59 protein-coding genes and 2 pseudogenes (2 of these 61 cut by a window edge) are annotated in these 55,894 nt (G+C 66.0%); 30 read left to right on the top strand and 31 right to left on the bottom strand.

Features of this window, described 5'->3' with window-relative positions; all coding sequences use genetic code 11:
- Nucleotides 1-1,097: the 5' portion of a winged helix-turn-helix domain-containing protein gene (locus QX070_RS18375; RefSeq protein WP_315738408.1), read on the bottom strand. Its footprint begins 76 nt before the window's first position; only the first 1,097 of its 1,173 coding nucleotides appear in the window; the start codon lies at nt 1,095-1,097; its stop codon lies beyond the left edge, outside the window.
- 74 nt (nt 1,098-1,171) lie between these two features.
- Nucleotides 1,172-1,402, bottom strand: a complete 231-nt coding sequence (locus QX070_RS18380; RefSeq protein WP_315738409.1) for a hypothetical protein — start codon at nt 1,400-1,402, stop codon at nt 1,172-1,174.
- A gap of 385 nt (nt 1,403-1,787) precedes the next feature.
- Between QX070_RS18380 and QX070_RS18385 the strand changes: the two genes are divergently transcribed.
- On the top strand, nt 1,788-2,438 hold the full coding sequence (locus QX070_RS18385) for an OmpA family protein (RefSeq protein ID WP_315738410.1): 651 nt from the start codon (nt 1,788-1,790) through the stop codon (nt 2,436-2,438).
- Between the two features lie 66 nt (nt 2,439-2,504).
- On the opposite strand, the gene QX070_RS18390 is transcribed toward QX070_RS18385, so the two are convergent.
- On the bottom strand, nt 2,505-3,833 hold the full coding sequence (locus tag QX070_RS18390) for a phospholipid carrier-dependent glycosyltransferase (protein ID WP_315738411.1): 1,329 nt from the start codon (nt 3,831-3,833) through the stop codon (nt 2,505-2,507).
- 139 nt (nt 3,834-3,972) lie between these two features.
- On the opposite strand from QX070_RS18390, the gene QX070_RS18395 reads away from it, so the two are divergent.
- From QX070_RS18395 to QX070_RS18415, 5 genes and pseudogenes are all read left to right on the top strand, one after another.
- Nucleotides 3,973-4,674 carry a FecR domain-containing protein gene (locus QX070_RS18395; protein ID WP_315738412.1) on the top strand — a complete coding sequence of 234 codons (702 nt, stop codon included), beginning with the start codon at nt 3,973-3,975 and terminating at the stop codon, nt 4,672-4,674.
- A 2-nt stretch (nt 4,675-4,676) separates the two neighbouring features.
- Nucleotides 4,677-5,831 (top strand): hypothetical protein, encoded by a 1,155-nt coding sequence (locus QX070_RS18400; protein ID WP_315738413.1) that lies wholly within the window; start codon nt 4,677-4,679, stop codon nt 5,829-5,831.
- Between the two features lie 152 nt (nt 5,832-5,983).
- Entirely contained in the window at nt 5,984-7,417 is a 1,434-nt protein-coding gene (locus QX070_RS18405; protein WP_315738414.1) for an MATE family efflux transporter, read from the top strand.
- Between the two features lie 283 nt (nt 7,418-7,700).
- Nucleotides 7,701-8,930: a Tad domain-containing protein gene (locus QX070_RS18410; RefSeq protein ID WP_315738415.1), complete on the top strand. Its 1,230-nt coding sequence runs from the start codon at nt 7,701-7,703 to the stop codon at nt 8,928-8,930.
- A 427-nt stretch (nt 8,931-9,357) separates the two neighbouring features.
- Nucleotides 9,358-9,459, top strand: a pseudogene (locus tag QX070_RS18415) (GTP-binding protein); the annotation flags it as partial.
- Between the two features lie 176 nt (nt 9,460-9,635).
- Here QX070_RS18415 and QX070_RS18420 read toward each other — a convergent pair.
- Nucleotides 9,636-10,154, bottom strand: coding sequence for a cupin domain-containing protein (locus QX070_RS18420; protein ID WP_315717363.1), 519 nt, complete (start codon nt 10,152-10,154; stop codon nt 9,636-9,638).
- A gap of 149 nt (nt 10,155-10,303) precedes the next feature.
- Here QX070_RS18420 and QX070_RS18425 point away from each other — a divergent pair, with 149 nt between their 5' ends.
- Complete coding sequence (locus QX070_RS18425) at nt 10,304-10,519, top strand: CsbD family protein (protein ID WP_315738416.1); 216 nt, start codon at nt 10,304-10,306, stop codon at nt 10,517-10,519.
- A gap of 360 nt (nt 10,520-10,879) precedes the next feature.
- On the opposite strand, the gene QX070_RS18430 is transcribed toward QX070_RS18425, so the two are convergent.
- Complete coding sequence (locus tag QX070_RS18430; RefSeq protein WP_409998083.1) at nt 10,880-11,338, bottom strand: FKBP-type peptidyl-prolyl cis-trans isomerase; 459 nt, start codon at nt 11,336-11,338, stop codon at nt 10,880-10,882.
- Nucleotides 11,339-12,232: 894 nt separating this feature from the next.
- A complete protein-coding gene (gene ggt / locus QX070_RS18435; RefSeq protein ID WP_315738417.1) occupies nt 12,233-13,819 on the bottom strand; it encodes a gamma-glutamyltransferase in 1,587 nt (528 codons plus the stop codon).
- Between the two features lie 132 nt (nt 13,820-13,951).
- Between ggt and QX070_RS18440 the strand changes: the two genes are divergently transcribed.
- Nucleotides 13,952-14,731 (top strand): rhodanese-related sulfurtransferase, encoded by a 780-nt coding sequence (locus QX070_RS18440; RefSeq protein WP_315738418.1) that lies wholly within the window; start codon nt 13,952-13,954, stop codon nt 14,729-14,731.
- Nucleotides 14,718-14,945 (top strand): SlyX family protein, encoded by a 228-nt coding sequence (locus QX070_RS18445; protein WP_315738419.1) that lies wholly within the window; start codon nt 14,718-14,720, stop codon nt 14,943-14,945. Before QX070_RS18440 ends, QX070_RS18445 begins: the two co-directional genes overlap by 14 nt.
- 13 nt (nt 14,946-14,958) lie before the next feature.
- On the opposite strand, the pseudogene QX070_RS18450 reads toward QX070_RS18445, so the two are convergent.
- Together QX070_RS18450 and QX070_RS18455 are read right to left on the bottom strand one after the other, a co-directional pair.
- Nucleotides 14,959-16,868: pseudogene (locus QX070_RS18450) on the bottom strand (diguanylate cyclase).
- 170 nt (nt 16,869-17,038) lie between these two features.
- The gene (locus QX070_RS18455) at nt 17,039-17,278 is read right to left on the bottom strand and encodes a hypothetical protein (protein ID WP_315738420.1); all 240 of its coding nucleotides are present in this window, start codon (nt 17,276-17,278) and stop codon (nt 17,039-17,041) included.
- A 182-nt stretch (nt 17,279-17,460) separates the two neighbouring features.
- On the opposite strand from QX070_RS18455, the gene hemE reads away from it, so the two are divergent.
- Nucleotides 17,461-18,507, top strand: a complete 1,047-nt coding sequence (gene hemE, locus QX070_RS18460) for a uroporphyrinogen decarboxylase (RefSeq protein WP_409998924.1) — start codon at nt 17,461-17,463, stop codon at nt 18,505-18,507.
- Between the two features lie 4 nt (nt 18,508-18,511).
- Here the strand turns inward: hemE and hemC are convergent, their stop codons facing one another.
- From hemC to QX070_RS18475, 3 genes are all read right to left on the bottom strand, one after another.
- On the bottom strand, nt 18,512-19,489 hold the full coding sequence (gene hemC, locus QX070_RS18465) for a hydroxymethylbilane synthase (RefSeq protein ID WP_315738421.1): 978 nt from the start codon (nt 19,487-19,489) through the stop codon (nt 18,512-18,514).
- A gap of 15 nt (nt 19,490-19,504) precedes the next feature.
- Nucleotides 19,505-21,130 carry a choline dehydrogenase gene (locus QX070_RS18470; protein WP_315738422.1) on the bottom strand — a complete coding sequence of 542 codons (1,626 nt, stop codon included), beginning with the start codon at nt 21,128-21,130 and terminating at the stop codon, nt 19,505-19,507.
- A 97-nt stretch (nt 21,131-21,227) separates the two neighbouring features.
- Entirely contained in the window at nt 21,228-22,406 is a 1,179-nt protein-coding gene (locus QX070_RS18475) for an acetate/propionate family kinase (protein WP_315738423.1), read from the bottom strand.
- A 170-nt stretch (nt 22,407-22,576) separates the two neighbouring features.
- Here QX070_RS18475 and QX070_RS18480 point away from each other — a divergent pair, with 170 nt between their 5' ends.
- Both QX070_RS18480 and QX070_RS18485 read left to right on the top strand, forming a co-directional pair.
- Nucleotides 22,577-23,611, top strand: a complete 1,035-nt coding sequence (locus QX070_RS18480; RefSeq protein WP_315738724.1) for a uroporphyrinogen decarboxylase family protein — start codon at nt 22,577-22,579, stop codon at nt 23,609-23,611.
- 138 nt (nt 23,612-23,749) lie between these two features.
- Nucleotides 23,750-24,397 (top strand): hypothetical protein, encoded by a 648-nt coding sequence (locus QX070_RS18485; protein ID WP_315738424.1) that lies wholly within the window; start codon nt 23,750-23,752, stop codon nt 24,395-24,397.
- 12 nt (nt 24,398-24,409) lie between these two features.
- Here the strand turns inward: QX070_RS18485 and QX070_RS18490 are convergent, their stop codons facing one another.
- The 14 genes from QX070_RS18490 to QX070_RS18555 form a co-directional block, all read right to left on the bottom strand.
- Complete coding sequence (locus QX070_RS18490; RefSeq protein WP_315738425.1) at nt 24,410-25,390, bottom strand: PDR/VanB family oxidoreductase; 981 nt, start codon at nt 25,388-25,390, stop codon at nt 24,410-24,412.
- Between the two features lie 10 nt (nt 25,391-25,400).
- Complete coding sequence (locus QX070_RS18495) at nt 25,401-26,156, bottom strand: GntR family transcriptional regulator (protein ID WP_315738426.1); 756 nt, start codon at nt 26,154-26,156, stop codon at nt 25,401-25,403.
- 5 nt (nt 26,157-26,161) lie between these two features.
- A complete protein-coding gene (locus tag QX070_RS18500; protein ID WP_315738427.1) occupies nt 26,162-27,205 on the bottom strand; it encodes an aromatic ring-hydroxylating dioxygenase subunit alpha in 1,044 nt (347 codons plus the stop codon).
- Between the two features lie 372 nt (nt 27,206-27,577).
- Nucleotides 27,578-28,186: a nuclear transport factor 2 family protein gene (locus QX070_RS18505; protein ID WP_315738428.1), complete on the bottom strand. Its 609-nt coding sequence runs from the start codon at nt 28,184-28,186 to the stop codon at nt 27,578-27,580.
- 1,085 nt (nt 28,187-29,271) lie between these two features.
- Nucleotides 29,272-29,940 (bottom strand): hypothetical protein, encoded by a 669-nt coding sequence (locus QX070_RS18510; RefSeq protein WP_315738429.1) that lies wholly within the window; start codon nt 29,938-29,940, stop codon nt 29,272-29,274.
- Between the two features lie 153 nt (nt 29,941-30,093).
- Nucleotides 30,094-30,762, bottom strand: a complete 669-nt coding sequence (locus QX070_RS18515; RefSeq protein WP_315738430.1) for a DUF1109 domain-containing protein — start codon at nt 30,760-30,762, stop codon at nt 30,094-30,096.
- Entirely contained in the window at nt 30,759-31,391 is a 633-nt protein-coding gene (locus tag QX070_RS18520; RefSeq protein WP_315738431.1) for a sigma-70 family RNA polymerase sigma factor, read from the bottom strand. Before QX070_RS18520 ends, QX070_RS18515 begins: the two co-directional genes overlap by 4 nt.
- The gene (locus QX070_RS18525; RefSeq protein ID WP_315738432.1) at nt 31,381-31,887 is read right to left on the bottom strand and encodes a DoxX family protein; all 507 of its coding nucleotides are present in this window, start codon (nt 31,885-31,887) and stop codon (nt 31,381-31,383) included. The genes QX070_RS18520 and QX070_RS18525 overlap by 11 nt, the downstream gene beginning before the upstream one ends.
- On the bottom strand, nt 31,884-32,669 hold the full coding sequence (locus QX070_RS18530) for a DNA-binding domain-containing protein (protein ID WP_315738433.1): 786 nt from the start codon (nt 32,667-32,669) through the stop codon (nt 31,884-31,886). The genes QX070_RS18525 and QX070_RS18530 overlap by 4 nt, the downstream gene beginning before the upstream one ends.
- Nucleotides 32,669-33,538 (bottom strand): DUF692 domain-containing protein, encoded by an 870-nt coding sequence (locus QX070_RS18535; protein WP_315738434.1) that lies wholly within the window; start codon nt 33,536-33,538, stop codon nt 32,669-32,671. The genes QX070_RS18530 and QX070_RS18535 overlap by 1 nt, the downstream gene beginning before the upstream one ends.
- Nucleotides 33,539-33,591: 53 nt before the next feature.
- The gene (locus QX070_RS18540) at nt 33,592-33,939 is read right to left on the bottom strand and encodes a DUF2282 domain-containing protein (protein ID WP_315738435.1); all 348 of its coding nucleotides are present in this window, start codon (nt 33,937-33,939) and stop codon (nt 33,592-33,594) included.
- 128 nt (nt 33,940-34,067) lie between these two features.
- Nucleotides 34,068-34,640 (bottom strand): TlpA disulfide reductase family protein, encoded by a 573-nt coding sequence (locus QX070_RS18545; RefSeq protein ID WP_315738436.1) that lies wholly within the window; start codon nt 34,638-34,640, stop codon nt 34,068-34,070.
- A 20-nt stretch (nt 34,641-34,660) separates the two neighbouring features.
- Entirely contained in the window at nt 34,661-35,005 is a 345-nt protein-coding gene (locus QX070_RS18550; protein ID WP_315738437.1) for a hypothetical protein, read from the bottom strand.
- A gap of 169 nt (nt 35,006-35,174) precedes the next feature.
- Nucleotides 35,175-35,390 (bottom strand): hypothetical protein, encoded by a 216-nt coding sequence (locus QX070_RS18555; protein WP_315738438.1) that lies wholly within the window; start codon nt 35,388-35,390, stop codon nt 35,175-35,177.
- 272 nt (nt 35,391-35,662) lie between these two features.
- Between QX070_RS18555 and QX070_RS18560 the strand changes: the two genes are divergently transcribed.
- The 5 genes from QX070_RS18560 (at nt 35,663) to QX070_RS18580 (ending at nt 38,554) form a co-directional block, all read left to right on the top strand.
- A complete protein-coding gene (locus QX070_RS18560; protein ID WP_315738439.1) occupies nt 35,663-36,142 on the top strand; it encodes a VOC family protein in 480 nt (159 codons plus the stop codon).
- A 191-nt stretch (nt 36,143-36,333) separates the two neighbouring features.
- Entirely contained in the window at nt 36,334-36,642 is a 309-nt protein-coding gene (locus QX070_RS18565; protein WP_315738440.1) for a hypothetical protein, read from the top strand.
- Nucleotides 36,643-36,946: 304 nt separating this feature from the next.
- The gene (locus tag QX070_RS18570) at nt 36,947-37,312 is read left to right on the top strand and encodes a hypothetical protein (RefSeq protein ID WP_315738441.1); all 366 of its coding nucleotides are present in this window, start codon (nt 36,947-36,949) and stop codon (nt 37,310-37,312) included.
- Between the two features lie 73 nt (nt 37,313-37,385).
- Entirely contained in the window at nt 37,386-38,192 is an 807-nt protein-coding gene (locus QX070_RS18575) for a sensor histidine kinase (RefSeq protein ID WP_315738442.1), read from the top strand.
- Nucleotides 38,183-38,554, top strand: coding sequence for a signal transduction histidine kinase (locus tag QX070_RS18580; protein ID WP_315738443.1), 372 nt, complete (start codon nt 38,183-38,185; stop codon nt 38,552-38,554). The genes QX070_RS18575 and QX070_RS18580 overlap by 10 nt, the downstream gene beginning before the upstream one ends.
- A 19-nt stretch (nt 38,555-38,573) precedes the next feature.
- On the opposite strand, the gene QX070_RS18585 is transcribed toward QX070_RS18580, so the two are convergent.
- Nucleotides 38,574-39,494: a LysR family transcriptional regulator gene (locus QX070_RS18585; protein ID WP_315738444.1), complete on the bottom strand. Its 921-nt coding sequence runs from the start codon at nt 39,492-39,494 to the stop codon at nt 38,574-38,576.
- A 135-nt stretch (nt 39,495-39,629) separates the two neighbouring features.
- Between QX070_RS18585 and QX070_RS18590 the strand changes: the two genes are divergently transcribed.
- The 7 genes from QX070_RS18590 to QX070_RS18620 all read left to right on the top strand — a co-directional run bounded on the left by QX070_RS18590 (nt 39,630) and on the right by QX070_RS18620 (nt 45,583).
- A complete protein-coding gene (locus QX070_RS18590) occupies nt 39,630-40,910 on the top strand; it encodes a gallate dioxygenase (RefSeq protein WP_315738445.1) in 1,281 nt (426 codons plus the stop codon).
- A 213-nt stretch (nt 40,911-41,123) separates the two neighbouring features.
- The gene (locus QX070_RS18595; RefSeq protein WP_315738446.1) at nt 41,124-42,086 is read left to right on the top strand and encodes a PDR/VanB family oxidoreductase; all 963 of its coding nucleotides are present in this window, start codon (nt 41,124-41,126) and stop codon (nt 42,084-42,086) included.
- A 4-nt stretch (nt 42,087-42,090) separates the two neighbouring features.
- Nucleotides 42,091-42,294 (top strand): hypothetical protein, encoded by a 204-nt coding sequence (locus QX070_RS18600; RefSeq protein ID WP_315738447.1) that lies wholly within the window; start codon nt 42,091-42,093, stop codon nt 42,292-42,294.
- A 263-nt stretch (nt 42,295-42,557) separates the two neighbouring features.
- On the top strand, nt 42,558-44,201 hold the full coding sequence (locus QX070_RS18605; protein WP_315738448.1) for a nitroreductase family protein: 1,644 nt from the start codon (nt 42,558-42,560) through the stop codon (nt 44,199-44,201).
- Between the two features lie 65 nt (nt 44,202-44,266).
- Entirely contained in the window at nt 44,267-45,010 is a 744-nt protein-coding gene (locus tag QX070_RS18610) for an ankyrin repeat domain-containing protein (RefSeq protein WP_315738725.1), read from the top strand.
- A complete protein-coding gene (locus QX070_RS18615) occupies nt 45,007-45,321 on the top strand; it encodes a hypothetical protein (protein WP_315738449.1) in 315 nt (104 codons plus the stop codon). Before QX070_RS18610 ends, QX070_RS18615 begins: the two co-directional genes overlap by 4 nt.
- A 22-nt stretch (nt 45,322-45,343) precedes the next feature.
- The gene (locus QX070_RS18620; protein WP_315738450.1) at nt 45,344-45,583 is read left to right on the top strand and encodes a hypothetical protein; all 240 of its coding nucleotides are present in this window, start codon (nt 45,344-45,346) and stop codon (nt 45,581-45,583) included.
- A 126-nt stretch (nt 45,584-45,709) separates the two neighbouring features.
- Here QX070_RS18620 and QX070_RS18625 read toward each other — a convergent pair whose 3' ends face one another.
- A complete protein-coding gene (locus tag QX070_RS18625; protein WP_315738451.1) occupies nt 45,710-46,153 on the bottom strand; it encodes a Rieske (2Fe-2S) protein in 444 nt (147 codons plus the stop codon).
- A gap of 191 nt (nt 46,154-46,344) precedes the next feature.
- Between QX070_RS18625 and QX070_RS18630 the strand changes: the two genes are divergently transcribed.
- The gene (locus QX070_RS18630; protein ID WP_315738726.1) at nt 46,345-46,989 is read left to right on the top strand and encodes a glutathione S-transferase family protein; all 645 of its coding nucleotides are present in this window, start codon (nt 46,345-46,347) and stop codon (nt 46,987-46,989) included.
- Nucleotides 46,990-46,994: 5 nt separating this feature from the next.
- On the opposite strand, the gene QX070_RS18635 is transcribed toward QX070_RS18630, so the two are convergent.
- Nucleotides 46,995-48,713: an ATP-binding protein gene (locus tag QX070_RS18635; RefSeq protein ID WP_315738452.1), complete on the bottom strand. Its 1,719-nt coding sequence runs from the start codon at nt 48,711-48,713 to the stop codon at nt 46,995-46,997.
- A gap of 25 nt (nt 48,714-48,738) precedes the next feature.
- A complete protein-coding gene (locus QX070_RS18640) occupies nt 48,739-50,355 on the bottom strand; it encodes a flavin monoamine oxidase family protein (protein ID WP_315738453.1) in 1,617 nt (538 codons plus the stop codon).
- Between the two features lie 136 nt (nt 50,356-50,491).
- Between QX070_RS18640 and QX070_RS18645 the strand changes: the two genes are divergently transcribed.
- The 5 genes from QX070_RS18645 (at nt 50,492) to QX070_RS18665 (ending at nt 54,183) form a co-directional block, all read left to right on the top strand.
- Nucleotides 50,492-50,896 (top strand): nuclear transport factor 2 family protein, encoded by a 405-nt coding sequence (locus tag QX070_RS18645; protein ID WP_315738454.1) that lies wholly within the window; start codon nt 50,492-50,494, stop codon nt 50,894-50,896.
- Nucleotides 50,897-51,172: 276 nt separating this feature from the next.
- On the top strand, nt 51,173-51,691 hold the full coding sequence (locus tag QX070_RS18650; protein WP_315738727.1) for a hypothetical protein: 519 nt from the start codon (nt 51,173-51,175) through the stop codon (nt 51,689-51,691).
- A 92-nt stretch (nt 51,692-51,783) separates the two neighbouring features.
- Nucleotides 51,784-51,945 (top strand): hypothetical protein, encoded by a 162-nt coding sequence (locus QX070_RS18655; protein WP_315738455.1) that lies wholly within the window; start codon nt 51,784-51,786, stop codon nt 51,943-51,945.
- Between the two features lie 71 nt (nt 51,946-52,016).
- A complete protein-coding gene (locus tag QX070_RS18660; protein WP_315738456.1) occupies nt 52,017-52,607 on the top strand; it encodes a cysteine dioxygenase in 591 nt (196 codons plus the stop codon).
- Nucleotides 52,564-54,183 (top strand): rhodanese-like domain-containing protein, encoded by a 1,620-nt coding sequence (locus QX070_RS18665; protein WP_315738457.1) that lies wholly within the window; start codon nt 52,564-52,566, stop codon nt 54,181-54,183. Before QX070_RS18660 ends, QX070_RS18665 begins: the two co-directional genes overlap by 44 nt.
- Before the next feature lie 160 nt (nt 54,184-54,343).
- Here the strand turns inward: QX070_RS18665 and mmsB are convergent, their stop codons facing one another.
- Nucleotides 54,344-55,534, bottom strand: a complete 1,191-nt coding sequence (gene mmsB, locus QX070_RS18670; protein ID WP_315738458.1) for a multiple monosaccharide ABC transporter permease — start codon at nt 55,532-55,534, stop codon at nt 54,344-54,346.
- 21 nt (nt 55,535-55,555) lie between these two features.
- Nucleotides 55,556-55,894: the end of a multiple monosaccharide ABC transporter ATP-binding protein gene (gene mmsA, locus QX070_RS18675; protein WP_315738459.1), read on the bottom strand. The gene runs 1,212 nt beyond the window's last position; only the last 339 of its 1,551 coding nucleotides appear in the window; its start codon lies off the right edge, out of view — the gene reads right to left on this strand; the stop codon is at nt 55,556-55,558.

Genomic DNA, 55,894 nt, shown 5'->3' on the forward strand with positions numbered 1-55,894 from the left:
CCACGCGCGGCCTTGCCCTGGCCGACCCAGCTCCATTTCTGCATCAGGAGCTTGCCGTTCTGGCGGTCGGTCTTGAGGTCGAGCGCGGCGACGATCTCGTCGCCGACCAGGACGGGCAGCGCGAAATAGCCGAACAGGCGCTTGTCCTTCGGGACATAGGCCTCGAAGCGATGATCATAGTCGAAGATCGCCTGCGTCCGCTTGCGCTGGATGATGAGCGGATCGAACGGCGACAGGATGTGCACGCGCTCAGTGCTGACTTCGATCGGCTCCTCCAGCACGGCCGGCGTCGCCCAGTGCTCCTGCCTGCCGGCGCCCTCCAGCGTCACCGGCACAAGCTCGCCGCGCCGAACCCTGGCATCGATGATCCGGCGCACCGCGGCCTTGCTCGGCGCATTGAGATGACAGAGCGAATCGAGGCTCACGACGCCTTGGGCGCGCAAGCCGCGGTCGAGCAGATAGACTGCGATCTCGCGATCGTTGGCGCCCTTCGGCAGCCGTTGCCAGCCGAAATGCCGGGTGGTGAGGTCGTAGGTCTTGAGCATGCCGTCGCGGCCCGACACCGTCAGCACGCCCTCGTAGAAGCCGAGCTGCAGCGCGCGCTTCGACGGCTTGCGGCTGGCCCAGGCGTGGTCCTTCTCGCGCAGCACATCGTCGTCGATGTCGCGAATCGTCAGCGCGCCGCCTTGGCGGATCAGCCGCATGACCTTGCGCGTATCCTCGGGCTTCACGGTCTGCAGCCAGCGATGGCCCTCGCGGCGGTAGCGGCGCATCGCCGGAACGAAGTAGCGGAAGTCGTGCAGCGGGATGTAGGACAGCGCGTGGGTCCAATATTCGAAGACGGTCTTGTCGGTGCTCTGCGCCTGCCTGAGATCGGCGCGGCGATAGGCGGGAATGCGGCTGAACAGGATGTGGTGATGGCAGCGCTCGATCACGTTGATGGTGTCGATCTGCACATAGCCGAGATGAGCAATGGCGGCGGCGACCGCCTCGGGGCCCGCGCCGAACGGCGCCTCGGCATCGAGCCGCTGCGCGCGCAGCCAGATGCGGCGCGCCTGCGGCTTGGAGAGCGGGATGGGCGTGGGGACAGCGGGCATGCCGCGCAATGGTGCGAGATTCGCCCCCGCTCCCGCAACGGCAAATCAGGCCGGCGAGATCCCCTTGCGGAACCTCACGGCTTGGCCTTGTCCGGAATGCTGCCGGTGGCGATCTCGGCCTTGCAGCTGGCGCGGCCGGGATCGGGCGCACGGCACTTGTAGATGCGGCCGGTCAGGCGGTCGACCAGCCAGGCCGTATCCTCGGCCGGACTTTCCAGGCCGACATAGCGGTTGCCGACCGCGGTGATCAGCGTCGACAGCAGGATCGATGCCGCAATGATGCCAGCCCCGATCAGCGTCGACATGGAACCGGCTGATCCCGTCTGATCCTGACTGCTCGCCCGATGGGACTGATAGTCGCGCCTGTGCGATGGGTTGAACACGGCTCTGCTTTTCTGTTTGCGTTTCTTAGACTACGAATCCAGTCGCCGTTCGCGTCCTTCACGTTTGCGATTTTTTCCCGGCGAACGCTATCCGGTAGAGGCGCATCTGGCCGATTTGTTGTTCGCGGACCGGCCACCTGCCGATCGCTTTGCGGCAGCGCGCGGCGCGTCCCGCGGACCACTCGCTTCGCCCCGCAAGGGCCGCCCAGTCCGGCAACGTGACGTCGATCACATTTGATGCTTTGAACCCGTTCTATCGTTCACGCATCCAATGACCATAGGGCATGACGACCCGAGGATAACGACAATGACCCCATATTTTGGACGCTTTGCAGTTCAGGCGGCGGCGTTCTCCGCCATGCTGGCGATCGGCGCAGGCACCGCCCTCGCCGGCGAGGCCGTGTCGGCCGACAAGATCCTCAACGCGCTGAAGCCGAAGGCCGTGACGCGCGGCATTTCGGTCGGACCGCAGGCAACCCCGCAGGCCGACGCGGCAGCGCAGGCGAAGCAGGCGGCCTTCATCGACAGCATGCGCAACCGCAAGACCCGCTCGCTGTCGCTCGGCGAGCGCGAGCAGATCGCCGAGATCGCGGCGACCAAGCCCAAGATCGATCTCGAGATCCAGTTCGACTACAACTCGGCCGAAATCAGCAAGGCCTCGATGCCGGCCGTGCAGGAGCTCGGCAAGGCGCTGTCCGATCCGAACCTGAAGGGCTCGACCTTCGTGGTTGCCGGCCACACCGATGGCATCGGCAGCGACGGCTTCAACCAGGATCTCTCCGAGCGCCGTGCCGACACCATCAAGCGCTATCTGGTCGAGAAGTTCGCCCTCGCCGGCCAGGACCTCGTCACGGTCGGCTATGGCAAGACCAAGCTCAAGGACGCGGCCAACCCGGCCGATCCGCTCAACCGGCGGGTCCAGGTCGTCAACATGGACACCAAGACCGCGGCGAAGTGAGCGCTCCGCCGCGCATCGCCCCGCCTGCCCACGGTCCCTGGCAGGCGGGGCGCTTTTTGTCCGGATTCAGATCCAGCTCTGGAACAGCATCAGCCGGGTGAAGGTCTGCATCGTCGTGCCGATGAAGGCGGCGCTGACCGGCAGCATCGCGACGAAGCCCAGGATCGCGACGGCGACATAACTCAACAGCACCCAGCGCGGCCAGCGGGTCAGCGCATGGACGAGCGCGAGGCTCGCCAGCGTCGCCGACGGCAGGTAGTAGTAGATGAAGCTCAGCGCGCGCGGCAGCAGCGCCCAGGGCAGATAGCAGCCGAGATAGAACGCCAGGATCAGGAACGCCGCCGCGCTGCGCGTCGCGATGAAATCCCGGATGCAGATCGCGAGCGCCGCAAGCGCCGGCCACAGCACCAGCGGATTGCCGAGCAGCACCACCGCGGCGATGTCGGTGTCGCCCGTCTTGTCGAACAGGAACCAGACCGGACGGACCAGCAACGGCCAGGTCGGCCACGCGCTCATGTAGGTATGGCCGGCGATCGCTGTGGTGACGCTGTCGGCGAAGATGCGCCGCTGCGCCTCGAGGATACCGATGACGGACAGGCCATGCAGCGGGACGAAGGTCGCGAGATAGCAAACAGCCGGCATTGCGACGAGGCACAGCACGATCTGCAGCCAGCTCAGTTGCGGCCATTGCTCGGGCTGATACCAGTCGGTCGGCTCGCCATCGCCGAACGAGGTCTGCCAGTGCTGCAACAGCTTGATGAGACCGATGATGAGAAGCGCCGTCAGCAGCGGAAACAGCCCGCTCCATTTGCAGGCGATCGCAAGGCCGAACAACGCGCCCGCCAGCGCGAACACGACCTGCGGCCGGCGCTGCCTGAACGAAAACAGAAAGGCCGCGATCCCGAGCAGGCTGAAGGCGAGCGCGCCGATGTCGAGCATCGCGATGCGCGCCTGCACGAACAGCATCTGGTTGAAGGCCGCGAGCAGCGCCGCCGCGATGGCGGGCCATTGCGCCGCGAACAGCGCCAGGCCGCACAGATAGATCGCGGCCACGGCGAGCCCGCCGAGCACGGTACCGGGATAGCGCCATGCGAAGGCGTTGTCGCCGAACGTCCTGATCGACAGTGCAATCAGCTCCTTGGCGAGCGGCGGATGCATCGGATTGAGCTGCGGCGTCGCCGGCGCCAGTCCCAGCATCTGCCGCGCCGCCGGGACGTAATGCACCTCGTCGAAGACGAATTTCGGCGGCGAGGCGAGCCCGATCATCAGCACGACGTGCGCGATCGCGAAGATCAGCAATGCCGTCATCACACAGCGGCGGACCGACAGAGCGCCATCCTGCGCAACCTCGCCGTCCTCGTCGTCGTCATCCCGGCGAGCAGCAGATACCTTCATGGGCCTCCGCGTTGAACTGATCTCACGGTGGCGGCAACTAACCACCGAACGGTCATCGAGGCAAACTTGTGCCCATTTTACAACAACCCCGCGCGCCGTCTTCGGCTAGATTGAGCAGGAAACAATCTTCGGTGTGGATATGAGTCTGCGTCGCCGAATCTCTGTCGCTGCGATCTCGGCGGCCGCCCTGCTGGGCGTCGCGGGCGGCGCAAGCGCCGACGGCCGCATCGGCGAAGCCGTGCTGGTGCAGAAGGACGTGCTGCGCGTGGCAGGCGCCTCGAGCAGCCCGATCAGCGTCGGCGACGGCGTCGCGCGCAACGAAACGGTGCGCACCGGCAATGACAGTGCCGCGCGGCTCGTCATGATCGACAGCACCAATCTCTCGCTCGGCGCCAACGCCACCCTGACGCTCGACCGCACCGTCTTCAACGACGAGACCAGCTATCGCGACATCGCGATCCGGCTCGGCACCGGCGCGTTCCGCTTCGTCACCGGCCATTCCGAGAAAACCGCCTACAAGATCAACACGCCGCTCGCGACCATCGGCGTGCGCGGCACCATCCTCGACATCCGCTCGCAGCGCGGCCAGACCATGGTCGTGCTGCAGGAAGGCGCCTCGCGGGTCTGCACCCTCACCTTCCAATGCCTCGAGCTGACGCAGCCGGGCGACACCGCGATCATCACCGCGACCGGCAACGGCAGAAGCGCGATCAAAAAGACCGGCAATCCGTCCTGGAGCTTTGCCGCAATCTGCGCGTCGACATCGGGCCTCTGCACGGTCACCGATCTCGCCAGTAATGCGCCGCCGCAGGACTTCACCGGCATCCTGTGCGGGCGGTGACGATGAGAACGCGCCGCGGTCAGCTTGCTCTCCTGATGACCGCCATCGCCGGCGGGCTGCTCGCGCTCGCCCTGCAGGCCGCGCCGGCCGCCGCGCAGAGCAGTTGCGGGGCCGACAATTTCGCGGCGGCGCTGTGCCCGACCCCGTCGCCGTCGCCGACCTCCTCGCCCACCGCAACGCCCACGCCGTCGGCCACGCCGACATCGACCTCCAGCCCGACGCCCTCGCCCTCGATCTCGCCGCCCCCGTCGCCGACGCCCACCGGCGCGGGAAACAGCGCGAACGCGATCAACGGCCTCGCCGACCAGCGCTTCAACCAGATGATCACCAACCGCGTGCTCGGGCTGGTGCTGCTCGGCGTCAACGAGCAGGTCAACTGCAGCGACTGCGTCAGCGCGTTCGGCTCGGCCGGCTCGTTCTCGGCCGGCATCCATGGCCGCAAGCAGCTCACCAACAATCTGGCGCTGCTTGCCGGCCTCGCCTACACGCACTACGACGAGGACGGCTACCACGTGACCTCGGCGCCGATCGGCGCCTTCGCGCTGCGCTACGACTTCACCGATTGGGGCTCGTCGCGGCCGTTCTTCGACATCGGCACGATCCTGACGCCGTATGAGCGCGTGCGCTACGGCCGGAGCTATGCGACGAGCCTCGGCAACGTCACGGCGGACGGCACCACCACGGCGTCGAACTACGCGGTCTATGGCCGCGCCGGCTGGATCAGCCGGTTGTCGCCGCGCGACGAGCTCGCGGCGTCGGTCGAGCTGTGGCAATTGTGGCAGCACGTCGCCGGCTATCGCGATCCCGCGCTCGCCTTCAACCCGTTCGATGCGACGATCGCCGGCGGCACCGACCGCACCAGCCTGGTCAAGGTCGGCGGCCAATGGACCCACCTGTTCGGCTCCAGCATCGAAGCCAACATCAATGGCGGCTACGTCCAGTCGTTCGCGACCAGCTCCGGCATCGTCGCCACCGTCACCGGCAACGGCACGGTGACGCCGATCATGGGCAACCAGGGCTGGTTCGAATATGGCGGCCGGCTCGGCTTCCGCCTGCCGCAAGGCTGGATCGCCGATCTGTTCGTCAACGGCACGCTCGGCCCGCAGCCGGTCGGCAACACCATCCACGGCGGCGTCGGCCTGCGCGTCCATTATTAGCGGCTGGCCCGGCGCCGAGCGGATCACCCTCGCTCCGTCAAAATTTCATGATCGGCCTGCGCTCGGGTCGCCTTGACCCGCGCCCGCCGGCGGACCTATTGAATGATAATCATCATTTAAATGCGATGGTTCGCCAGGCGCGCGGAGATCCGATGGACGTTTCCACCCAGGCGACCGCCGAAGCCCTGCCCGGTGTTGCGGCGGCGCCGTTCGAGCCGGCCCCGGAGCCGCCGCGCGCCAAGGCCGCGTCGGTCCGCACGGCATTGCTCTCCGGCCCGGTGCTGCCGGCGCTGTTCCGGTTGGCGCTGCCGACCATGACCGTGCTGGTGGCGCAAACCGCGGTCAACGTCGCCGAAGCGTATTACGTCGGCTTCCTCGGCACCGATGCGCTAGCCGGCGTCGCACTGGTGTTCCCGATCTTCATGCTGATGACGATGATGTCCAATGGCGGCATCGGCAGCGGCGTCTCCTCGGCGGTGGCGCGCGCGGTCGGCGCCGGGCACAACGCCGATGCCGATGCCATCGCCTTCCATGCCATCGTGCTGGCGGTGATCGCCGGCGGCCTGTTCACGCTTGCGACCGCCCTGTTCGGCCCGGCGCTGTACCATGCGCTCGGCGGGCGAGCCGGCGCTCTGGAGGCGGCGCTGCGCTACTCCAACTATCTGTTCGCCTGCGCCGTCCCGGTGTGGATCGTCAATCTGCAGGCGGCGGCGCTGCGCGGCGCCGGCAATGTGCGGGTGCCGGCGCTGGTCACCCTGGTCGGCGCGCTGGTGATGATTCCCGCCTCGCCGCTGCTGATCTTCGGCATCGGCCCGCTGCCGGGGCTCGGGATCGCCGGCGCGGGCATCGCCTTCGGCCTGTATTACTGCGGCGCCATGCTGGTGCTGGTGCGCTACATGACCTCTGGCCGCTCCAGCCTGCATGTGCGCGTTGCGCGGCTACAGGGCCGGCTGTTCGCCGACATCCTGAAAGTCGGGCTGCCGACCGCGCTCAACGCGGTCATGGTCAATCTCACCGTCATCCTGGTGACCGCGCTCGCCGGGCGCTTCGGGACCTCCGAGCTCGCCGCCTACGGCATCGCCTCGCGGCTCGACTACATCATGATCCCGATCCTGTTCGGGCTGTGCACGGCCACCCTGACGATGGTCGGCATCAATGTCGGCGCCGGCCAGCGCGGCCGTGCGCGCCGCATCGCCTGGATCAGTGCCCTGGCGGGCGCAGCCCTGGTCGGGACCATCGGCCTGATCGTGGCGCTGCATCCGCCGCTCTGGCTCGGCCTGTTCAGCCGCGACGCCGAGGTTCTGCGCGAGGGCGCGACCTATCTGCGCACCGTGGCGCCGGCCTACGCCGCGCTCGGCTTCGGGTTCGTGCTGGCTTTTGCCGGCCAAGGCGCGGGGCACGTGCTGTGGCCGTTCGTCGGCTCCGCCCTGCGCGTGCTGATCGCGGCGGGCGGCGGCTACATCGCAATCATCATGCTCGGCGGCGGCATGGCCTCGCTCGCCGCGATGGTCACGCTGTCGCTCGTCGCCTACGCATTGGTGTGCAGCCTCGTTCTCTCGCCCCGGATCTGGCGCTCACCTCGTTAGCGCGACGTCCACCGACGGGCGCAATCCAACCGCCTGCAACTCACGACAGTCACCGCCAAATACAAGCAATTCACGCGGCTACTACCAGTGAGTGGTGCGAACGGGCACCTCTCGCTGATCCGGCAAACAGACTGATAACCTTCGGTTCCCACGACCCCGTCCACGGGTTCCTTTATGGAACCGGATTCAGCATGCGGTAATCTCTGACCGCCACTTCCTTGCAGCAGGGGCTCGCATCCGCCGGCGTCGAGCCTCGGACAGCCATCAGCAGGAAGCGTTGCACATGACCGCATCGATTTCGTCGAAGACTCTTCGCGATCTGGCATGGAGATTTGGCCGCGCGAAGGATGGCCAGATCAGCATGATCTTCGCCATCACCATCATCCCCATCCTGGTGTCGGTCGGCGCCGCCGTCGATTTCGCCAAGTCCAGCGACACCAGGGCGCAGTTGCAGAAGTCGGTCGACGCCGCGGTCCTCGCCGGCGTGACCCAGGCCAGCGCGCAGCAGGTCTCGACCGCGAGCGCGGTGTTCTCGGGCAGCTTCAAAGGCCGGTTCGGCACCGGCACAACGGCGACCTTCACGCCCAACAGCGACGGCTCGCTGTCGGGCACCGCGACGACCTCGGTGAAGACCTCGTTCCTCAACGTGATGGGCACGACATCGCTCGGCGTGACGGCGTCCGCAACGGCCAAGGCCGGCGCGCAGACTACGTCGCCCGTGTGCATCCTGCTGGTCAGCACCATCAACGCGCAATCATTGCTGGTGAATTCCGGGGCCCAGCTCAATGCGCCGAGCTGCGAGATCCACGTGCTGTCGACGCAGAGCCCGGCCGCGATGTTCAACGCCACGCTCAACGTCAAGCGCATCTGCATCAAGGGCACCAATATCACCAAGAACGGCGGCGCCACTCCGCCGGCCGAGACCGGCTGCGCGGCGATCTCCGACCCATTTGCCGGCAAGCTGCCCGCCGTCACGGTGGGCGCGTGCACCACCAACAACAAAGTCTATGATCCCGGCTCGGTCACGCTCAGCCCCGGCGTCTATTGCGGCGCGACCAACTTCAACGGCTCCGGCACGCTGACGCTCAATCCGGGCCTCTACATCATCAAGGGCGGCGCGATGACCTTCAACTCGGGATGGACGGTGACCGGCAGCGGCGTCACCTTCTACCTCGTCGACCAGAACGCGACGCTCACCTTCAACGGCAACGTCAATGCGACGCTGTCGGCGCCGACCAGCGGCACCTACGCCAATATCCTGATGTACGAGCCGAGCGGCCTGTCGACGACGAACCTTCCGATCAACGGCACCAGCAGCTCGTCCTACACCGGCCTGATGTATCTGCCGAGCCGCAACGTCACCATCAACTCGGTCTCGACCATGAGCAGCAACAGCGTCACGATGGTGTTCAACACGCTGATCCTGAACCAGACCAACTGGGCGATCGCGCCCGGCGCGCTGTCGATGTCGGCGGCCAGTGGTCCGGCCGGCACGGCGTTCCTGTCGAGGTAGTTGCCATAGCTGAGCCAATTCTCGTGAGTGCTGTTTCAGCGGCTGGTCGCCGGGACTGACGACCCGGCCAAAAGATATCAGCTCCTCTCTTCCGAGATGAAACGGAGCTGCATCCCGCCACCGATACTGCTTCCCTCTCCCCGTTCTTCACGGCAGAGGGAACGCGGTGTCGCTGGCGGCTGCAGCGTCGTTTCAGCAGTGCAAGGACTTCACCAGCTCACCAGAGCCGCTCGCGCCCTGCGTCTCGGCCGCCGCCTCTGCCGACTCCCCAAGCCGCCGCCGGCCCGCCCACTCACCTTCGTCGCCACTCCCTCCCCTTGACACCCTCCCCCGTTTCAGATGATGTTACGTTATAACATTGCATAAAGAGACTACATGCCCGCTCGCCGGCACCGACCCCTCCCCCTGAAGAGGCTGTTCGACCTCGATGCGCAAACTCCCCGTCACGGTCTTGTCCGGCTTCCTCGGGGCTGGGAAGACCACTTTGCTCAACCAAATCCTGAACAACCGCCAGCGACTGAAGGTCGCGCCGCGCCAACGAGGCGGCCCGACCAGCCCGCATCCGAACCGAAAGTCCCCGGGTGCAACGAACCGCGAGACACACGCGCGACAGTCGCCCCTGCTTCGCGTGTGAGAGGGAAGGCGGTATAGCCGCTCCCTGCCCGGCGGAGCCGTCGCGAGACGGCTCCGCCATTTCCTTGATGGCTACGACTTCGACTCGGCGGGATCGCGGTGCACCGGGTCGATCCACAGCACCGTCTCGGGCTTCTCGACCGGCTCGATATCGATGTTGATCGCGACCGCCTCGCCGTCGCTGCGCACCAGCACGCATTCGAGCACTTCGTCCGGGCTCGCATTGATCTCCTGGTGCGGCACGTAGGGCGGCACGAAGATGAAATCGCCGGGACCGGCCTCCGCGGTGAACTGCAGCCGATCGCCCCAGCGCATACGCGCCTTGCCCTTCACGACGTAGATCACGCTCTCGAGATGACCGTGATGATGCGCCCCGGTCTTGGCGTCAGGCCTGATCGTGACCGTGCCCGCCCACAATTTCTGCGCTCCGACGCGCGCGAAGTTGATCGCCGCCTTGCGGTCCATGCCCGGCGTCGACGGCACGTTGGAATCGAGCTGATTGCCCGGAATGACGCGGACGCCGTCGTGCTTCCAGCGCTCGTCGCCGTGATCGTGGGAATGGCCGTGCGCGTGATCGTGAGAGCCTGACATGATTTCTTCTCGGGATTTCATCTGTTCGAGGGAACCAAGCCATTGTTAGCCGAAATGCCGCAGCGAAGCTATTCGCAGTTCCCCACGAACCTTTCTGCATCGCGTGCGTTGGATCGGTGGAGTTCACACAAACAGCGGAGGACGAAGTCATGGGTGCCACCACCGACAAGATCAAGGGCGTCGCCAACGAGACCATCGGCAAGGCCAAGCAGGGCATCGGCGAAGCCACCGGCTCCGAGCGCCTGCAGGGCGAGGGTGCCGTGCAGGAAATCAAGGGCAAGGGCCAGCAGGCGCTGGGCGATGCCAAGAAGGCGACCAAGGACGCGGTGAACACCGCCGCCGGCGCCGCCAACAAGAATCTCTGAGCAGGATCGGCGCGGTCGCGGAGATCGCGCGAAGACGCTATCAACTACAAGACCGGCCCCTCACGGGGCCGGTCTTTGCATCGTCGTTAGTTGACGATAGATGGCAACTATCAGCCAGATCATTACAGCGCTCCAGCCGGCGCCCATGAATGCGCCCTCTCCCCTTGTGGGAGAGGGCATGTAGGACAGCGCCACGAGCTCGGTCGGGTGAGGGGTCTCTCTCCATGAGCGTCGCTCGCCGAGAGAAACTCCTCACCCCATTGTGTTCGCGGTTGGGCCCGTGATGCCCTCTCCCACAAGGGGAGAGGGCGCTGTATCGCGCAGCACGCTTGGTTGCCCTCCCGGCATCATTCGCGCGCCTTACTTCACGCCGAGCAGTTCGACGTCGAACATCAGCGTCGCGTTCGGCGGAATCACGCCGCCGGCGCCGCGGGCGCCGTAGCCCAGCTCGGGCGGAATGATCAGGGTACGCTTGCCGCCGACCTTCATGGTGGCAACGCCCTCGTCCCAGCCGGCGATCACGCGCTTCATGCCGATCGGGAATTCGAACGGCTCGTTGCGATCCACCGACGAGTCGAATTTCTTGCCCTTCTGGCCGTTCTCATAGAGCCAGCCCGTATAATGCATCACGCAGGTCTGACCGCGCGTCGGCGTGGCGCCGGTGCCTTCCTTGGTGTCGATGATCTGCAGTCCGGAGGGAGTGGTCATGGTCTTTCCTGTGGGTTTGGCGGAACTGGTCTGTGCCGAGACCGCGCGGGAGCCCAGCAAGACACCGGCCGCGGCCGATGCCGCCGCCATCAGCGCAACTCTTCTGTTCATCGGACGCCGCATGCTCCAGACCGCCTCTGCTCGTTCACGGGAGCCGCGGTTTAGCTCATGCGGGAGCGGCTGACCAGCCCGGCATCGACTTCCGAAAAAAATAATCTACTTGCGTATAATCGGAAATCATGATTTTCTCCGCGCATCCCGCCTCACCGCAGAGGGGCGTAGCGCGCGATCGTCACGACACGCGAGGTGGGGAGCGATGGCCGCGATGTTGCCGCAGCATGCTTATCGAGCGTGCGGACGAACGGCAATGCGCGGACGTGAAGTCGCAGCGTCCTGATACCCCGATGCTGGTATCACGCGCAGTGCGCGCAAGCGCATTGTCGCAATGGTGGCCAACAAGCCCGGCGCACCAGGGAGACTGCGTATAAGCGTGAAGACCGTCGCGCAGGGAATGCCGGTTGAATCGGCTTTGCCTGTGGTACCTGCCGCCTGCATTTTTTTCGCAGGCGGGCCATGGGTGAGGCCTTCACCCGGCATTCCCTGCGCCCTCTGCATTTCAAGAGGGATGAACTGATTGGACAACTCGGGCGTCATCAGCCGCGAGAACGCTCTTTCATGCTCATCGCCGTTAGAGCCGTGAATTCGCCAACTCCACCGCCGTCGTTCCGGACAAGCCGGGACGCGCGACAGCGCGTCGCGGCGCCGATCCGGGACCCATACGCCGCGGCCGTCGTAATGGGCAAACGGCCAATGACCAGCCTGCCTCAAACCGCTCCCTGGAGGTATGGGTCCCGGCTCAAGGCCGGGACGACAGTGGAGTGTGCAACTGCCGTAGGGTGGGCACGGCGCGCGAGAAAACGAAGCGGGGTCGATACAGCGCGGCACGCCTTTGCCCACCCTACGAGTTGGCGCGCAAGCACAACAGACGCACGAACGCCTACGGCCTCAATAGCCCAGCGCACAGCCGTCCTTGCGCGGATCGGAGCCGCCGGTGAGCGTGCCCTTGTCCCAGTCGATCCAGATCGCCTGACCGCCGCCGAGCGGCGACACCACCTTGGCGGTCTTGTGGCCGATCTTCTGCAGGCCCTCGACCACCTCGGCCGGCACGCCGTCCTCGAGCTGATAGACGCCCTCGTAGTGCAGACCGCGCGCCATATCGATCGCTTCCTGCACGTCGCAGCCATAGTCGAGGATGTTGGTCAGCACGTGGGTCTGGCCGACCGGCTGATACTGGCCGCCCATGACGCCGTACGACATCTGGGCGCGGCCGGCCTTGGTGGCGAGCGCCGGGATGATCGTGTGCAGCGGACGCTTGCCCGGGCCGATGCAGTTCGGATGGCCCGGCTGGATGCGGAAGCCGCCGGCGCGGTTCTGCAGCAGCACGCCGGTCTCGTTGGAGACGATGGCCGAGCCGAACGAATGCGCGATCGAATTGATGAAGGAGCAGACGTTGCGGTCGCGGTCGACGACCGTGATGTAGACCGTCTCCGGATTCATCGGCGGCGCGACGTTCGGCAGGTCGAGCAGCTTGTCGAGGCTGATCTGCGAGATGTACTCGTCGGCGAACTCCTTGGCGAGGATGCTGGCGACCTCCGTCGTCATGTGCGCGGGATCGCCGATGTGCTGCTCGCGCATCATGTAGGCGATACGGGCGGCCTCGGCCTCGAGGTGGAAGCGCTCGACGCTGAGCGGATCGATGCGCGTGAGGTCGAAGCGCGAGAGGATGTTGAGCATCACCAGCATGGTGATGCCCGGACCGTTGGGCGGGCACTGCCAGACGTCGTAGTCCTTGTAGGTGGTGCCGATCGGCGAGGTCACCTCGGTCTGGTGGTTGGCGAAATCCTCCAAGGTGTGCAGGCCGCCGATGCCACGCAGCGTCTGCACCATGTCCTCGGCGACCGCGCCGGTGTAGAAGCCCTTCGGCCCGTCCTTGGCGATGACGCGCAGGGTCTGCGCCAGCTCCGGCTGGCGGATCACGTCACCCACGGCAGCCGCCTTGCCATGCGGCAGAAAGTAGCGCGCGGTGTTGGTGCCGTTCTTGAGCTTCTCGAACTGGTTGTTCCAGTCGAACGCGACACGCGGCGCCACCACATAGCCGTCCTCCGCGGCGCGGATCGCGGGCTGCAGCAGCCGGTCGAGCCCGAGCCGGCCATGGTCGCGCAGGATGCGGTCCCAGGCATCGATCGCGCCGGGCACGGAGACGGCATGAGCCGAGGTCAGAGGGACCGAATGGATCTTGCGCTCGAGAAACCAGTCCACGGTCGCGGCGGCGGGCGCCCGGCCCGAGCCGTTATAGGCCATGATCCGGCCTTCGCCCCTGGGCTGGACCAAGGCGAAGCAGTCGCCGCCGATGCCGGTCGATTGCGGCTCGATCACCCCGAGCAGAGCGCAGGCCGCCACCGCCGCGTCGGCTGCGGTGCCGCCGGCCCGCAGCACCTCGATCCCGGCCAGCGCCGCCTGCGGGTGCGAGGTGGCGATCATTCCGTTCTGGGCGTGGACCGTCGACCTGCCGGGGAAATGGAAGCTTCTCATCGTTGCTCGCTGCGTGATCGTGTGGTGGCTGGAATACCAGCGCTGACCGGCTACATCGCACATTCCTTCCAGGCTCGGCAATGCCCGGGGATACCAGCTTTTCTATGGTCAGCTCTGCTGGTAAACGGCCGCATGCCCCTCGCCGTCGCCGCCTTCTATCAGTTCGTCGCCCTGCCGGATTTTCGCGACCTGCGCGCGCCGCTCCACGCCTTTTGCGCCGAGCGCGGCATCAAGGGCAGCGTCCTGCTGGCCGAGGAGGGCATCAACGGCACCGTGGCCGGGACCGAGCCGGCAATTGCCGCCCTGGTAGGCGAGTTTCGCGACGGAACGCTGTTCGCCGGCCGGCTGGACAATCTGGAGCTGAAATACTCGCGCGCCACGGCCATGCCGTTCCGGCGCCTCAAGGTGCGGCTGAAGCGGGAGATCGTGACGCTCGGCGATCCCGCCGCCGATCCGACCCGGCAGGTCGGGACCTATGTCAGTCCCGCCGATTGGAACGCGCTGATCGCCGCGCCGGATACCGTCGTGCTCGACACAAGGAATGCGTTCGAGGTGGCGATGGGGACGTTCGAAGGCGCGGTCGATCCAGGCCTGCAGAGCTTCGGGCAGTTCAAGGATTTTGCGGAACGCGCACTCGATCCTGCGAGGCACAAGCGGATCGCGATGTTCTGCACCGGCGGCATCCGCTGCGAGAAGGCGAGCGCGCTGCTGCTGGCGCGCGGCTTTTCCGAGGTCTACCACCTCAAGGGCGGCATCCTGAAGTATCTCGAGGAGATCCCGGAAGCCGAGAGCCGCTGGCGCGGCGGCTGCTTCGTGTTCGACGAACGGGTGGCGCTCGGTCACGGGCTGCGGGAGCACAGCGCGGCCACGATCAAGGCAGTTCCGGAGGGCGCACGCGATGAGCAGCTCTGATCCATCCAACGCGGAGCTCGGCGAGCGGATCGACACGCTGGAGATGCGCCTCACCTTTCAGGACGACACGATCGAGACGCTGAACCAGACCATCACCGCGCAGTGGCGCGAGATCGATGCGCTGAAGCGCAAGATCGCCCTGCTGGTCGAGCGGCTCGAGGACGCGCAAAGCAATGCCGAGGGGCCGCGCAATGAGCAGCCGCCGCACTACTGATCGTGCGGCGATCTCAGGCCGGGACGGTCGCCGGCGCCTTGCCGGCGGGCCGATCGATCACCTCTCCGGCCACGATCAGGCGGTCGCGGCCGGCGTCCTTCGCGGCATAGAGCGCGCGGTCGGCCGCCTCGATCAGCGAGGCCGGTCCGGCCGATCGCTCGAAGCCCGGCCGGCACACCGCGCCGCCGATGCTCGCGGTGACGATGCCCGCCGGGTTGTGATCGTGGACGATGCGGGCCTCGTGCAGTGCCCGCCTGATCCGCTCGCCGAGCCTGGCGCAGCCCTCGGCATCGGTGTTCGGCAGCAGGATGGCGAACTCCTCGCCGCCGTAGCGGGCCGCCAGATCCGAGCTGCGCTGCGCCTCGTCGGCGAGAATGCCGGCCACGGTGTGCAGGCATTCGTCGCCGGCCGGGTGGCCATAGGCGTCGTTGAAGGCCTTGAAGTGGTCGATGTCGATCATCAGCAGCGCCAGCGAAGTCTTGTCGCGGTAGGCCCTGCCCCACTCCTCCAGCAGCCGCTCGTCGAACCGGCGGCGGTTGGCGAGCCCGGTGAGTCCGTCCTCGATCGCAAGCGTCTCGAGCCGTCCTTGCAGCGTCTTCTGCTGCGTCACGTCGCGGGTGACGGCGACGAAGCCGTCGAGCGCGCCGTCCGGCTGACGGGTGGCGCGGATCGTGGCCTCGACCCAGATCTCCGACTTGTCGCGGCGGCGCATGCGATAGGTTGCGCGTGCTTCGTCGACGGCCCCCCTCCTGAGCTGATCGAGGATCTCCTGCAACTGCGGGCGATCCAGCGGATGCACGCCGGAGAGCGCGCGCTTGCCAGGAGCTGCGACGGGTGCCAGCCCAGCACGCGCATGGTCGAGGGCGAGACGTAGCCGATGCATTCGTCCAGCTCGATCCGCGTCACGATGTCGCTGGAGCCTTCGGCGAGCAGCCGGAAGTTCTCCTCCTTTGCCGCCAGCGCCGCGGCAAGCTGCTGCCGCTGCAGCAACTGCTTCGCGAGGAAGATGCCGATCGCAATGACGAGCGCGACCAGACAGACCAGCACCGTGAGCCGAATCAGCGCATCACGCTTCCATTCGGCCAGGACCTCCGCCTCCGTGCGCGTCACCAGAATGAGGAACGGATAGCGCTGCGCGTGCTGATAGAACCCGATGCGTTCGGATGTTTCGCCGAGCCTTCGGAACTGCAACGGCCCCGACGCCGGATGATAGGGGATCGCTTCAAGTACGGGGCGCCCGACCGTCTGCGGGTCCGGTTCCGCATTGTCGGCGAGGACGGCTCCGTCACGGCTCATCAGGCTGATCGTCCCCTCACGACCGACGGCAAACTGACGGTAGGACTGAGCGAAATAGGCAACGTCGACGGTTGCCAGCACGACGCCGCCGAACCGGCCATCCGCGTGATTCCAGCGCCTCGACAGGGTGATGACCCATTGACCGCCGGCCCTGCTCTGCACCGGACGACCGATCAGCAGCGAGCGATCGGCCGAAATCCTGTGGTGTGCGAAGTAGTCACGATCGGCATTGTTGTAGTTGGTGAGCGTGACGTCCTCGGTGGTGGCAAGCCAGTCGCCGTTTTCGCCATAGGCGAAGATGCCCCGGATGCGGCCGAGATTGGCCTTCCTCGTCTTCAGGATCGTCTGCAGTCGGGCGATCGCACCGGGCTTGCCGTCATCGGTCTCGAGCGCGGCGACGACGCCGCGCAACAGCGAATCCGCAAGCTCGAAGGTATCCTCGACGTGCTGGGTGAGCGAGTGAGCGAGGTTGCCGAGATCGGTTTCGGCATTGCGTACCTCCGCCTGTCGGGACGTCCATTCGCCCCAGACGCTGTAAGCGAGAATCGCGACCGACACGAGCGCAAGCACGCCAGCCGCCCACATCGGCAGGCGGCTTCGATCAACTCTGGTCGCACCAACGTCCATTCCGCGGGACTCTCCGGACGCCGGGAGAGTCCCATGGACATCTTATCTAACCCTGAAATGCGGCGGGTCCGAAGGCGTCCGCAGCGCCCCGTAAGATTACGGCATCTCCCGTACGACTACGGACAAACAGCGGCGGCGCCGCGGTCAAGGCGGGCGTTCGGCCTGTTAGTTCAGCGAACGAACACCGATCGCACCTTGTCCCAAAGCGATGGCGAATGGTCTCGGTCAACGTCGGCGTCGTCCTTCACACGGGTCGTCGAGGGCTGCTGCAGGCTCACCGGATCCGATGCCGGAAACGTGTCCATCAGTCCCTTGTCGAGCTGCGTTGCAGTCTTGCGGTCGAGACGCGCGGCTTCGCGGGGATCGACGGCGTGCTTGTCGTGCGGCGCAGGATTGAATTTCTCAGCCATGACCAATCTCCCTGTGGGACGACAACGCAGGGGCGAAGGACGTGTTCCCCTCGATGTGACGCCCTGCGACTGCGGGGACGCTCGCATCTCCCGCGACGCCCGAGCGGATATGACCTTGGCCGGAACCGCTTGGGCATGTATCACGGACGGTAAACTGTTCCCGAAGGTTGCGGAGCCCGAGCGTGAGTAAGACTGCCGTGAACAAGCCTTTCATCGACGTGCTGTCCGGTCAGCGCCAGAGCGGACCGCCGATCTGGATGATGCGGCAGGCCGGCCGCTATTTGCCGGAGTATCGCGAGGTCCGCGCCAAGGCCGGGGGCTTTCTCGATCTCTGCTTCAATCCTGAGCTCGCGGCCGAAGTCACGCTGCAGCCGATCCGGCGCTTCGGCTTCGATGCGGCGATCATCTTTTCGGACATTCTGGTGATCCCGCATGCGCTCGGCCGCAGCGTCCGCTTCGAGGTCGGCGAAGGCCCGCGGCTCGATCCGCTCGATACGCCGGAGAAGATCGCGACGCTGTCGGCGAAGGCAGACCTGTCGACGCTGGAAGCGGTGTTCGAGGCGCTGCGCCGTGTGCGGGCCGAACTGGCACCGAGCACCGCCCTGATCGGCTTTTGCGGCGCCCCGTGGACGGTTGCGACCTACATGGTCGCGGGCCAAGGCACACCTGATCAGGCGCCGGCGCGGCTGCTCGCCTATCGGCATCCCGATGCGTTCGGCAGAATCATCGATGCGCTGGTCGACAGCTCGATCGCCTATCTCTTGAAGCAGCTGGAGGCCGGTGCCGACGCGCTGCAGATCTTCGACACCTGGGCCGGGGTGCTGTCACCGCGCGAGTTCGCGCGCTGGTCGGTCGCGCCGACGCGACGCATCGTCGACGGCGTCCGCAAGGCGCGGCCCGACGCCAGGATCATCGGCTTTCCGCGTGGCGCCGGCGCGCTGTTGCCGGGCTACGTCACCGAAACCGGAATCGATGCGGTCAGCATCGACTGGACGGCGGAGCCCGCCTTTATCCGCGAACGGGTGCAGAGCAAGGTGGCCGTTCAGGGCAATCTCGATCCGCTGGCGCTGATCACCGGTGGCGCGGCGCTCGACCAGGCGGTCGACGACGTGCTGGCGAGCTATGCCGGGGGACGTCACATCTTCAACCTCGGCCACGGCATCCTGCCGGAGACGCCGATCGCCCATGTCGAACAGATGCTCGCGCGCGTCCGCGCCTACAGGGGATGACCGATCAACGCGGCCGGCTGCGCTCGATCAGCTCGGCCGCGCCGTTGGCAAGCAGCTCGAGCCCGACCGCACGGCCGAGCTCGCGCGGACGATCCGCCGGCGCGGAGCGTTGCGCCTCGATGAAGCGGCCGCCGTCCTCGTCGAGCACCGAGGCGGTCAGCGTCAACTGTCCACCGTCGATGGTCGAAAAGCCTGCGATCGGCGAGTTGCAATGGCCGTTGAGCACCCAAAGCACCTCGCGCTCGGCGTCGGCGCAGGTCCGCGCCGCCGCATCGTCGATGGTCGCTAGGATGCGCCGGGTTTCCCAATCCGACGCGGGGCACTCGACGGCGACGATGCCCTGCCCGACCGCCGGCAGCATGTCGGCGACCGGAAACTCGTAGGAGGCGCGGTCGGACAAGCCGACCCGCTCCAGCCCGGAGCGGGCCATGATCAGGGCGTCGGCCGGCCCCACGGCGCCGCCGTCCGGCAGCCGCTGCAGCTCGCCATTGTCGAGCTTGCGGATGCGGGTGTCGGCCGCGCCGCGGAAATGGATCAGCTCGGCCTGCGGAAACAGCCGCCGCGCATAGGCGGCCCGGCGCACGGCATTGGTGCCGATCTTGAAGCCCCGGCCGCCATCCTTGCGAAATTCGTCAAGCGACAGCCCGCGCCGCAGCACCAGCACGTCGCCCGGCGGATCGCGCGACAGCAGCGCTGCAACCACCAGACCGGGCGTCTCCTCGTTGCCCGGCATGTCCTTCAGCGAGTGCATCGCTGCATGCAGCCGGCCGTCCAGCATGGCACGGCGGATTTCGGCCACGAACGCCCCACCCTTGCCGCCATGCGAGAGCAGCTTGCTGGTCTGGTCGGAATCGCCCGTTGTCTCGAACTTGACGATCTCGATGTCGAGCGACGGAATCGCAGCCTGCAGCCGGCGGGCGATCTCCTCCGTCTGCGCCAAGGCCATCGTGCTCTTGCGGGTGCCGATCCGGAAACGTGTCACGAACTCATTCCTGCGTCAGCGCGCGTCCTGCAAGATCATGTCGGAGGCCTTCTCCGCGATCATGATGACCGGCGCGTTGGTGTTGCCCGAAACCAGATCCGGCATGATCGAGGCATCGACCACGCGCAGGCCGTCGACGCCGCGCACGCGCAGGCGTTGATCGACCACGGCGGCAGCATCGGTCCCCATCCGGCAGGTCGAGGTCGGATGGTAGATCGTGCTGCCGGTCTGCCGGCAATAGGCCAGGATGTCGTCATCGCTCACGATCTTGGACCCGGGATAGGCTTCATCCGAGACATACGGCTTCAGCGCCGGTGCCGCCAGGATTTTCCGCAGGATCCGGAGACCCTCGATGTTGGCCCGCCGGTCGGTTTCACTGGCGAGATAATTGATGCGGATTTCCGGCGGCACCGTCGGATCCGCGCTCCTGATCCGCAGCGAACCTCGGCTTTCGGGCCTGAGCTGGCAGACCGAGGCGGTGAAGCCGGAGAAGGTGTGCAGCTTCTCGCCCATCTTGTCGGTCGAGAACGGGATGAAGTGGATCTGGATGTCCGGGCTCGCAAGCCGCGGATCGGTCTTGAAGAACGCGCCGGCCGTACCCGCCGCGATCGTCAGCGGACCGTTGCGGAAGGCCGCATAGCGTGCGCCGGCCAGCACCTTGCGCACGGGGTTGTTGACGATGTCGTTGAGCGTGATGCGCTGGCTGCAGCGCATCACGATGCGGACCTGCAGATGGTCCTGCAGATCACTCCCGACACCGGGCGCATCAAGGACCACGTCGAGGCCGTGCTGCTTCAGCAGCTCGCCCGGACCGACACCGGACAACTGCAGCAGTTGCGGCGAGTTATAGGCACCGCTCGACACTAGGATCTCTTTGCGAGCGCGGGCCGTCCGCATCCGGCCGCGCTGGCTGAACGTCACGCCGCACGCCCGGCGTCCCTCGAACAGGATGCGCTGGGCCAGCGCGTCGGTCTCGACGTGGAGGTTGCTGCGGCCGAGCGCCGGCCGCAGGTAGGAGACTGCGCTGCTGGCGCGCCGGCCATGGCGTGTGGTGGTCTGGAAGAAGCCCGCGCCCTCCTGGCTCTGGCCGTTGAAGTCGCCATTGAAGGGCAAACCGGCTTCGACCGCCGCCTTCACGAACGCTTCGGACAACGGGTCCTCGTGTCGCCAGTCGGACACCGGCAGCGGGCCGTCGACGCCATGATAGTCGTCGCCGCCGCGGGACTGATTTTCCGCCCGCTTGAAATAGGGCAGCACGTCGTCATAGCCCCAGCCGACATTGCCGCGCTGGCGCCAGCGGTCGTAATCTTCGTGCTGGCCGCGCACATAGAGCAGGCCGTTGATCGAGCTGGAGCCACCGAGCACCTTGCCGCGCGGCTGGAACACAGAGCGGCCGTCGAGCCCGGGCTCCGGCTCGGTCTGGTACATCCAGTTGACGGATTTTTCCTTGAATAGCTTGCCGTAGCCGAGCGGAACGTGGATCCAGATGTTGCTGTCCTTCGGACCGGCCTCGAGCAGCAGCACCGTGTGCTTGCCGTCGCTGCTGAGCCTGTTGGCGAGAACGCAGCCGGCCGAGCCGGCACCGACCACGACGTAGTCGAACTCCATGTCCGCCTCACGCAACGCCGCGCTGCCTTCCATCGCTTCCCCACCGGCCTTGTTGTTCTTTCATCCTCGATGATACCAAAACGCAAGGACATGCAAGCGGCAAATCAGCAGGTCTGGTCGGCCATCTCAGTCATTGCTGCCTAAGCAGGCGCGCGGCGTGCCGCGCGATCATCATTTCCTCATTGGTATTGACCACGCGCACGCGCACCCGCGACCGGTCCGAAGAGATCAAGGAATGGCTCGCACGATTGCGGCCGTCGTCCAACGCGATCCCGAGCCATTCGAAGCCTTCGCAGACGCGCTGGCGAATGCGCCATGCGTGCTCGCCGATGCCGCCGCAGAACACCACCGCGTCGATGCCCGAGAGGATCGCGGCCATGGCGCCGAGCTCGCGCCTGATGCGGTCGACAAAGTAGTCGATCGCCTGCCGGGCTTCCGGCGTGCCGGCTGCCTCCAATTCGCGCATGTCCTGCGACAGTCCCGACAATCCCTTGAGGCCCGAATGATTGTAGAGGAGATCGGTGACCGCCTCGGCCGTCATCCGCTTCTCCTGAAGCAGATAGAGAACGACGCCCGGGTCCAGCTGACCGCAGCGCGTGCCCATCGGCAGACCGTCGAGCGCCGTGAATCCCATCGACGAACCGATGCTCTGCCCATCCCGGATCGCACACATCGAGGCGCCGTTGCCGAGATGCATCACGACCACCCGGCCCTTCTCGTCGAGCGGAGCGATCTCCTTCAGCCGCGAAACGACGTATTCGTAGGACAGGCCGTGAAAGCCGTAGCGGCGGACACCTTGATCATAGAGCTCGCGCGGCAAGGCATAGGTATCATTGACCCAGGGGTGCGAGCGATGGAACGCGGTGTCGAAACATGCGACCTGCACGGCATCGGGAAAGGCGCGATGCGCGGCGCGGACGCCGGAGAGATTGTGAGGCTGGTGCAATGGTGCCAGCGGAATGAGCTTTTGCAGATCATTCAGAACATCGTCATTGACGACGATCGGCTGCGTGAAAGCGAGCCCGCCATGGACGACGCGATGACCGACGGCGTCGACTTCGGTGCGGCCGATGGCGCGTTGCAGTACCTCGAGCACGACACCGAGAGCCGCCTCGTGATCGGTGGCGCTCGCTGCATCGAGCCGTTCGTCAGCCAGCGCACCGTCCCTCAGCTTTGCTTCGAGATGCGGCGCCGCACTGCCAAGCCCTTCGATCTGGCCATGCACGGCCTCGACAAGCGCGGCATCTTCCTCGAACAAGGCGAACTTGATCGAGGATGAGCCGGAGTTGAGGGTCAGGATGTGTTGCATCGATGATGCCGCCTCGTGGAGAATGATGAACTGATAAACCGCAGAAAATACGAACTATTTCCGTGACGATCCGAAGACGAATAAAACGCTAGGTTGCATTCTGCCCTGAGCTTACTGCCTGCTATCATATCAAAGGTTGAGTCGGACCCGCGGGAGAGCATTGCGTGAATATGCCTCGACATCTCCTGCCGACCACCGTGGTCGGAAGCTACCCGCAGCCGGATTGGCTGGTCGATCGCGCAATGCTGTCGAAGTCCGTTCCCCGCATTCGCATGCAGGGCATGTGGCGCATCCCCCGGCCGCTGCTCGACGACGCCCAGGACGATGCGACCATTGTCGCGATCCACGACATGGAACAGGCCGGGATCGACATCGTGTCGGATGGCGAGATCCGGCGCGAAAGCTACTCCAACCGGTTCGCGACTGCGCTCGACGGCGTCGATGCCGACAATCCCGCCATCATCATCTCGCCGTCCGGGATCAAGACGCCGGTGCCGCGCGTCGTCGGCCCGATCCGGCGGACACAGCCGGTCGAGCTGCGTGACATGGAGTTCCTCCGCCGTAACACCAAGCATGCCGCCAAGATCACCCTGCCCGGGCCGTTCACATTGAGCCAGCAAGCCCAGGACGACTTCTACGGTGACGACGAGGCGCTCGCGATGGCCTTCGCCGACGTCGTCAATGCCGAGGCCCGCGACCTGCAACGCGCCGGCGCCGACGTCATCCAGCTCGACGAGCCCTGGGTCCGCAACAATCCGCAGGCGGCGCGGCGCTATGCCGTCAAGGCGATCAACCGGGCGCTCGATCATATTACGGTGCCCACCATCGTTCACGTTTGCTTCGGTTATGCCGCCATCGTGCCGGGCTCCAGCAAGCCGAGCGGATATGCGTTCCTGGCCGAGCTTGCCGATTGCCACGCCGCGCAGATCGCGATCGAGGCGGCGCAGCCGCGTCTCGACCTCGGCGTTCTCAAAGATCTCTCGACCAAGACCATCGTGCTCGGCGTCATCGATCTCGGCGATGCCGAGGTCGAGCCGGTCGCGGTCGTCGCCGAGCGCATCCGCAACGGCCTCAAAGTGGTGGCGCCGGAGCGGCTGGTCGTGGCGCCGGACTGTGGCATGAAATATCTGCCGCGTGCGACCGCCTTCGGGAAATTGAAGGCGATGTGTGGGGCGGCGGCGCGGGTGCGCGAAGAGCTCGCCTGAAAGCCCAATGTGGCAGATGCGGCGCATGTCGGGCGCGACGCTCCACGATGGCGCCACCCTGCAAACCCATTTCCGGAATAAGGCAGCCCGCGAGCGCGAGGGGTCGGCTGGCCCGATCTCGTCGCAAGGGAGGCTCCGATGGCCGTCTGCATCACGTCGAGACATGTCGCCGGTGCGATCGGCATGCTTGCCGGCGCAGCGTTGAGCGGGACCGCGATGGCCGATCCGCTCGACGACATCATGGGCGGCCTGATGCGCGACGCGCGCAGCTCGTTTGCGCGGATGGTGCCGATCGGGCTCGTACCGACCATGCCATCGCTCCAGCCCCCTCCCATCCAGCAGCCAACGGCACTCCCACCATCCTCTCCGCCCGCGCTCCCGCCACAGGCTCAGACCGTCAAGCCGCAGGCCACGGCGAAACCACTGCGCCCCCGGCCGCCGCTCAGTCCCGCTGCGGCGACGCTGGCGGCTGCCCATGCTGCCGAGACGGTCGCCGACGCCAATCTCGATGCGGCGCTGGCGGCCAACGAGAAGGCCATTTCCGACCGCGACGCGGCGGAGACGCTGGCGAAGGCCAATCCCACCGCTACCAACATCGCGGCGGCCAAGGCCGCGGCCGAGGCCGCCTACATCGCGGAGGCCAACCTCACCGACGCGCTGCTCGCCGACAAGGACGCCGACGCGCGCCTCAAGGCGGCACGGGCCGCTCTTGCCGCGGAGCAGAGCGGCCGGAGACCGGCCGCCAAGCCGCAGGAAGCGATGCCGGTCAGCCTCGCCGACAAGTAGCCGGCATCGCGCTCACAGCGCGTCGGCTCGTTCCATCGTATCGATCGTGACCACGCCATGGGCGCGCGACACGCAGGCGCAGAGCTTGCGGTTGTCGTGCTTCTGCTCGGCGCTGAAGAACACGTCGCGATGATCGATCTCGCCCTCGACCTCGACCACGTCGACCGCGCAGACGCCGCACTCGCCGCGCCGGCAATCCGCCATGACCTCATGGCCGGCGACATTCAGCACGTCGAGCATCGAGCGATCGCGCGGCACCACGATTTCCTCGCCGCTGCCACGCAGCCGGACCTTGAACGGCTCGGTCGACAGCCGGCCGCTCGATCCGAACGTCTCATAGCTGAGATCGGCCGGCGCGCGGCCGCACGCCGCCCACGCGCTGCGCGCGGCATCCAGCATCCGCATCGGTCCGCAGAACAGCACGGCTGCTCCGGACGGCAGACTCGAAAACAGACCGGGCAAGTCCAGCCGCTGCGACTGGTCTGCGGCATACACCGCGAGCCGGTCGCCGAGCAGCGCCGAGAGCTCATCGACATAGGCCGCCTCGCCCTGCGATCGCACCGCGTAATGCAACGAGACGTTCGGCGTCTTGCGGAGCAGCGCGTGCGCGGCCCCAACCAGCGGCGTGATGCCGATGCCGCCGGCGACCAGACAATAATGCGGCCGCTGCCAGTCGATCTGCAGCAGCGAGGTCGGGCTCGCCACATCCAGCCGCGCACCGGGCTGCAGCGACCACAGATAGCGCGACCCGCCGCGGGAATCCTCGGCGAAGCGCACGGCGATCCGGTAGCCACGCGGATCCGCCTCGCCGACCAGCGAATAGGAGCGGACATCGGGCTGGCCGGCGGCGAGAACGCCGACCTTGATGTGGCTGCCAACCGCATAGGGCGCGCAGACATAGCCGTCGGGCCGCAGAATGAATTCGCGGATGCCCGGCGCGACGTCGCGTGTCGAGACCAGGGTCGCAGGCGACCAATTGTCCTGGAATCGCATGATCGCCTCCTCAGCCGTTGGTCTGCGTCTTGATCAGCACCGCCGCCGGCACGAGGTCCATCGGACCACGCGCCTTCACGGCCAGCCGCAGGTTGCGGGCGGCAAGCCGGGCATGCTCGCGCATGATCCCCTCGGCGCGCGCGCCCTCGCGGTTCTCGATCGCGTCGATGACGATGCGGTGATGCTCCTGTGCGACCACCAGGATGTGACGCGCCTCGGGGAGCGCCGATTGCGCCATCACGAAGCCGCTTGGCGAGGCGAACGGCAGCGCGCTGGCGCGGTCGACCTGGCGGATCACGGGCGGACTGCGCGACAATTCGGCCAGCAAGGCATGAAAGCGCGCATTCAGCGCCACATAGGCCGAGAACCCATCGAACGAGAGCTCGGCGGGCGCGATGAGCTCGTCGATCTGGGCGAGGCATTCGCGCATCGGCTCGGTGTCGCGCACGGACACGCCGCGCTCGGCGGCGAGCCGCGCCGCCAGTCCTTCCATCGTGCCGCGCACCTCGATGGAGTCGAGCACGTCACGCTCGGAGAACGACTTCACCATGAAGCCGCCGGACGGAATGGCCTCGAGCAGCCCCTCCTCCTCCAGCCGCACCAGCGCCATCCGCACCGGCGTGCGCGAGACGCCGGCGGCCTCGACCGCCTGCAGCTCGGAGATGCGCTCGCCAGGGCGCAAGCCGCCGGTGAGAATCAGGTCGCGCAAAGTGAGCTGCGCACGGACGGTCTGCGAGATCGAGCGCTCGCTGTCACGCTCAGCCATTCCATTTACTCCGCGGCTTCGCGCAGCGGCGTTTCGCGCGCGATCATCCGATCGATGATCCGTCGTGCCCACATTGCGCCTGCATCGATGTTGAGGTTGTAGAAAACGCGTCCTGGATTCTCGTCCATCGCACGCTGCTGCGCTTCCAGGATCAGCTCGTCCTCGCGGAAGATGCCTGACACGCCCTCGCGAATCTCCGTCGTCAGCCGCTGCTCGGAAAGCTGGTAGTTGCGGGCGAACGCCCAGAAATAATGGCAGGTCTTGTCGGTCTCCGGCGTGATGGTGTTGAGCACCATGCCGTTGACGCCCTGCGAGCGGTCGCCCTCCGGCGCGCCCGTCCCGGTCGGGGCGACGCCGACGTCGATCGTCACCGTGCATGGCGCCTCGAAACGGATGATCTGCCAGCGGTCGACGAGACCGGGCTTGCCGAGCTGCTTGGCCCAGAACGGCGGCGGCTCGATGCCGCGCATCCAGCGCGTCACGGTCGCGGTGCGCTCGCCATGGGTGACGTCGAACGGCGCTTCCGCCACCGCGTCGTTGCCGATCGACGAGCCGTGCACGAAGGTCTCGTGCGTGAGATCCATCAGATTGTCGACCACCAGCCGGTAGTCGCATTTGACGTGGATGGTCTTGCCATCGCCGGCCCAGGCCGGATCGTGATTCCAGTGCATGTCGGGAATGGTCGCGGGATCGGCCAGCGCCGGATCGCCCATCCACAGCCAGATGAACCGATGCCGCTCGACCGCCGGATAGGCCCGCACGCAGGCCGAGGGGTTGATGGTCTCCTGCGAGGGCATGAACGTGCAGCGGCCCTGCGGGCTGAACTTCAAGCCGTGATAGCCGCAAACGACAGTGTCGCCTTCCAGCCGCCCCTTGGACAGCGGCACCAGCCGGTGCCAGCAGGCATCTTCGAGCGCGGCGATGGTGCCGTCGGCCTTACGGTACATCACGACGTGCTTGCCGCAGATCGTCCGCGGCAGCAGGGCCTGCTTGACCTCGGCGTCCCAGGCAGCGGCGTACCAGGCATTCATCGGAAAAGAAGCGGCCATGGCGTGTCCTCGTGTCGGTATACGTCCAACTGACCGCTGTATACAATAAATGGGAGACAAGGCGCAAGTTCCGCCTGTTCCATGTCCACATCTGCCATTTCTGTATACAAAACACCTTCTCAGCCGCGCGGCGGTTCCGCCAGAAGGAACGAAGCTGACAGACAATCCTTTCTGATTCAGTGACTTGCGTTGATTCCTCGCCGGTCCTCGACCAGATGTCACCCGTTCGGCTTCGGCCTTCGCCGCCCAGCGAGCGCTCGATCCCTTGGCATCTTTGCCTGGCAACGGGACCACAGGCACGAGGGATCAGCCGCCCCACGGCGAGAGCAGATTCCGCAGGCAGCGCGGCGCTAGCGAGGCAGGGTTCGACGATCACGAGTGCTCGCCCCGAAGCCACGCGGCGCCGCGTGCATAGAGCGCTTCGACTTCCGGCCCCTTCAGCCCGGGCATGTCGCGCTTCACCGTGTAGCCGATGCGCGTCTGCAGATAGGCGAGATGCCGATACCCCACGGGAAACTGCTCGAGCAGCGCACGATCCAGCGCCGGCACCGCGCCGGGTGTCACCGGGTCCATGCGATCCTTCTCATAGATCGGCTGGCGCAGCACGATGCCCCATTTGCCCGCGCGCTTCTCGAGAAAGTCGTAGAAGCGGCCGGTGCAGAGCACGTCGCAAACGACGCCTTCGACTTCGGCGCGCTGTGAGATCGTCATCTTGGTCTGCGCGATCGCGCGCTGGCCGGCGAGATCGACCGAGATGCCGCCGAGAAAGTGCAGGATGTTCACACCCTTGGCCCAGGCCGCCTTGCTGATCTCGATGAACTCGTCGCCGGTGCCCTGCGTCCACGTCGCCATCATCCGCCCATCCGGATGCCACACCGTGCGGAAACGCTCCCAATCGCCGGCATCGCGCCAGATCGCCCAATTCTGCAACAGCTCGCGGATCTGACGGTCGTCCTCGATTTCGGCGGCGGTCTTGGTCATGTGCATTTCCTCTGTGTTGTGCGGCTGCTGGATACATGGATCGGAGCAGCGCTGCAAAACTCACATTGCTGGTGATGAAGTCCAAGACGCGCCAAGCATTCAGTGTCGTCCCGGGCAAGTCCGACAACGCGGAGCGTTGCCGGACGCCGACCCGGGATCCATACGCCGCGGCGGATGCGGCTGGGCGAGAATGGTCGACCATCGTGCCTCGCACATCTCCTTGGGGTTATGATCCCGGATCGGCGCGCGCGTTGCGCGCTTGTCCGGGACGACAGTTGAGTAAATGTCGACACCTTCGGCCTCATCACGGAGGCGAAGTGATAAGCATCTTTCATCCCGCGGCACGTCGTGCCCGGGTGATGCAGCATTCGTGTCCCTCTGAACAAAGAGAGGGCGCGAGGAAGGCCGGACCTCGGCTGAGGCCCGTGGCCCGCCTGCTCAAAAGAATGCAGGCGGCAGGTACCACAGGTACAGCCGGACAGACCCGGCCTTCCCCGCGCGACGGTGTTAACGGTGTCCTTCGTGCTCTCCCTGGGGATCGGCTTTCTTGCCCCCATCGCCCGCGCGTGCCGTCAAGCAACGCTCACGGACTTGACCTCAGCGTCGAGAGGCCAGGACCACACGACTTCGCCGTACGTAACCACTGCGCTCGTCGGCACAGCCATCACGTCCATCGCAGCCCACCTCCACGTTCGTGACGACGCGTACGTCCCTCTGCTCGAGGCGGGATGCGCCGACATAAGCACAGTTTCTGAAAAACAGCAACCAAAATCTTTCCAATCGGCAGGCCGCCTGCCCCCGAAACAGCGCGAGAAGCTCATCGTTCGGCCGTTCGGTCGCTCCTAAGGCCTTTCCCCTGAACGACCAAAGCGATCGCATTTGCGTCGTTGATGTCTGCAGCCGTTGCTGAGCTCTCATGGTCCGAGGGCCGCGGCAAGCGGCGGTCTCAGAGGACGGCCGCAGGCGCCGCCAGCACTGCGCTCTTGTCCATCTGCGATCCCCCTCCCCCACAGCCGTGCATGATGGCCTACGAATCGTCGGGTCACCTCGCCGGCCTTGCCATCGTGCGCCAGCTCTCTGACCGCCTATTCCGGAATCCGTGCGATCAGCTGATGATGGGCATTGACGCCGATGTCGCCGCGCTGCGCGCCATGAGCCGCACCGTCGCTGTGATAGACGAGCAGTACGGCGTTGTCGTGGGTCAGAGGCTGCGGCGCCATGATCGTCAGCTTGGCCTTGCCATCTGCGCTGGCCACGAAGTCGTTGGTCGTGGCAGTGCCGTCGAGCGGCGTGAAGCCGACAGGCTTCTGGTCGAAATGGTTTTCGAACAGGCTGTAATGGCCGCCCGGCTTCAGATGATCGAAGCTCATGGCAATCTCGACCTTGCCGCCAGCCGCCGGCGTGAGCGTCACGCTGCCGCTCGCCGCCAGCCAGTCGCCGAGCGTGAAGCCGATCGCCTCTCCCTTGGCATTGGAGATTGCAACGGTCATCGCATCCTGATCGATGAACGCTGGCCGGAAGCCGGCGACATGCGAGATGTTCTGCGGCCCGACGGCGACCGGCGCTGCCGCGTCCGCGACGAAGGCATGGGGATCGACCGACTTCGGCTGCTTTGTCTCGGCCGAGAAGAATGCAGCATGCGTGACGAAGGTCAGATGGCTTGCATCGGCCGCCATGCTGGGGCCGGAGGCAGCGAATGACGCGAGCAGCAGCACCGGGCCGGCCCACGAGATCAGATTCTTCGATCGTTGCATCGTCCTATTCTCCTGGCGCCGCGTGCATGTCGACGCGCGCGATGCGCGTCCTGGCGGGCCTGCCCGCGCCGAAGCCCTGCTGGCTGTTCGCTTCGAACGCGACAAAGGTTACGCCCGCTGCCGCCCATGTTCGTGGCGCGCAGCACTGCGAGCTCAGTCCTGGGCAAAGACGCGTGGCGCGATCGAGAGGAACATGCGGCGGCCAAACAGGGCGGCCACCCCCATGAGCAGGACCGCCGTTCCGACGTTCCACATCAGGATCATCACCGAGGCGTCGATGGTATGGAACAGCGCGAGCGCCGTCGACGTGATCGCAGAGACGGCGAGGCTTCCCATCAGAGCGACCATGGTGGGACGAAGCCGCGCGGCATAGCGCAGCATCACCAGCAAGGCCAGCGACAGCGGCAGACTCGTCACCGCGAGCGTCGTGAAGCAGCGCGCCGCTTCGCCCGGACTCATGCCGTCGGGACCGATCGAGACCCAGTCCGTCAGACACTGATAGCCGATGTTGGACAGCCAGAGCGCAAGCGCCGGCAGCGGCAGGAGCATCCAGAGTCGCGAGCGGTCGGGAAGACTGATCAGGAACGCCGCGATCACCGCCAGCACGCCGGTCAGGATCGATCCCAGCAGGCTGGTGACGAAGGGCGCATCGTGCAGGCGCTGCGCCAGATCCGGACGGATCCCCTGGTTGACGGCGAGCAACGCCACGATGGCGGCTGCTCCCAGCAGCCAGCCGCAGGCGCGCAGCAGCGGCGGCCGCAGCCGTCTCACCGGCCGCATGTCGGTCGCAAGAGAGTCGATCAGGTCATCGGTCTTGATCATGGCTCGTTCCGCGGAATGAGCAGTTTCTGAAGGCTCTTCAGAGCGCGGTGCATGTTGACTTTCAAGGAGGTCGTGGACATTCCGGTCGCCGCCGACGCCTCCCTGAGCGACAGCTCCTTGAGCTTGAGCAGCCGCACGGCCTGTTGCTGGGCCGGCGGAAGGTTGCCGATCGCCCGCTCCAGTTCGCGGCGGTCAGGGGCCGCCTCCGCACTGGTCTCGGGCTCGGCTGCAATCTCGTGCTCCGGCGCCAGCGCGATCTCTCGCCCACGCTGGCGGACCTGCCGCCGCACCCGATCGATCAGCCGGCGGTTGGCGATGGTCACCAGCCACGGCGCGAACGGGCGCGTCGGATCATAGGTGTGGCGGATCGAATGAATGGTCAACAGCACGTCCTGCACCGCGTCCTCGATGTCGCTGCGGTCGTTGCAGCGCCGGGCCGCGAGCGAGCGCAGATACGGCGTGATCTCCTGCAGCAGTCGCTGATAGGCGACGCGGTCACCCTCCTGGGCATGCGCCATCAGGATCGCCCAATCGAGCGCCCGCCGCCCCGGCCTGACCTCGGCACGCGCCTGATGGCCGGCCGCGACGAGCCTCAGCCGCGGTGCGGGACCGCCCGGATCACCGCTCATCGGCGCCCTCCGCCTTTCGACCGAACGACGCCGCGAGATGATCGAGACTGACAGGCCCCGGCCCCAGGGCGATGATCGCAACGGCCATCGCAGCCCATGGCAGATGAAAATTGGCCCAGCCGTCGGGGACCACGAGCTGAATGATTGCGGTCATCACTAGAAGCCCGAGCGCGCTCAGCCGGGTCGCGAGCCCGGCCACGAGAAGCACGGGCAGCACGATCTCGGCCACGCCATCGAAGAACGCGAAGGCCGTAGGCCAGGGAAAATCGTAGGCCTGCCCGAACACATGCAGCTTGAACTCATCCTCGAACAGATAGGAAGCGGCCGGCGACAGCGACAGCAACCCATCCCACTTGGTCAGGCCGGATCTGAAGAACGGGACCGCCAGCGCGATCCGCAGCACCGGCGGCGCCACGGTCCCCGCCAGGCGAGCGAGCCGATCCGCGACGTCACGCACGACGACGGCGAGGGCTGGAATGGTTGCGGCCGTTCTCATGCCGTCCCCGCCATCGGCGCGAGGTCGAAGCCGATCACGGCTCCGCTGTGGATCAGGTCGTGGAGAGTTCCGGCCAGCTCGAACCGGACGTCGGCGCGCAGCGCATTCTCGAGCGCCGTCAGAACCGATCGGCCAGCCAGGAGGGCCTCGACGAAAGCGAGGCTGCCCGCGGGGATCGAGCGGACCACGACATCAGCGTCCGGACGGACGATCAGCGCGGCCTCTCGGGCGTCGAGATCTACTGGGCCAGGAATTCCTCCCGCCGCATTCATCTGCCAAATCGTGAGCGCAGGAAACGATGAGCCGACGAGCCGCAACGACGGATGAAACCGCAGGCGAAGCCCGGGCAGATCGGCCGGCGCAACGGCTGCGAAGGCCGCCGGTGTGACCGACCCGGCCTCGGCGGCGTGATAGGCCTCCGTCCAGGCGCGCTCGATCCGCGCGACATCCGCCAGATAGGGCAGCGCCGATGCCGGCGCGAAGCCGTGGATGAACGCGGCGAAGCCGGCGCCGTAATCGAGCAGGATGGGAGAGCGCGGAAGCTCGGAGACGACATAGCGGCGCGCCATGGCCTGGAAGAACTCCGCTCCGACGATGCGATGCACTGCGGGATAGGCGTCCTTCAGCGTGGCCGTCAAGCCGACCACGACGTTGTTGCGGTAGACGCCGAACCGTCGCCGGCTCGGCGTGCCGTCCGGCCCGACCAGGCCGGCGGGCACCAGCTGCTCGGGGTCGAGCAGCGCCCGCGCAAAGCTGCCAAGACGTTCAGCAGGCGGCGGCATCACGCCACCTCCGTCACTTGCATGCGCATGATCGCCTCGGCGCGGCTGGCGTCTTCCGCGAGCACCGGCCAGGGTGGCACCTCGGCGTCCCACTCGATCAGCGTCGGCACGGGGCCGATCGACCGGATGGCGCGCGCATACAGCGCCCAGACCACGTCGTCGACCGGACGGTCATGGGTATCGATAAGGAGCGGCTGTCCGTGCTCGTCGGCCTCGCGCGCGTGACCGGCGAGATGGATCTGCAGCACATGCCCAAGCGGAAATGCGTCGAGATAGGAATACGGATCCCACTGTTGATTAGTTGCGGCGACGTGCACGTTGTTGACGTCGAGCAGGAGTCCGCAGCCGGTGCGGCGCGCGATCTCGGCAATGAAGGCGGGCTCGGACCAGTTGCTCTCCGCGAACGCGACATAGGTGGACGGATTTTCGAGCAGCATGCGGCGGCCGAGCGCGCTCTGCACCTCGTCGATATTGGCGCAGATGCGGTTCAGGGTTTCCGTCGTGTAAGGGACCGGAAGCAGATCGTTGAAGAACCCGGACTCGTGCGACGACCACGCGAGGTGTTCCGAGAACAATCCGGGCTCGTAGCGCGCGATCAATTGGCGGAGGCGGCCGAGATGGGCTTGGTCGAGCGGGCGATCGGCGCCGATCGACAATCCGACGCCGTGAAGCGACAGCGGATAGCGCTCGCGAATAGCCATGAGGTAGCGGTGCGGCGGTCCGCCCGCGCCCATGTAGTTCTCGGCATGCACTTCGAAGAAGCCGATGTCGGGCGATGTTTCGACGATGCAGCGGTAGTGCTCGGCCTTCAGGCCGACGCCCCCCCGTGCAGGGATCCCTGCAGCCGTCGAGAATTGCGAGCGTGACACGTGCAGTCTCCGATCAAGAAGTGAGGCGGGCCGCGCGCAGCCCGCCCGCGGCATCAGGCCTTCGGCGTGAGGCTTCCCGATCCCTTCGGGGTCTGCATCGTCGTGCAGGTGCCCTTGGGTTCGAGCTTGAAGGCATTGCCCTGATAGTCCGCCGTGCTCGTGCCCGCGCAGGTCGTGCCGGCGCCTGCGAAGCAATCGTTCTGGCCCTTCAGCGCGACGCCGAAGCACTTCTCCATCTTGCCGTCCTTCATGGCCTTCATGGTCTCGGCCTGCTTGGCCTTCATCATCTTTTCCATGTCGCCCTTGGCCATCATCTCCGCCGAGGCGGACGTCACGGCAAGCGTGCCGGCGGCGACCGCGAATGCGCCGACAATCATTGCGGACAGCGTGCGATTGGACATGCGTGTTCCTCCATTCTCAGGGTTCAGCCTGCGGACATTGCAGGCGTCTGGCGGCCATCGGCACGCCTGCACATCGGTTCGTTCGGATGCGGCGGAAGGTTACGTCGCCGCGTTCGAGATGACGTCCCTCAATTGCGCCTGAGATAGACGAATAGATCGGCGGCCGCCGACGACGACCAATCGGCGGCGCCCTGGAGGTATCCGATGACAAGGCCCGAAGCGGAGATCAGGTAGGTGATCGGCATTCCATGGAGGATGAACGGCGCGGTCCTGCCGCTGCCGTCGCCCTGCTGGGCCACATATCCGTTCGGATCGAGGCAGATCGGCAGCGTCTTCAGCCCAAGCGACCCGACGAAACGACCGACACGGTCGCGATCGCTCCGGTCTTCGGACACCGCGACGACCTGCAGGCGATCATGGGCGACGCTGCGCGCGAGTTGATCCAGCACCGGCAGTTCGGTGCGGCAGGCCGCGCACCATGAGGCGAAGAAGTTCAGCAGGATCGGCGTGCCGCGCAGCGCGGCCAGATCGAGCGTCCCGCCCTCGAGGCGAAACAGCCTCACCGGCGGCAGGCTCTGTTGCGGCCGCAGCAAGATGAGCTGATGGCGCCCGTCCGCGAAGGCCGGCACGTCATCGTGAGGCGGCGCAGCCAGGGCGGATCCCGCGCCCGCCATGAGGACCGACAGCAGGCCGCCGGTCACATCGCGCCGGCTCGCCACGCTCATTCCGTCACCTCCTCGACGACGAGAACGGGCGACGACTGCGGCACGGCGGGACGGAATGCGATGAAGAAGAACAGCGGATTGGGTAGCCAGTACAGCCAGCCGATCGACAGCTCACGACGGCCATCCGGAAGCCGAAGGTCCAGCCAAACGTACAAGAACTTGTAGATGCACAGCCCGGGGATCCAGTTCAGCCGAAGATGGCCCGTCTTCAGGTAGCGCCGCCGGATGTAGAGATTTCCTTCGAACGGCGTGATGCCCCAGAGTCCGACCGGCCCTTCGGCAATCACCTCGCCGCTCGGCCGGTGCGTGATGCGCACGATGCGCGGGCGTGTGATCTGCAATCGGATACCTCCGCTGATCGCTCCGGACCATGTTGTTCCGACGGTTCGATCGCGGACCTGGAAAGGTTACCTGGCAGCTTGTCACGACGGAGCGGATATCCGCGGCGCAAATCCGGCTACGGCGGCCCGAGCCTCGACTGGCCTCACGGCTGACGAATCCGGATCGAGATCACACGCCCTGCCCGATCGCAGCGTCGCCGATCACGAGCGGACCGAGACGAAGGCAGGTTCGCGTGATCAGACTCTCCAGCTTGGCCGACGTGAGCTGCTGCGACATCTTCGCGACGCAGGTGAACCCGACCGCCTCGGCGGCGCTCCCGGCTGCGAAAACGAATGCCAGCAGGAGGAGCGCGTCCGATATCACGGACGGCGTGATGGCTTTCATGCAATTCCCCCTGCCGCAGGACCCGCGGCGGCAAGCCTCACGACACGTCCATACGATATGACTGCGCCAAGACCACAACCGTTGGCGGAACCGACCCGCTGCAGACCACCTGAAAAAAATCTGCTGGAAACGCCGGCCGTCGTGTCGGCATGTGCGCATGCGGACCGTCCTTGGGTCAGCCGTATCGATACGAGCTGGCTTGAGCACTCCCAAATGGCCGCCTATCCAAGGTTGAAGCGTGGCCTGCACCCGGACCGGAGAGGACCCCTGCGATGCCGACGAACAAAAACACGATCTGCCTGTGGTTCGACAAGGACGCCGAGGCGGCCGCGCGGTTCTATGCCGAGGTGTTTCCCGACAGCCACGTGGCCTCGGTGCACCGCGCGCCGGGCGACTATCCATCCGGCAAGGCCGGCGACGTGCTGACGGTGCAATTCACGGTGTGTGGCATCCCCTGCCTCGGCCTCAATGGCGGCCCCGTGTTCACCCACAACGAATCGTTCTCGTTCCAGATCGCCACCGACGATCAGGCCGAGACCGACCGCTACTGGAACGCCATCGTCGGCCATGGCGGCCAGGAAAGCCAGTGCGGCTGGTGCAAGGACAAATGGGGCATCTCCTGGCAGATCACGCCGCGCGCGCTCACCGACGCGATGGCAGCCGGCGGCGCCGAGGCCAAGCGCGTGTTCGCCGCGATGATGACGATGAAGAAGATCGACGTCGCCGCCATCGAGGCGGCGCGGCGGGGATGACCTTGCCAGCCGGAGCGCAGCATCGCCGCGCTCCGGCGTCACGGGCGCAGGCTGCCGCCACGATGGCGCGCAGGCAGCCGTTCGACGCCAGAGCCTCGGGACGAAACAAATGACGCCGCCGGGGGAACCATGGGATGGCCAGCAGATTGGTTCCATGACGCAATCCCCCCACCCGGAGACATCTCATCACCATGAAGATTCTTACGATCACTCTCGCAGTAGCCGCGAGCACATTGATGGCTGCAGCCGCCTCCGCTGCCCCGCTCACGGCCAGTATATCGGTCCTCCCGGAGAGCAGCATCCAGCAGGTTCGCCTGGTCTGCAACGAGAACGGCCGCTGCTGGCGCCAAAGCCGCGAACGCCGTGTCATCATCCGCGAAGACCGCGGCGCCTACGGCTATGGCCGGCACGAGCGGCGTGACTATGAAGGGCGTGGCTATGAAGATCGTGACGGCATCGGCATCCGCGCGCCCGGCGTGAGCGTCGGAATCGGCCGATAACACGTCCGACGTTCCGACTCATGCCAAGGCATCGTGATCAGAACTGCAAATGATCCACAAATGAGCCAGGCGTCCGACGTTCGCATGTCGATGCAACGATGCTACGAACGTCGGATGAGCCGTCAGGCCAGACTCGCTCTCGCTTCAGGCGATGGCGGCGACCAGATCCTCACGACAAATAGTTTCGGGCTGGACCTCGCTATTGCGCGCGCACACACCATATGTTGATGATCACCGCGCGTCCCCCGGCTGCCATCGGTGACTGAGAGCCATGCGCTCCCGCCGCGACCAGAAGGCGGACAGCATGTCGAAAACCTCGAACACCTCTTCGAACACCACCACGTCCAGTGCGCGCGTGGTTGGTGCGACCGCTCCTGGCGCCGCCATTCTTTGGGCTGCTGATCGTCGCCGCGATTCTGATCCGGTGGCCGCCGTTCGCAGCGGGGCGCTTGCGCCAGTTCATCCCGACAAGCCCTCCGAGCCGGCCAAGCGAGAGCGGTCATCGCTGCACGCGACACTCGCCACCAGGGCGGAGAATGCGTTGGAGACGGCGGGCCTGATGCAGCAGGGCGGCGAGCGCGCTGCCGCGATCAGGAAGGCGACCATCCTCGCAAACGCCGCCGAGATACTCGGGCATTTCAACGGAAGTGTCCGCTCGCGAACGAAGTGACGCTGGGGCGGCCTGCTCCTGCGTACCATCGTGCCCTCCGAGGGCGGCATCCGGTACAAGGACATGTCAGCCAATGCTCGAGATCAACCTCACCACAGAGCCTCCTCACGGCACGGTCGTGGATCCCGACTTTCTGCTGACGGAAATCATCGGGCTGAAGCGCCTGCTCGTCGAGGCCGAGAGCAATGCCAAGACCCGGTCCGAGCAGGCCGAAATCGAGGCGAGAGAACGCGAGACGGCGAGCAGGCTGCAAAAGCTCATTCTCGAGGAGCTGCACCATCGCATCAAGAATACGCTCGCGACCGTCACCGCCATCGTCTCCCAGAGCCTCCGCAACGTGCCGGCGACCAAGGATGCACAGCATGCCATCTCCGGGCGGCTCCTGGCCCTCGGACGGGCACACGATCTCCTCCTGCAAGCGAAATTGTCCAGCGGCGATCTCCGCACGGTGATCCGTACGTCCGTCCAGGCCTTCGACACGCCCGACGACTCACGCTTTGCGATCACCGGGCCCGACGTGCTGGTGACGCCGGATGCCGTCATCGCCATCGCGATGACGCTCAACGAGCTGTGCACGAACGCCCTGAAGTTCGGTGCGCTGTCCGTGCCGGAAGGACGCGTCGATCTGCTGTGGACTGTCGACCAACGCCGGGTCCGCTTCGCCTGGACCGAAAGACACGGCCCGGTCGTTCAACAGCCCGCCAGCCGAAGCTTCGGAACCCGGCTGATCGAAACGCTCGGCGTGCAGCTCGGCGGCGAGGTTCAGTTGACCTATGCGCCGTCAGGGCTCTCCTACACGTTCGACGCGCCGATCGCCGTTCTCGACTCTCCCGTGAGACCGCCGATGCACGCAACAGAAAGGGATCTCCGATGTCGCTGAGCCAATTTAGCGTCGATGAGCAGCCGCATACGATGGACGGATTGCGCCTGCTCGCCCAGGATGGCGCCGTCGGCGTCGAGGCCTTCGTCAGCCGCAAGGTGATGGACATCTGGGCCGAGTCGATCGAGCACACGGGCGGCCGGCAGAGCCTGTTTCGTGTCCAATACAATGCGCTGGGAAAATTGAACCTTGCTGCGATCGAGCGGATCGTGAGCAGGAAATATCGGCGCGGCGCCGCATCCAACCGTCAGCATCCCTTCATCGAGGTGTTGTTCTCGGATATCGCTGACAGCGGTGAAACGCTCGATCTGAGCGAGCTGGTGCGAGAGCCATTGCCGCCGTCATTCCATCGGCTTGCGTGAGGCAGACGGACGGCGCACCTCAGGTCTGACCGATCAGGGTGTGCGCGGACGCGGCGCAGATCTCCTCGAGGAAGTCGAGGAAGGCGCGGGCGCGCGAGGAGATCAGCTTGCGGCTCGGAAAGATCGCGGTCAGCTGGGCGGCGCGAGTGTCGAACGCGACCCCCCTGCCGATCTCGACCAGCCGGCCCTCGCCGAGCAGCTCGACGCAATAGTGCTCCGGCAGAAAGGAAATGCCGGCGCCGTGGGCGACGGCGCGGCGCACCGCCAGCGGATTGTTGATGCGGGCGACATGCGCACCGACGTCGAAGCGGACGAGATGGCCGTGCTGCTTGATCATCAGGGTGCGGTCGCCATAGCGCCGCTCGCAGATCATGAGATGGCGCTCCAGCGCGCGGACGTCGTCGCCGATGTCGTGCGCGGCGAGATAAGCGGGGCTGGTCACCCAGATCAGGCGGCCGCCGATCAGCACCTTCTGCGCCAGTTCGGAATTCTCCTGCACGCCGACCACGACCGCGATGTCGAAGCGGTCGGCCAGCATGTCGATCGCCCGCGTGGTCGCCTCGACATCGAGCTCGATGCGCGGATAGCGGCGGTGGAATTCGGCGAGCTGCGGCGCCAGGATCTCCTCGCAGAATGCCGGCGGCAGCGCCACGGACAGTCGGCCGCTGGGCACGCCGACCAGCCCGGTCATGACCGCGTCGGCCTCAGAGACCTGATCCAGGATCTTCTGACATTGCTGGAAGAACAGCTCGCCCTCGCGGGTCACCCGGACGCGCCGCGAGTTGCGGTCGAACAGCCGGATGCCGAGATCCTGCTCGAGCCGGGCGACCGATTTGCTGACCGAGGATTTCGGCATGCCCAGCGACCGCGAGGCGCCGGTCATGCCGCCGGTCGCGACCACCGCATGGAACACCGGAATGTCCTCGATCCGCCATTTCATCCTAGAGCCGCTCGTTCATCGAGAGAAACGATCCGTGCACGTTAGCATGATTGTCTAGCATGGGAAACTTCGTAAGGTCCGTCCCAGCACGGCCGCGGGTCACAGTCCACGGCGGCCCATTTCGCGGAGGGACACTTGGCCCGGATCATCGGCGGCATCGGCGCCTCGCACTCGCCCACCATCGGCTTCGCACTCGACACCAACAAGCAGAACGACCCGGCCTGGAAGCCGATCTTCGACGGCTTCGCAGTCGTGCGCGACTGGGTGAAGCAGAAGGACATCGACGTCCTGTTCATGATCTACAACGATCACATCACCTCGTTCTTCTTCGATCACTACTCCGCCTTCGCGCTCGGCATTGACGACCGGTATATCGCCGCCGACGAAGGCGGCGGACCGCGCGACGTGCCGCCGGCGAAGGGCCACCTCGGCCTGTCGCAGCACATCGCGATGGCGATGATGGCGGACGAGTTCGACATGTCGTTCTTCCAGGGCAAGCCGGTCGATCACGGCCTGTTGTCGCCGCTGTCGATGATGGGCGATGCCAGCGGCCCGTGGCCGGGCATGGTGGTGCCGCTGCAAGTCGGCGTGCTGCAATTGCCGATTCCCAATGCGAAGCGGATGTGGAAGCTCGGCAAGACGCTGCGCAAGGCGATCGAGAGCTATCCGGAAGACCTGAAGGTCGCCATCTTCGCCACCGGCGGGCTGTCGCACCAGGTTCACGGCGAGCGCGCCGGCTTTCTCAACGAAGACTGGGACAACGAATTCCTCGATCTGCTGGAGAACGACCCGGAGCAGCTGACGGCGATGCGCATCGCCGACTACGCGGTCAAGGGCGGCATGGAAGGTGCCGAGGTCATCATGTGGCTGATCATGCGCGGTGCGCTCTCGGACAGTGTGAGGCTCGTGCACAAGCAGACCTACGCACCGTCGGTGACCAACATCGCCACGCTGGTGTTCGAGGATCTCGGCGGCGCGCCCGAACCGCAGGAGGTCGCGGCCTATCGCGCACACATCGGCCATGAACTCGCGGGCGCGGAGATGCTGACCGGCACCTACCCGTTCACCCATGGCCGCAGCCAGGCCAATTTCCGCATCAACGACTTCCTGCACCGGCTCGTCATCCCCGCGCATCGCAAGAGATTCGTTGCGGAATTCGACGCACTGGCGGACGAGCACCGTCTCACGGACGAGGAGCGCGAGCTCATCAAGAACCGCCGCTGGATCGAGATGATCCGACGCGGCGTCAGCTTCTTCGTGCTGGAGAAGATGGCCGCCGTGATCGGCGTCTCCAACCCGGAGGTCTATGCGGCGTTTCGCGGCGAGACGCTGGAAGCCTTTCTGAAGACCCGCAAGGTGCCGATGCGCTACTCCGTCGCCGGCGGCGCCAAGGCGGACGCGATCGACGCCCATTGACATTGGCACGCACGACCCGCGCCGCCGCCCCGCAGCGGCGACGCAGGTCATGTCTCCGGCGTTGATGCCGCGCGCCTTGGCCCAGCGCTCCAGGACCTTGCGCTCGTCGCAGCGTGCACAAGCCGAAAAGCCGCCGCGCCCCGCGGCGAACGCCGCTTGGCCCTCCCCTTGCATCGGCCTCTCATGAGCCGGTTCGCAAGATGGAGTTGTCAGATGTCCGACAGCCTGCACACCGTCGTCGTGGCCAGGAAGGCCATCGAGGCGCACAACATGGCGTCATTCGAACTTGTCCCGGCGGACGATCAGCCGCTGCCGGGCTTCACCCCCGGCAGCCATATCGACGTCACCCTTCCCAACGGACTCACACGGCAATATTCGCTGCTGAACAGCGCCGCCGAACGCAATCGCTACTGCATCGGCGTGTGGAAGGATGCCAACAGCCGCGGCGGCTCCAAGGCGCTGCATCTCGATATCAACGAAGGCGACAAGCTGCAGGTCAGCCGCCCACGCAACCGCTTCAAGATCCCGAAGGACACCAAGCGCGCGCTGCTCGTGGCGCGCGGCATCGGCGTCACGCCGATCCTGTCGATCGCGGATACGCTGAAGGCGAAGAACATCCCGTTCGAGCTGCACTACGTGTTCGCGCTGATGTCGCCGGATTCGTTCCGTAGCACCATCGAGGCCTCGGCCTTCGCCGAAGATACGACATACTACAAGGAAGCCACCGAGGACAATCAGCTGCTGAAGGCCGCCGAGCTGCTGGCGGACCGGCCCGACGACACCCAGCTGTTCATCTGCGGCGTCGACTGGTGGATGGATCCGATCGTCGCGCTGGCCAAGCAGAAGGGATTTGCCGAGGAGCGCATCCATGCCGAGCGCTTCACCGCGAAGGCGGCCGCGGCGCTGCTCGACAAGGTGTTCGACGTCACCATCAAGAGCACCGGCGCGACCTTCAAGATCCCCGGCGACAAGACCGTGACCGCGTTCCTCGAGGAGAACGGCGTCAAGATCGCGACCTCCTGCGAGCAGGGCCTATGCGGCACCTGCAAGACCAGGGTCGTCGAGGGCGAGGTCGACCATCGCGACAAGCGCCTGTCGGCGGCGCAACGTGCCGAAGGTTACTTCCTGCCTTGTGTATCGCGCGGCAAGGGCGACCGGCTGGTGCTGGATCTCTAGCACCGTGACGACCGAGACCGATCTGTGGCAGACCGCGTGGATCATCGCGCAACAGCATGGGACCGACGGGCCTGCGTTCGCGGCCCGCATGGCCGACGGCTTCAGGCTCGGCCACAAGATCGCCGCGCATCGGGCGTGGCTGTCGATCGCGGCCAAGGTCGCCGTGCTGATCGACGACAGCGCATCGGGCACCACGCACCGGCATTGATATGTCGAGAAGCGGACAGTTCTGATCGCGCTGTTCGGAATCGGACACGCTGTGTCGGCGTGTCATTCCGGGGCGACGCGCAGCGGCAAGCCCAGAATCCATATCCGCCGGCCGTGGCTCTGAATTCCGGGCCTGCGCCCAACGGGCTCAGAACGACGGGGAAGCAGTTGCGGCTGTTCGGAACGTTTTTTGCTCCGCCTGACGCAGTCACCAAGCGACCGTCCAACATGCGCGAACGCGCAGGTCGCGCCTTGTGAGGAAGCATGTCCGTGTCACAGTCCGGCACGGCGGACGTTCCAGCCGCCGCCGACATCGCGTTGGCCTATCACGCCCGCACCAAGCACAGCCTCAAGCGCTATGCGGCGGGGCCGGAGACGCTGGACTGGGACGCGCAGCCCAATCCGTTCCGCGAGTTCGCCGGCAGCCCGCGCACCGATCTGCCGCTGACCTCGGACCGTCTCGCCGTGAGCTTCGCCGATGCCTGCGACGCCACGGCGCCGGTCCAGCCGTTGACGATCGACGGCGTCGCGCTGCTGCTGGAATTGTCGTTCGGGCTGGCGGCCTGGAAGGAGTACGGCCCGGACCGCTGGGCGTTGCGCTGCAATCCCTCCAGCGGCAATCTGCATCCGACCGAGGCCTATGTCATCGCGGAGAATGTGACAGGGCTCAGCGACGGTCTTCATCACTATGTCAGCCGCGATCACGTGCTGGAGCAACGTTGCCGCCGCGGCAGGCCATCGCATGGCGAGCCGCGGCTTTGGCTCGCGCTGTCCTCGATCCATTGGCGCGAGGCGTGGAAATATGGCGAGCGCGCGTTCCGCTACTGCCAGCTCGACCTCGGACATGCGATCGGCGCCGTCAGCTACGCCGCCGCTGCGCTCGGCTGGTACGCGCGCGTGATCGACGGCATCGACAGTGCGAGACTCGCAGCGCTGATGGGACTCGATCGCGCGGATGATTTCGCCGGCGTCGAGACCGAGAATGCCGATGTGCTGCTCGCGATCGCGCCGCGCGATGCGAGCTCGCGATCGCCTGCCGGTTTGCCATCACTCGCCACGATCGACGACACGTGGAAAGGTCAGGCGAACCGGCTCGATCGCCATCCGCTCTACCGCTGGCCCATCATCCCCGAGGTGAGCGCGGCCACGGCCGGCGCGGCGCAGGATGCGATCTCCACTCCGTGGCGGTGCCCGCCGCTGACGCGGCAATCACAGGCGCGTGCGGCCGAGCTCATTCTCGGTCGTCGCAGCGCGCAACGCTTCGACGCCAGGTTCACGATGGATCTCGCAACGTTGCTTCACCTTCTCGACGCGCTGCTGCCGCGCGCTACGCCGCCATGGACCATCTGGCCGTTCGCGTCGCGGCTGCATCCGCTGCTATTCGTCCATCGCGTCGAGGGGCTCACGCCCGGGCTCTATGCGCTGCCGCGCGGCAGCGAGGCGGAGACCAGCCTGCGGCGCGCGCTGCGTCCCGACTTCGACTGGCAGCCGGTCGAGCGCGTGCCTGATCATCTGCCGTTGTTCCGGCTGCTGCCGACCGACAGCCGCGGCGTGATCCGCACCGCTAGCTGTCACCAGGCGATCGCGGGCGACGGCTGCTTTGCGATGGCGATGCTCGCCGAGTTCACGCCGGCCGTCAGCGACCATCCGTGGCGCTATCGGCAACTGCATTGGGAGGCTGGCCTGATCGGCCACGTGCTCTACCTCGAAGCCGAGGCGGCGGGCCTGCGCGGCACCGGCATCGGCTGCTTCTTCGACGACTCCGTGCACGAGATGCTCGGCGTGGTCGGAGAGCAGTTCCAGGTGCTCTATCACTTCACGGTCGGCCGTCCCCTGACCGATGATCGCATCACGACGCTGGCGGCCTATCCCGGCCGAACGCGCAATGAAGCGGGAGTCCTGCCATGAGACCGCGTATTCCGTTTCAGCGCATCGATGTCGACCACGCAGCCGAGCTGCTGCAGCGCGACGATGTGTTGCGCTTCGACGTCCGCGACACCGCCTCGTTCGACACCGCGCATATGGCCGGCGCGCGGCATCTCACCCAGCGCAATCTCGCCGAGATGATCGCCGGCACGAGCAGGCGCGCGCCGATCCTGATCTACTGCTATCACGGCAACGCCAGCCAGGACTACGCGCAGACCTTCTCCGATTTCGGCTTCACTGAGGTCTATAGCCTCGACGGCGGCTATGAGGCGTGGCGCCAGCGTTGTCCCGCGCGGAGCGGCGCGGCGAACGTCAGTCCGGTCCTGGCGGCGTGGCTCGCCGCCCAGGGCTTTCCCGCTGACGACATCGACGCCATCATCGCCAATCGGACCACGCCGCTGATGAAGGCGGCGCATCTCGGCAATGTCGGCGTCATCCGCGAGCTGCTCTCTGCCGGCGCCGACATCGCCGCCAGGAACGCGGACGGCAATAACGCACTGTGGCTCGCCTGCGTCGGCCGGCATCTCGACGCCATCGACGCGCTGGTCGAGGCCGGCATCGATCTCGACAACAGCAACGACAATGGTGCGACAGCGCTGATGTATGCGTCCTCCTCCGGCAAGGCCGATGTGGTCGCGCATCTCCTGGCCAAGGGCGCGGACATCCGCACCGAGACGCTCGACGGTTTTTCCGCGCTCGACATGGCCGCTTCGCTCGAATGCCTGAACCTGCTGCGGAATGCGGCCAAGGCGGCGGCTTCAAAGGCGCCCGCGCCCGAGGTCCGGCCGTGACCGTCATCGAGCACGATTTCGGCATGCAGCAGCGCCAGGTCGAGCGCCGCTTCCGGACGCTGCTCAGCCTCGATGCGCTGCACGAGGCCAATGTCCACGCCAATCCCATTCCTTATCTGGAACGCGCCAGCGAGCGCATCTACCAGCTCGAGAAGGCGCTGTTCGATGCGCTGCAGGCGGCGACGGCTGCAGCCGACGATCATGGCGAGACGGTGAGCATCGGCAAGGCCGAACATCAGCGCCTGCTGCATTGCTGGGCCATCGTCGAGAGCGCCTATGCGCAGCTCGTCGCCGATCAGCCCGAGACCTGACTGAACGAGGTTGGAGAAAGAGATGAGTGAAGGATTCTTCGTAGACTGGGATGGCAACCTGCGCAGTGCCGCCGATCCCGGCGGCGGATATCTGTGCGACATCGACACTGTCGCGCGCTATGTCGCGGTGACGACCAAGAACGGCACGCTGGTGCACGAGGCGACCTTTTTCAGAACCCGGGCCGATGTCGACAAGGCCGGCATCAAGGCACAGCTTGTGTCGGGTACCCATCCGTGGGGCAAGAAGGCGGATGGGTTCTGAGGGTCCGCCGAACGACATCACGTAGTGAGTGTCATTGCGAGCGAAGCGAAGCAATCCAGGGCTCAGGTAGGATTCTGGATTTCTTCGTCGCTTCGCTCCTCGCAATGACGTTGGAAACCCCATCCGTCAATCCGGGTGGATCATGATCTCCATGGTCTCGTCGAGGTCGTCGAACGGGTCGGGAATATCTTCCACCAGCGCGACGCCGCACAGGCAGACCTCGCCGTCGATGACAGCGAGCGCAATCGGCTCCAGGCTCTGCCCTGCGCAGGCACCGGCGTTGCACAGCCCGGTGTCGATCTCGAACGTTGCGCCATGCCGTCCGCAGCGCAGCAGCGTCCGATCCGGATTGAAGAACTGGCCGCTACCGATGTTCAGCCATTTGCCCTCGTGTGGGCAGCAGTTGACGTAGCCGACAAAGCCACCGGACACAGTGTGGATGATCACGATAGGAAACGGCCGCGCCTCGCCATTGTCGCCGATCCGCGACAGGCTGAACGCCTTGGCTTCACCCGGCGCGATGCCGGCGGTCGGACAGATCACGAAGATTTCCGGCTCACGTTCCGTCATGCGCGGCGCTCCCTGACCGGCGCGACGGAGATACGGGACCGCGATGACGTCTCCTGTCGCAAACCTGACGGCAGCAGCCCGACGTGTCGAGCCACGGCGCATCATTCTCGATCTGTCCCGATCCTTGCATGAAGCATGCCGTAGGCATCGAAGACACGCGCGATGTCGGCTTGGAGACAATGATGGCCGCGATGAAATTCTACATGACGCCGGGATCGTGCTCGACCGGCATCCACATCATTCTGGAAGAGCTCGAGGAGGTGTTCGAGGCCCATATCGTCAACCTGCCGGCCGGCGACAATTTCAAACCGGACTATGTGGCCATCAACCCGAAATCGACGATTCCGGCGCTGGTGCGCAGCGAGGGCAGCGTGCTGACGGAAGTGCCGGCGATTGCCTATTGGCTCGGCCGCTCCAGGCCGCGCGCCAGATTGTGGCCTTCGGATATCGAGACCGAAACGCGGCTGCTCGAAGCCATGAGCTACATTGCCGGAACGGTGCATGGCCACGGCTTCGCGCGCATCTTCGCCACGCCGACCTTCAGCCGCAACGAGGCCGACCAGGAGTCGGTGCGCGCGCTCGGCCGCAACATCGTCGTGAAGGGCTTTGCGATCCTGAACAAGATGCTCGACGGGCAGTCCTATCTCGGCGGCGAATTCTCGGTCGCCGATCCGATCCTGTTCTATGTCGAGTTCTGGGCCGACAAGACCGGCATTGCGCTGCCGGCCAACCTGCTCGCGCACTACCGCCGCATGCTCGCGCGCCCGGTCGTGCAGCGGGTGCTGCGCGAGGAAGGGTACAATCCGGCGACCTTGGGGCAGGCCAGCCAGTTGTAGCCGATCTACTCCGCGGCCTCCGGCAGCAGCTCGTGGTCGCCAAGATCGATGCCGCGGAAGATGGCGCAGCGGCGGAAGACCTCGATGGTCGGGCGGACGCTCTTGTGGTGGCAATATTTGGCGACCAGCTTTGCCAGCCCCTTGATGTCGCGGCCTGACGCGCCCGGGAACGTGTCCACCAGCAGCTCCACCAAGCCGGCATCGACGTTCAAGCCGAACTGCGCGCACATCACCCGCCAGATCCGGCCGCGCGCTTGCGCGTCCGGCGCCTGGAACTTGATCAGCGCGATGCAGCGCGACACGATCGCTTCATCGATGTCGTCGATGCGATTGGTGGTCAGGAACAAGAGCCCGTTGAAATATTCCAGCACACGCAGGAATACGCCGACGACGGCATTCATCGTCATGTCGTCCTCGCGCCGCTTGATGTAGACGTCGGCCTCGTCGATCAGCATGACCGCGCCCCAACGCTGCGCGCGCGTCAGCGCATCCTTCAGCGCACTCTCCATCGCCGCGACGTTCAGCCCGAGCTGACCGGAATGCACGCGGTACAGCGGCCGGCCGATGATCTCGGCGTAGACCTCCGCCGTCAGCGTCTTGCCGACGCCGGGCGGCCCCGCGCACAGCACGGTGGTGCCGCCGGACTTGCCGGCGACGATGTCGTCCATCAAGAGGTCCATCTCGGCAGTGAGGATGTCGATCAGGTCGGTCTGCTCCTCCGGCAGCACCAGCTTCTGCTTGAGCTCGGGCTGATAGGCGTAGGGCACCATGTCGTCGGCATGCACCCAGAGATAATGGTGCAGGTCGAGATGGAACATCAGCATATAGGGATGGACGGGAATGCGGCAGAAGATGCCCTTCGGGATCGCCGCCCTGGATTCTTCGACCTCCTGCTCGGCGTCATAGAGATTGCTCTTGGCAGCCTTGCGCAGGTACTGCCCGAGTATGTCGCCCGTGACCTCGAGCGTCAGCGCCCGCTCGGTGAGAATGCCTTCGTCGTTGACGAGCCGCGCGCTGCCGCCGCCGGACGACAGCACGATCACGTCCTTGCGCGACCAGTCCATGTCGCGATGCGAGGAGTTCGGATCATCGGCGAAGAAGCCGATGCCGCGGCCGGAGAACTGCGCTCCGTAGCGGCCGCGCCAGGCGAAATAGCGCTCGGCCGTCTCGTCATAGGCGGATATCAGCTCGGGTGTTTCCTTGAGGAAGCCCTTGGCGGCGAAGATTTCGGCGACCGTCCTGCCGACGATGTCGCCGGCGGAGATGCGCAGAGTGGACGTGGTGATCGCGCCCTTGGCGTTGGCCTTGAGCTCGATGAAGACGCGGCCGGCCTCGTCATTCGACGGTGCGGTGTAGTCGAGTCGCGTCACGACATAGGGCAGCGGCCGGCTGGCGACGTTGGCCGTGAACATCCAGCCGCGGATGGCGTCCGAGATCAGGTAGCGCGCAATCGCCGGCAGCACCGATTCCAGTTCGTGCTCGGAGAAGCGGGCGCCGGAATCGGCAAAGGCGCGCTGGAGAGTGGCGATCTGCGCCGCACGGGCGTGCCATTCGGGACCGGCCTTCTGGTAGCTGTCGCGCAGGAAGTCGAGCTCGGCGGTCGCGAGTTGCGCCATATTGACCTCGACCTTGTCGCCGAAACGCAGCTGCTCCGTCAACGAGGCCAGACGCGGGAAGGCCGCCGCCATCGCCAGGATGGTCGGACGTTCGATCTGCAGCTTCATCGGTCGCACCTCGACGCTGTCGGACTCACGACGACATTCTCGTCGGCGTGCGCATCACATCTTCCGCCTTTGCCAGCAGCAGGCGGTTGGCGGCGAGCGAGAACTCCTGCCAGGCGGCGGCGATGTCGCGCAGGATCGTCTGCACGTAGTCCTTCGACGGCTTGTGCTCGAACGGAAAGTTCGACAGCGCGCAGGAGGTGCGATTGAAGGCTATGGCATCGTCGAGCAGCGACTGCATGACATCGCGGAACGGTTTCTGGATCTCCGGCATCAGGGCGGAGCGCCCGCGTTCGACGGCGACGTCGCGCATGTCGAAGGTCAGTGCGTCCAGCACCTGCAGCGCCGCCGCGAACACCCCCTCGGTGGCTCCGAGAACAGCGAGCTGGGTCAGTTGCTCGCGCTGCTGCGTAGCGAGGCTGCGGTTGAGCCGCTGCCGATAATCGTCGAACGCGGCATCACGCTGCGCGGCGACCCAGGCGCCGAACCAGGCGAGGCTCGCTGCGTTGCCCGACAGCCCGTCGCCGATCGCCACGGCCGGCCGCGGCCCGGCGATCTCGCCCATGCTCCGGGCCATCGCACGCTCGATGCGCTTGGCGGCGTTCAGGGCACCTTCGAGATAACCGGCCGCGTGGCTTGCGGTCTCGGCGCCACCGAGGTGCAGCCGCCCGTCCCATAGCGCCCGCCGCAGCATCGGATTGGCGATCTCGCTGTGCTCGCCGCGCGGCGTGGTGCGATCCAATGCGCCGCAGGTGAAGCGCTCGGCCGCCCAGTCCTGATAGTGCTGCTCGCCGCCTTCCAGCGCGGAGCCGAACAGCTGCACCATCTGGCTGTCCATCAGCAGCGGCAGCCCGACACTGAAGGTCGCGCGCAGATCGGGCGAGAAGGCGAGGAAGCCGCCGAGCGCAGCACGGTCGCCGCCGGCATCGCAGGCGTCGAAGATCTCGCCGATCACGGCCTGCTCGTGGCTGACGAACGCATTGCCGGACCGCCCCTGGTCGCGCCAATGCGCCTGGTCGTAGGCGATCACGACCTTGGCCTGCGCCGCCATCCAGGTCTCGGCACCGCGCATCGCATCGAAGGTCGCGTCGTCCAGCTCGGGAAAGAAGCCGACGTGATCGATCAGCAGCCGCGGCGGCAGCGCGAGCACGGCGCGCTTGGCCTCGATCGCGACCGATTCCGTTGATGTGGCAAAGATCAGCCGCACATGCGTGCCGCAATCGACGATGCGCACCAGCTCATGGCCGAGATGGATGAAGGGCTGCGGCAGATCACGCGCCAGCGCCTCGACCAGCTTCGTCATGCCGCCGGAGAGCCGGCGCGCGCCCTGGTGGACCGGCGGCCCGCCGATCTGCTCGGCCGACTTGTCCGCCTCCTTCAGATGAAGAACCGTGCCGTCATCGTGCTGGGCAAAGTCGGACAGGCCGAGCTCCGCGATCAGGCCGGTCAGCAGCGGCTGGGTGTCCGGCCAGAACCAGGTCGGGCCGAGGTCCAGCGCAAGCCCCGCCTTGCTCCTGACCGACAGCACACGTCCGCCCAGGCGATGTCGGGCTTCGAACAAAGCGAACGTGCTGCCGCGCTGCTGCAGGCTGCGCGCGAGTGCCATTCCGCACAATCCACCTCCGACAATGGCCGTTTCGAGCATGGCAGGACCTCGGCTGATGCGTTGCGATCGCGTCTCGACCGGGTCCTGCAAGAAGCTTGCAAGTTTTTGCGCACCAGTGGATGTGCGTTTCCAAACATTGCTTGATTTTCGCACCGGCTTGGCTCACGCCATCACAATGAGCGACGAGCGCGAGATCCTGGCCGCCAATGCGGCCTTCTATGCTGCCTTCACGGCCGGCGATTTCGCGGCACTCGTTGCCCTCTGGGCCGATCGCGACGGCATCTCCTGCATTCATCCGGGCTGGCCGGCGATCGTTGGCCGCGCCGCCGTGATCGGCAGCTGGCGCGACATCCTCGCCAACCCAGGCCGGCCGAACATCGTCTGCGCGGACCCGCACGCGATCGCCGACGGCGATCATGGCCACGTGCTCTGCATCGAGCTGGTGGACGGCGCGGCGCTCGCGGCGGCCAATCACTTCGCCCGCATCGACGGCGCCTGGCGGATGATCCACCACCAATCCAGCCCGATCGCGCAGCTCGCGACGCCGGAACACGACGCCGACGGCCATCGTCTCCACTGATCGCCGCATCTGGCACGAAATTTGATCTACCCTCCCTGACCGGCAGCAATGTCGGGGATTGTTGATTTTCGTCGCGTCGGATTCGGGTCGAATGTCCGTCTCCGCGCAAGGCGATCTGCGCAGGCTGAGACCAGCAACGTGCAGATGCCGACGGGAGGCAGGGATGGCACGCGTTCTGACCGCCTATCTGAAACGCAGCGATGTGCCGACGCGCACAGCGTTGCAGCACGCCATCGACCTCGCGCTCGGACAGGCGCAGGGAGCACTGGTATGAACATCGCGGCTCCACTTCAGCCGACGGCGATCCATGCCGTGCCTGCCGAGCTCTGCGACTGCGGCTTCCGCCTGCTGATGATCCGCCAGTTCAATGTCGGCGCGGTGCCGCCGGCCTTCGCCATCATCGATCAGCGCGTCATGCGCATGCCGCAGCGGCTCGGCCGCCATGGCGTGTCGTTTGCCGCCACGTTCCTGCCCGAGGTGATGTCATGGCTGATCGATCATCTCGGCCGGCCATCGCTGCATGATGAGACCGGCCGCTCCTACCGCAATCCGCGCTGGCCTGTCGTGTGCTGGCATGACCAGGAACGCTACTGGCCGAGCGGCGCCGTCACGGTCGAGTGGTTCGCCGAGGTTGCCTTCCAGGATCACGCATCATGGATGGCATTCCGCACCCATTGGCACGAAAGCCTGACGGGCCGGAATGCCGGCGCAGACGCGACCGATGGAGAAGCAGAGCAGCGCGACGCGTACGATGCGGAAAAGGAATTTGCCGGCGAGGCGCTTCAGCAGGCATGATCTGCCAAAGTGATGCGGAGCCGTGCCGGGCTCTGTTCGATGCCGGTCGAGGCATGATATCAAGGACGTAATCAATCCGCGCGGAGACTCTCATGCGCTACGTCTCATGGTTCGGAGGCTGGCTCGGTCATTTGCTGCCGCAAGGGCGCGCTGACAGCCGTCTCAAAGCGCACGACATCCTCACCCGGCGCCCGGCCGCCGAGTTGTCCAATGAGGACCTGTTCTACATCGCGATGCTCGGCCCTCACGTCTGAGTGGGACCAGATCCCTCGCCCATCGCGCCGCCCATCGGCGGCCTCCCGCCTCGATACGACACGAGCCCGACATGACTGACATTGCGCGCTTCCGCGACTTCGTCGCCGATACGGCACGCCTCGTCGCAAGCACGACAAACGAGCCGGAGCTGCTCGCCGCGCTCGCACCGAAACTGAAGGAGCTGGTCGCGCATGACGACTGGCTGCCTCAGGCCTTTGCGGTCGCCGACGGCGGCCGCTACCGACAATATCTGCTGTATGCCGATCCGCTCGATCGGTTCTCCATCGTGAGCTTCGTGTGGGGCCCCGGCCAGGGCACGCCGGTGCACGACCATCGCGTCTGGGGCCTCGTCGGCGTGCTGCGCGGCGAGGAACTCTCGGTCAGCTATGCGCGGCAGCCGGACGGCACGTTGCGCGAGGCTGCGCCGGAGCGGCTGCGGGCTGGACAAACGGCCGCGGTATCGCCACACATTGGCGACATCCACGCGATCTCCAACGGTCTGGCGGACCGCTCCTCGATCAGCATCCACGTCTATGGCGGCAATATCGGCCGCATCCGCCGCACGGTGTACGATGCGGAGACCAGCGCCGCCCGAGACTTCATTTCCGGATATTCGAATGACACCGTCCCCAACCTCTGGCCCGACCGCACCGCCGCCTGACGGTCTCCGCATCATCACACCGACCGAGTTGCGGCGGCGCTGGCGCGCCGGCGAGGAGGTGGCACTGCTCGACGTCCGCGAGGAAGGCCCCTATTCGCTGTCGCACCCGTTCTTCGCGGTGTCGCTGCCACTGTCGCAGATCGAGCTGCGCATCCTCGACCTCGTGCCGCGTCTGAATGTAGCCGTCGTCGTTTATGATGATGGCGAAGGCTATGCCGCCCGCGCGGTGCCGCGCATTCATGCACTGGGCTACACCGACGTCGCGATGCTCGCTGGCGGGCTGTCGGGCTATGCGCGCCATGGCGAGGTGTTCCGGGACGTCAACGTGCCGAGCAAGGCGTTCGGCGAATTGGTCGAGGCCATCCGGCACACGCCGTCGCTGTCGGCCGACGACGCCAAGGCGCTGATCGAGCGCGAGTCGAACCTGGTCGTGCTCGATGCCCGCCGCTTCGAGGAATATCGCACCATGAGCATTCCGCGCGGGGTCAGCGTCCCCGGCGGCGAGCTGGCGTTTCGGGCGCGCGAGGTCGCGCCGTCGCCCGACACCACGATCATCGTCAACTGCGCCGGACGCACGCGCTCGATCATCGGCACGCAGTCGCTGATCAATGCCGGGCTGCCGAACAAGATCTATGCGTTGCGCAACGGCACGATCGGCTGGACACTTGCCGGCCATCAGGTCGAGCGCGGCAAGACCGCGCGCGTCCTGGAGCGGCCACGGACGAGCTACGCGACCGCGCTGGCTGATGCCAAGGCCTGGGCCGAGCGCGTCGGCGTCGGCGTGCTCGATGCCGCGACATTCGCGCGCCATCAGGCCGAAGCCGGGGTGCGCACGCTGTATTGCCTCGACGTCCGCACGCCCGAGGAACATGCCGCCGGCCATCCGACCGGCTTCGCGTCGGCACCGGGCGGCCAGCTGGTGCAGGCGACCGACGAGTGGGTGGGCGTGCGCGGCGCCCGTCTGGTGCTGTTCGACGATGACGGCGTGCGCGCACGCATGACGGCGTCATGGCTGAAGCAGATGGGCTGGGACGTGGCGGTCGTGGGACCGGATGTCGTTGGAGCGACCGAAACGGAAATCCGCGCCGCACGCCGACCGCCGCTGCCGCAGCTTGGCGACGCGGCAATCAGCGCCGAGCAACTCGCGGCCGATCCCGCTGCGTGGACGATCGTCGATCTCACGCGCAGTCCGAGCTACAAGGCCGGACACATTCCGGGCGCACATTTCGTGCTGGCGTCGCGCTTTGCGGATGATCTCGCCAAGCTGCCCGGCGACGGTCCGATCGTGCTGACCAGCAACGACGGCAGCGAAGCCGCGTTTGCGCTTGCGGATGCACGTGCCGCGACGACGCGTGAGCTCCGAGTGCTCACCGGCGGCACGCGCGCCTGGACGGCTGCCGGGCATGTGCTGGAGAGCGATCGGTCCTCATGGATCTCGCTTGCCGACGACGTCTACAAGCGTCCCTATGAGGGCACCGACAACGCCGCCGAAGCGATGCAGGCCTATATCGACTGGGAGCTGCAACTCGTCGCTCAGCTCGCCAATGACAGCGTGTCGAATTTCCACGTGGTGTAGTTCTGGTGAATGCGCAGGGTGGGCAAAGCCGCATTCGCGACGCGAATGCCGCGTGCCCACCGCTTTCACGCGGGTCGCGAGACGTGGTGGGCAGGCGCCGCCTTCGGCGTCGCTTTGCTCCCTAGGTCGTTACAGCTTCACCGGGAGCTGCGCGCCGAACTCAACGGCGCTGGTTGTAGACGTCGATGCAGACGGCGCCGAGCAGCACCAGGCCCTTGATGACCTGCTGATAGTCGATGCCGACGCCGAGAATGGACATGCCGTTATTCATCACGCCCATGATCATGGCGCCGATGACAGCGCCGCCGACCCGTCCGACGCCGCCATAGGCCGAGGCACCGCCGATGAAGCAGGCCGCGATGACGTCGAGCTCGAAGCCGAGGCCGGCCTTCGGCGTCGCGGTGTTGAGCCGGGCGGCGAAGATCAGGCCGGCCAGCGCCGCCAGCACACCCATGTTGACGAAGGTCATGAACACGAGCCGCTCGGTCTTGATGCCCGACAGCTTGGCGGCCTTGGCGTTGCCGCCGACCGCATAGATCTGCCGGCCGACCACGGTGCGGCGCGTCATGAAGCCGTACAGCGCGATCAGCGCGGTCATGATGACCAGCACGTTGGGCAGGCCGCGATGCGAGGCGATCAGATAGGTGAAATACATCAGTGCGCCGGCCAGCACGACGTTCTTGGCAGCGAAGAAGCCGAACGGCTCGACCTCGATGCCGTGCTCCACCTCGCGCGCACGGCCCTTGACGCTGGCATAGACCAGAATGAGCGTCAGCACCGCGCCGATCGCGAGCGACGTGGGATAAAGATGCGCCGCGCTCGGCATGAACTCAGGGATGAAGCCGGACGACAGCTTCTGGAACGTACCCGGGAACGGCCCGACCGATTGCCCCTGCAGCAGCGCCAGCGCCAGGCCCTTGAACACCAGCATGCCCGCCAAGGTGACGATGAATGACGGAATGCCGAAATAGGCCACCCAATAACCCTGCGCGGCGCCGATCGCGGCGCCGACGATCAGGCAGGCGATGATCGCAAGCGGGAAGTCGACGTGATAGCGCACCATCAGCACGGCGGCGACGGCGCCGACGAAGCCCGCAACCGAGCCGACCGACAAATCGATGTGCCCGGTCACGATCACCAGCAGCATGCCCAGCGCCATGATGACGATATAGCTGTTCTGCAGCACCAGGTTGGTGAGGTTGAGCGGCTGCAGCAGGGTGCCGTCGGTCATGAACTGGAAGAACAGCATGATCACGAACAGCGACAGCAGCATGCCGTAGCTGCGCAGATTGTTCTTCAGGAAGCCGCTATGCGACTTCTCCTCCGGGAGCGAAACCGTCTTGTCGGTCATTGCTGGCGTCCTCCCGACCGCTTACGCGGCCGTCTCCTGGTTCTTGATGGTTTCATTACGCATGATGGCGCGCATGATCTTTTCCTGCGTCGCCTCCGGCCCGGCGAACTCGCCGACGAAGGCGCCGTCATTCATCACGCAGATGCGGTCGCAGATTCCGAGCAGCTCCGGCATCTCCGATGAGATCACGACAACACCCCGGCCGGCATCCGCGAGCTCCTGGATGATACAGTAAATCTCATACTTTGCGCCAACGTCGATGCCCCGCGTCGGCTCGTCGAGGATCAAGACCTTGGGATCGGTCATCAGCCATTTCGACAGCACGACCTTCTGCTGGTTGCCGCCGGAGAGCTGGCTGGC

The organism is Bradyrhizobium sp. SZCCHNR1093 (genome assembly GCF_032381175.1).
Classification (GTDB): domain Bacteria; phylum Pseudomonadota; class Alphaproteobacteria; order Rhizobiales; family Xanthobacteraceae; genus Bradyrhizobium.

Excerpts from the sequence above, each read along its gene's own strand:
- QX070_RS18585 (WP_315738444.1), bottom strand. The coding sequence starts at position 39,494 with ATGAAATGGCGGATCGAGGACATTCCGGTGTTCCATGCGGTGGTCGCG.
- QX070_RS18505 (WP_315738428.1), bottom strand. The coding sequence starts at position 28,186 with ATGACCAAGACCGCCGCCGAAATCGAGGACGACCGTCAGATCCGCGAG.
- QX070_RS18655 (WP_315738455.1), top strand. The coding sequence starts at position 51,784 with ATGCGCTACGTCTCATGGTTCGGAGGCTGGCTCGGTCATTTGCTGCCG.
- QX070_RS18540 (WP_315738435.1), bottom strand. The coding sequence starts at position 33,939 with ATGTCCAATCGCACGCTGTCCGCAATGATTGTCGGCGCATTCGCGGTC.
- QX070_RS18525 (WP_315738432.1), bottom strand. The coding sequence starts at position 31,887 with ATGAGAACGGCCGCAACCATTCCAGCCCTCGCCGTCGTCGTGCGTGAC.
- QX070_RS18480 (WP_315738724.1), top strand. The coding sequence starts at position 22,577 with ATGCCTCGACATCTCCTGCCGACCACCGTGGTCGGAAGCTACCCGCAG.
- QX070_RS18425 (WP_315738416.1), top strand. The coding sequence starts at position 10,304 with ATGGGTGCCACCACCGACAAGATCAAGGGCGTCGCCAACGAGACCATC.
- QX070_RS18430 (WP_409998083.1), bottom strand. The coding sequence starts at position 11,338 with ATGAACAGAAGAGTTGCGCTGATGGCGGCGGCATCGGCCGCGGCCGGT.
- QX070_RS18475 (WP_315738423.1), bottom strand. The coding sequence starts at position 22,406 with ATGCAACACATCCTGACCCTCAACTCCGGCTCATCCTCGATCAAGTTC.
- QX070_RS18635 (WP_315738452.1), bottom strand. The coding sequence starts at position 48,713 with ATGAAGCTGCAGATCGAACGTCCGACCATCCTGGCGATGGCGGCGGCC.
- QX070_RS18560 (WP_315738439.1), top strand. The coding sequence starts at position 35,663 with ATGCCGACGAACAAAAACACGATCTGCCTGTGGTTCGACAAGGACGCC.
- QX070_RS18400 (WP_315738413.1), top strand. The coding sequence starts at position 4,677 with ATGAGAACGCGCCGCGGTCAGCTTGCTCTCCTGATGACCGCCATCGCC.
- QX070_RS18380 (WP_315738409.1), bottom strand. The coding sequence starts at position 1,402 with ATGTCGACGCTGATCGGGGCTGGCATCATTGCGGCATCGATCCTGCTG.
- QX070_RS18390 (WP_315738411.1), bottom strand. The coding sequence starts at position 3,833 with ATGAAGGTATCTGCTGCTCGCCGGGATGACGACGACGAGGACGGCGAG.
- QX070_RS18395 (WP_315738412.1), top strand. The coding sequence starts at position 3,973 with ATGAGTCTGCGTCGCCGAATCTCTGTCGCTGCGATCTCGGCGGCCGCC.
- QX070_RS18410 (WP_315738415.1), top strand. The coding sequence starts at position 7,701 with ATGACCGCATCGATTTCGTCGAAGACTCTTCGCGATCTGGCATGGAGA.
- QX070_RS18530 (WP_315738433.1), bottom strand. The coding sequence starts at position 32,669 with ATGCCGCCGCCTGCTGAACGTCTTGGCAGCTTTGCGCGGGCGCTGCTC.
- ggt (WP_315738417.1), bottom strand. The coding sequence starts at position 13,819 with ATGAGAAGCTTCCATTTCCCCGGCAGGTCGACGGTCCACGCCCAGAAC.
- QX070_RS18420 (WP_315717363.1), bottom strand. The coding sequence starts at position 10,154 with ATGTCAGGCTCTCACGATCACGCGCACGGCCATTCCCACGATCACGGC.
- QX070_RS18470 (WP_315738422.1), bottom strand. The coding sequence starts at position 21,130 with ATGGAAGGCAGCGCGGCGTTGCGTGAGGCGGACATGGAGTTCGACTAC.
- QX070_RS18500 (WP_315738427.1), bottom strand. The coding sequence starts at position 27,205 with ATGGCCGCTTCTTTTCCGATGAATGCCTGGTACGCCGCTGCCTGGGAC.
- QX070_RS18485 (WP_315738424.1), top strand. The coding sequence starts at position 23,750 with ATGGCCGTCTGCATCACGTCGAGACATGTCGCCGGTGCGATCGGCATG.
- QX070_RS18555 (WP_315738438.1), bottom strand. The coding sequence starts at position 35,390 with ATGAAAGCCATCACGCCGTCCGTGATATCGGACGCGCTCCTCCTGCTG.
- QX070_RS18520 (WP_315738431.1), bottom strand. The coding sequence starts at position 31,391 with ATGAGCGGTGATCCGGGCGGTCCCGCACCGCGGCTGAGGCTCGTCGCG.
- QX070_RS18385 (WP_315738410.1), top strand. The coding sequence starts at position 1,788 with ATGACCCCATATTTTGGACGCTTTGCAGTTCAGGCGGCGGCGTTCTCC.
- QX070_RS18665 (WP_315738457.1), top strand. The coding sequence starts at position 52,564 with ATGACACCGTCCCCAACCTCTGGCCCGACCGCACCGCCGCCTGACGGT.
- QX070_RS18440 (WP_315738418.1), top strand. The coding sequence starts at position 13,952 with ATGCCCCTCGCCGTCGCCGCCTTCTATCAGTTCGTCGCCCTGCCGGAT.
- QX070_RS18645 (WP_315738454.1), top strand. The coding sequence starts at position 50,492 with ATGAGCGACGAGCGCGAGATCCTGGCCGCCAATGCGGCCTTCTATGCT.
- QX070_RS18495 (WP_315738426.1), bottom strand. The coding sequence starts at position 26,156 with ATGGCTGAGCGTGACAGCGAGCGCTCGATCTCGCAGACCGTCCGTGCG.
- QX070_RS18595 (WP_315738446.1), top strand. The coding sequence starts at position 41,124 with ATGTCCGACAGCCTGCACACCGTCGTCGTGGCCAGGAAGGCCATCGAG.
- QX070_RS18640 (WP_315738453.1), bottom strand. The coding sequence starts at position 50,355 with ATGCTCGAAACGGCCATTGTCGGAGGTGGATTGTGCGGAATGGCACTC.
- QX070_RS18570 (WP_315738441.1), top strand. The coding sequence starts at position 36,947 with ATGTCGAAAACCTCGAACACCTCTTCGAACACCACCACGTCCAGTGCG.
- QX070_RS18580 (WP_315738443.1), top strand. The coding sequence starts at position 38,183 with ATGTCGCTGAGCCAATTTAGCGTCGATGAGCAGCCGCATACGATGGAC.
- QX070_RS18565 (WP_315738440.1), top strand. The coding sequence starts at position 36,334 with ATGAAGATTCTTACGATCACTCTCGCAGTAGCCGCGAGCACATTGATG.
- QX070_RS18575 (WP_315738442.1), top strand. The coding sequence starts at position 37,386 with ATGCTCGAGATCAACCTCACCACAGAGCCTCCTCACGGCACGGTCGTG.
- QX070_RS18625 (WP_315738451.1), bottom strand. The coding sequence starts at position 46,153 with ATGACGGAACGTGAGCCGGAAATCTTCGTGATCTGTCCGACCGCCGGC.
- mmsB (WP_315738458.1), bottom strand. The coding sequence starts at position 55,534 with ATGACCGACAAGACGGTTTCGCTCCCGGAGGAGAAGTCGCATAGCGGC.
- QX070_RS18515 (WP_315738430.1), bottom strand. The coding sequence starts at position 30,762 with ATGATCAAGACCGATGACCTGATCGACTCTCTTGCGACCGACATGCGG.
- QX070_RS18490 (WP_315738425.1), bottom strand. The coding sequence starts at position 25,390 with ATGCGATTCCAGGACAATTGGTCGCCTGCGACCCTGGTCTCGACACGC.
- QX070_RS18605 (WP_315738448.1), top strand. The coding sequence starts at position 42,558 with ATGTCCGTGTCACAGTCCGGCACGGCGGACGTTCCAGCCGCCGCCGAC.
- QX070_RS18445 (WP_315738419.1), top strand. The coding sequence starts at position 14,718 with ATGAGCAGCTCTGATCCATCCAACGCGGAGCTCGGCGAGCGGATCGAC.
- QX070_RS18405 (WP_315738414.1), top strand. The coding sequence starts at position 5,984 with ATGGACGTTTCCACCCAGGCGACCGCCGAAGCCCTGCCCGGTGTTGCG.
- QX070_RS18630 (WP_315738726.1), top strand. The coding sequence starts at position 46,345 with ATGAAATTCTACATGACGCCGGGATCGTGCTCGACCGGCATCCACATC.
- QX070_RS18510 (WP_315738429.1), bottom strand. The coding sequence starts at position 29,940 with ATGCAACGATCGAAGAATCTGATCTCGTGGGCCGGCCCGGTGCTGCTG.
- QX070_RS18455 (WP_315738420.1), bottom strand. The coding sequence starts at position 17,278 with ATGGCTGAGAAATTCAATCCTGCGCCGCACGACAAGCACGCCGTCGAT.
- QX070_RS18620 (WP_315738450.1), top strand. The coding sequence starts at position 45,344 with ATGAGTGAAGGATTCTTCGTAGACTGGGATGGCAACCTGCGCAGTGCC.
- QX070_RS18660 (WP_315738456.1), top strand. The coding sequence starts at position 52,017 with ATGACTGACATTGCGCGCTTCCGCGACTTCGTCGCCGATACGGCACGC.